This window comes from Pseudomonas sp. (assembly GCF_033723075.1).
Lineage (GTDB): Bacteria > Pseudomonadota > Gammaproteobacteria > Pseudomonadales > Pseudomonadaceae > Aquipseudomonas.
In genome coordinates, this window is the sequence record NZ_JAWVXU010000004.1 from 1 (window position 1) to 55,907 (window position 55,907).

Sequence of the window (55,907 nt, forward strand, 5' to 3'; positions counted from 1 at the left end):
CTGCACATGCATGCTCAGGCCGGCGTGATTGACCGCCACACCCTTGGGCTGGCCGGTGGAGCCTGAGGTGTAGATCAGATAGGCCAGATTAAGCGGATGCAGCGCGACAGCGGGCGCCGATGATGGGTAAGCCGACAGATCCAGCCGATCCAGGCACAGCGTCTCCACGTCCGGCAGCCGCCCGGCCAGGTCGCTGCTGGTGATCAGCCATTGCAGGCCCGAGTCCTCGACCATATAGGCCAGGCGCTCGCGCGGGTAGCCGGGGTCCAGGGGGACGAAGGCGCCGCCGGCTTTAAGGATCGCCAGCAGGCCGACGATCATCGCGTTGCCGCGCTCCAGCGACAGGCCGACCCGCGCTTCCGGGCCGACGCCGCGTTCGATCAGCAGATGGGCCAGGCGGCTGGCCTGGGCTTCCAGCTCGGCATAGCTGAGGCGCTCGCCACCATGCACCAGGGCGATGGCGTCGGGACGCAAACACGCCTGTGCGGCGATCAGTTCAGGCAGCAGACGCGCCGGGTCATGGGCTTGCCGGCACTGGTTCCACACGGCCAGGCGTTTCTGCTCGGCATCGCTGTGCAAACGCAATTGCGCCAGGCTGCTGTCGGGCCGGGCGACGAACTCGCCGAGCAGCTGGATAAAGCCGGCGATCAGCCGCTCGATGCTGGCCGCGCCGAACAGGTCGGCGGCGTAGGCGAAGTTGATCTGCAACTGCTCGCCGTCGCCTTGCAGCGCATCCAGGGCCAGGTCGAAGGGAATACGGCTGGCGGGCAGCTCATCCAGACGCGCCGCGATGCCCGGCAGCCAGTTGCTCGGCAGCGGGTGCTGGCGGCGGTAGTTGAACGCCACCTGAAACAGCGGCTGCTGGCCCAGGCTGCGTGCCGGAGCCAGGGCTTCGACCAGTTGTTCGAACGGCATCTGCTGGTGATTCAGGCCCTGGCGCAGGCATTGCCGGGTGCGGCCGATCCAGTCGCGCACGCTCAGGCCCGGCAACGGCTGCCCGGCCAGTACCAGGGTGTTGACGAAGAAGCCGAACAGGCGCTCATGACCGCGGGCGCGGCCCGCCACAGGTACGCCGATGCGCACCTCGCGCTGGCCCGCCAACCGTGCCAGCTGCACCTGCAGCGCCGCCAGCAGCACGCTGAACAGGGTCGCGCCGCAGGCTTTCGCCAGGCCGCGCAAACGCCCGACCAGCTGCGGTTCCAGCTGCAGCAGGCGATAGGCCGCGCGGCGATCGGCCTGGGCCGGGCGGACAAAGTCGGCCGGCAGCAGCAGGGCCGGCTGCTCCTCGCCCAACTGCGCACGCCAGTAGTCCAGTTGCTGCCGGCCTTCGGCGCTGGTCAGCCACTGGCCTTGCAGCTTGGCGTACTCGCAATACTCCTGAGGTAGCGTGCTCAGCGTAGGCGCGCGGTGTTGCTGGTGGGCCCGGTAGAACTCGGCCATTTCCTCGAACAGCACCGCCACCGACCTGGCGTCCGAAACGATATGGTGCATGCCCACCACCAGGGCGTGGCGATCCGCCTGCAGGCGGTAGAGCGCACAGCGAATCTGCGGCCCACGGCCGAGGTCGAAATGTCGCTCGACGAACGCCCGCCCCTGCTCTTCGGCCGCGCTCTGCCGCAGCTCCGCGGCCAGCCCGCCGAGATCGACCTGCTCCAGCGCCATCGGGCACACCGGCAGCACCGCCTGCTGCGCCACACCGTCCTGCTCGGCGAAAACCAGACGCAAGGCGGCATGCCGGGCCAGTACCTGATCCAGGCTGTAACGCAGCGCGGCGAGATCCAGGGCCCCCTCGAGCCAGATCACGCCGCCCAGGTTGTAGGCGCTGCTGGCGGATTCCAGACGACTGAAGAACCACAGGCGCTGCTGCGCCGAGGACAATGGCGCCCAGGCCAGATCGGTGCGGGTCTGAGAAAGGCAATCGGCGGTCATGGACAACACCTCTAGGCGCCTTGGGGCGCGTATGCGGCCTCGGCGCGCAACAGGCGCCAGGCGTGAAATTCGATCGGATTGAGCAGTTCGGCGTACAGGTAGAAAGAAGGCTGGGCGACCCGCACAGGGGCCAGGCAGAACAGCTGCATCAGGCCTGCGTCGCCTCGCGCAGGCTGCGCGGACGCATGTCGCTCCAGACCTCGGCGATATGCGCCAGGCAGGTCTGCCGGTCGCCGTGCACGCCGACGTCCTGCCAACCGGCGGGCACCGGCTTGTAATCCGGCCAGATGGCGTATTGCTGCTCGGCGTTGATCACGACCAGAAAGCGGGTCTCGGGGCTGTCGAAGCTCATGGCGGTTCCTCGGTGCGAGCCGGACTGTGCCGGCGATATGGATACAGACGAACTCAGTTGCGAATAATTTTTATTTACATGCGAATTTTGCACGTGCCGAGGCACGCTCCAACGGCGTTTCTGCTCATCGCCACGGCATGGTGGCGCCGAGGCACGCAGCCCAACAAAATGAGGCAGGGTGCGCAGGGCCGCCTAGGCCGTGCGCACCAGGCAGCGGTATTGGTGCGCGCAGCGCACCCTACGAGATGCCCGACACCTCCACTCGCCGCGCCGGCCCGCCGATTTCATGCAGGGCGTCGGCGCTGGCGCGCTGGCGTTGCTCGCCGGTCAGCTCGAACAGCTGACCGCCATCCATCTTCAGCAGGCGGTCGGCCTGGTCGAAATAGTGGTCGTCGTGGGTGATCGCCAGTACTGTCTTGCCGGCGGCCTTCAGCTGCGGCAGCAGCTCGCGGTAGAACAGCCGGCGGAACAGCGGATCCTGGTCCGCCGCCCATTCGTCGAGCACCAGGATGTCGCGCCCTTCCAGCATCGCCAGCAGCAGCGCCAGGCGCTTGCGCTGGCCCTGGGAGAAGCGCGTATCGAGCAAGCGTCCACCGGAAACACGCGCCTTGTGCGCCATATGCAGACGCTCGAGCCAGCCCCTGGTCAGGCCATCGCTGACTTCGCTGCCCGCCGGACCGAGCAAGCGTGCGAACAGGTGAAAATCGGTGAACACGCTGGCGAACAACTGGCGATACGCCGGCCATTCGTCCTCGCGCAGGGCGCGGCCGTCCAGGCGAATGGCGCCGGAGTCGGGGCGATGCAGGCCAGTGAGCAGACGCGCCAGGGTCGATTTGCCGCTGCCGTTGCCGCCCACCAGAAACACCAGTTCGCCGCGCTTGAGGGTGAGGTCCAGCGGGCCGACATCGAAGCCGAGCTCGTCCGCCTCGCCCGGGTAGCGGTAGCTGACGCCATCGAGCTGCAGCGCCTGCCAGTCGGCCGGCTGCTCGACATAGTCGAAACCCTCGCGCTGTTCGGCCAGCTCCAGGGCCTCCAGCTTGCCCAGCGCCACCCGTGCGGCCAGCAGGCTGGGAATCGCCGCCACGCTGGCGACCATGGGTGCGCGCAGGAACAGCACGGTCAGGGCGAAGGTCGCCGCCACCGGTGCGGCCGCCCAGCCCAGGCCATTGGCGCAGAAGAACACCAGGCCGATGGTGCCCAGCACCATGCAGTTGGCCCAGTTGCCGGCCAGGCCATTGAAGATGTCGGCGCGGGTGACGTTGTCGCGGTAGCTGCGCGCATTGCTGTCGAATTCTTCGCTGAACAGCAGGCGCGCGCGGTCGCGATTCAGCGCCAGCTCCTTGCGGCCGTCGATCACCGCCTGGTAGTCCTGATAGAGGCGATCCTCGGCCTCGCGCAGCAGGCGGATATGGTGATTGACCCGGCCGACGAACAGCCAGCCGACGCTCAGGGTAAAGCCCAGCCAGGCCAGGGTGACGCCGAACAGCGAGGGCGACAGCCAGCCCAGGTAGGCGAAGGCGGCGAGGCTGAGGATCAGCCCGTAGACCAGCTCGGGCAGGTAGACGAAGGCGATGGTGATATTGCGGATATCGCTCGACAGGCTGGCGAGAATGCGTGCCCCGCCGATCTGCTCCAGGCGCTCGATATCGGTGTCCAGCACCCGCTTGACCAGGTTGCGGCGCAGCCGATAGACGAAGCGATGGCCCAGGGTGTGCAGCGCCATCTGCCCCGCCGAGGCGCAGGCCAGCAGCAGGATCAGCAGGCCGGCGAACTGCAGCAGCGCGCCGCCCATGGCAGCGCCCCCGGCGATCAGGCGCAGGTTGACGAAGGCGATCACCCCGACGCTCAACAGGGCGCTGCACAGACTCAGCAGCAACACCCCGAGCAGCGGCAGGCGGTTTTCACGGAACAGCAAACGCAACAGCTTCATCGGTCGAAATCCTCGGCGGGCCGCAGCCCGACTGAGCAGAAGAAAAGGTCATGGGCCAATTGCTTGTTGCACTGGCTAACAGACCAGAACACAGCGCCTGTCGGAGCCTGCCTGCTGTGGCTTCCGACGATGCTTTTCGCTGTGAGCTGGATCGCCAGCAAGCTGGCCCCTGCGAAGAGCGTCGGCCCCGTGCAACACAAAACCGCTACATGGCAGAAGAGAAAGGTCATGCCGCCACGTCGCCCAGGCGCACGCGGCAGTGGCCAACGGCATCGCGCACCAGAAAGTGCACCTGGGTCGGCGAGGCGCACAGGTGGCGGGCCACTTCACGCTGGCTGTAGCCCTCCACCTGGCTCATGGTGAAGGCGGTACGGGTACGCGCCGGCAGCTCGGCCAGGGCATGCTGCAGGCGCTGCCAATGCAGCTCGCCAAGTACCACCCGCTCCGGCGAAGGGGTTGGCGCCGGTACATCCGGCAGCCGCTCGTCGTCGACCTGATAGCGCCCTTCCAGGCCGAGCCTGCGCAGGCGATCGATGGCCAGGTTGCGCACCACCCGAAACAGGTATTTCAAGGCATCGCGGATGGCCCGCGGGTCGCCGTCCTCCCACAGCTTGAGGAAGGCATCCTGGACCACGTCTTCGGCGCGGCCACGGCAACCGAGCAGGCCCTGGGCATAATCGGTCAGTGCACCGCGATGGCGGTTGTAGAGCTGCTCCAGCTCGACATGCAGGAGCGCTCGCGACGCCCCGGATAATCCCGCGGCGGCAAGCGCCGATGTCGTGGGGCAAAAAAGGAAAGCACCCATCGCTGGCCTCCTTGGCTAACGTCAGATGCGCATATTAATGATAATAATTATCAATACAACCCTTGAGTCTCAGGGTCATAGCCCGCCGCTGCATTCCAGAGCCGGGAAACGAGCCACCTCCCGCCTCCACTTGAGCGGTCAAATGGATACCCGCAGGCAATCCGCGGCAGCGGCCATGCGAGCACGCGCCGGAGTGCGCTGACACCGGCCCGATGAACCCAGGGCGGGCTACGGAGTGGCTGCAGGCTTGCACAGCGCACGCGGAGCGTCCTCGGCCGGGCTTACGGAAACATCAACCTGGCAAGCCGTCCGCAACCGCAGGGCGGCCCGGGACGCCGGCTGCTCGGAACACCGCGACAGCCCGCCAGCTTTTGTGCCGCGCCGGCGAACCAATGGTGCACTGCCTGCGGCGAGTGGCACCCTACAGATCGTGGACTGCCCCGGATCTGGCGATTCCCCCGGTCCGTCGTTGATCGTTATCACCAGAAGCGTGAGAACCATCGCGATATGTCATGTGCGAGCTTCACCGGACGCAGGAGCGGGCCATGCCCGCGATGCTTTTGCCATGCCCTATCGCGGCCATGGGCCGCTCCTACGAAGCCCCCAGGAGCCAGCTTGATGGCGATATGGCTACGTCGACTTCAGTCGGCCCTCCCACAAAAGCAGCCACTTATTCGGGCTACTGAGTGGCTGCGGCCGTCCTGCTCAACCCTGCTTGCGCGGCCAGATCAGGCTGAACTGCGCGCCGCCGAGGCGCTCGCTGCGGCCGATCTGGGCGCGGCCGCCGTGCCAGTAGATGATCCGCCGTACGATCGACAGGCCCAGGCCATGGCCGCCGGAGGCGCGGGTGCGGCTGTCGTCCAGGCGCAGGAAGGGGTTGAAGATGCGCTCCCAGGCCTCTTCCGGCACGCCGGGGCCATCGTCCTCGATATCCACGCGGCAACGCTGCTGGCCGACCTGATAGCTCACCCGCACCCGCGATTCGGCATGGCGCATGGCGTTGCTCACCAGGTTCTGCAAGGCCCGGTGCAGGTAGCGCAACTCCGCCTCGACCACTGCACCGCTGCCGTCCAGGGCATCCAGGGCCGGGCCGCGCTCGACCCGCACCCCGGCGCGCAGCGGCGCCAGCTCGTCGATCACCTGGTCGATCAGCTTGCCCAGGTCGACCTGCTGGAAGTTCAGCGCCGGCGCGCCCTGCTCCAGGCGCGCATAGGTCAGCATCTCGTCGACCAGCTTGTCGAGGTCCTGGATATCGCTGTCCATGCCGTCCATGTATTTGCGCCGCGCCGTTTCGTTCTCGGCATCGCCGATCATCTCCAGGCCGAAACGCAGGCGCGCCACCGGCGTGCGCAGCTCATGGGACACCGCCCGCACCATCTCGCGCTGGATGTTCAGGGAGCGCTGCAGGTGCTCGGCCATGGCATTGAACGCCGCCGCCAGCCGCCCCACCGAATCCGTGCCGCGGCTCGGCACCCGTGCATCCAGGCGGCCGCTGGCGATCCGCGTGGCGGCGCCCTCCAGGTCGCCCAGGCGCTGCTCCAGGGGCCGCACCAGCAGGTAGACGGTCAAGCCGATCAGGCTCAGGCCCAGCACCCCGATCAGCACCAGCAACTGCGGCGGATAGGGGTTCATCTGATACAGCGGACCGATCTCCAGCACCCAGTCCGTACCGACCACGCCGGAGAACACATGAATGCTGTCGCCGCCCTTGCCCAGCGCCATCACCGTGTCGCCCTCGTCCACCCGCCGGCGCTGGTCGGCATCCAGGGCCGCCTGCTCGAGGCGGATCAGGCGCAGGTCGAAGCCGAACTGCTTGGACTCCTTGAGTTCGGCCAGACGCCGCGGCTGCTCGGCCTGCGGAAAGCGGATCAGCTCGTCGAGCAGCAGGAACACCGTCGCCCGCGCCAACTGCTCGCTGATCTGCTGCACCTCGCCGGTCAGCAGCAGCTGCTGCTGTTGATTGACCTGGCTGTAGACGGTCGCCGCATGCGGGCCGGTTTGCCGCACCAGCACCTGGCCACGCTTGAGACGGTTGCGCGCGCCGCTGTCGAGCGTGGCCTCGGCCAGCGGTTGCAGGGTCAAGGGGATGCCCAGCAGGCGCGACCACAGCACCACGGAGCGACGCCGCTCGAGCTCGTTCATCGGTGCCAGGTTGTCGGCCATCAGGCGGAAGGTGCCGCGCGCCAGGCGCTCGCGGTATTGCTCCGAGCGCACCTCGTTGACCAGGTGCAGGGTGCCGACGCCGAGCAGCGCCACCAGCACCAGCACCGCCAGCATGCCGGCATAGATGCGCAGAAAGATCGAATTCATATTTAGGGTCTGTTGAGGCTTAGTCGCGAGCCGCGTTGCTGCGCAACCCGATGGGCCGGGCCGGTTATCGCCCGGTGCGGCGTTATTCGTCGTTCATTTGGAACAACCAAACTTCTCTCCTCATGCCTTGCCCCGCGCAATACCCGACTCCGGCGCGGCCACGACTTAAACCTCAGCAGACCCTAGCGCTTCGGCAGCCTCGGCGACGAACAGATAGCCCTTGCTGCGCACCGTCTTGATCAGGCGTGGATGCATCGGGTCGTCGCCGATCTTTGGCCGGATCCGCGAGATGCGCACGTCGATGGATCTATCCTGGCCGTCGTACTCGATGCCGCGCAGGGCATTGAAGATCTCCTCGCGGGAGAGAATCCGCCCGGCGTTGGCCGTCAGCAGCCAGAGCAGGTCGAACTCGGCGCTGGTCAGCTCGATGCTCTGCTCGCCCAGCCAGGCCTCGCGCATCGCACTGTCGATCACCAGCGGGCCGAACTCCAGGCGCCGCGGCCCTTCGCCGGCAGGCGTCGCGACGCCCTCACGCCGCCGCAGCAAGGCGCGAACCCGCGCCAGCAGCAGGCGCGGACGCACCGGCTTGCACACGTAATCGTCGGCACCCATTTCCAGGCCGAGCACCTGATCCATGTCGTCGGTGCGCGCGGTGAGCATCAGGATCGGCCCGTCATAGCGGTCGCGCACCTTGCGGCAGATCGACAGACCGTCCTCGCCCGGCAGCATCAGGTCGAGAATCACCAGATCCGGCTGCTCCTTGAGGATGCGCGCGGCCGCCTGCGCACCGTCGCCCTCGATGCTTACCACCAGGCCATTGCTCTGCAGGTAATCACGGGTCAGTTCGGCCAGACGCTGGTCGTCTTCGACGATAAGGATGTGCCAGGTGTCTTGCTGCTGCACGGCTGCCTCCGGGGACAGATCTACGACGGCGATAAAGACGCTGATTGTAGCAATGCCGAACGCCGGCGCGCAGGTCTGCTGCAGCGCAGTGAAACGCGCCGTGGCGTCTCAGCCGCTCAGCACAGAGCAGGCCAAAACGCCACAAAAAAAACTACATATTGTGTTTCTGTGGCGGACTCGAAAACTCGCGCCTCAAGGCAAAAATAAACCAATAACGACGACGAACGGTACAAGGCCGCTCACCCCAGCAAACACGCGGGTTTGCGTAAGTTACCCCACGTTAACCCACAGCTTTATCCACAGGCCGGAGGACTTGCCATCCCCCCAACACCGCACTATCTTGTATCTCCAGCGCACTAAACACCTATATGTTGGGTTTTGACCTTAAAAACGGCACAAGCACAATTGCCCCTGAAAGGTCCAGCCCCAAGCCCGATCGGTGAGCGAAAGAACCTTGATGGCGGCCTGCACAGACGTGCAGCGGCCATTGCTCCGGCAGCGCGACTTGCCTGCCGGAGCCAGAATAACGGTAGGCAGCCCTTGCGCGCCTACCACTACATCTAGTAGTGCCGGCCATGGCCGACACAAGACATGCAGCCAGGGAGGCGCTTTCAGCCAAAGGGTGTTTACACAAGCAGCGAGCGATGGCCAGGCTGATTTCAACCCAGCGTGGCCAAGCGCAGTAATTGATGAATACCCGCTCAGACCCTCCAGCCAGTTTGCAAGTCCCCTGCCCCCAGCCTCTGGCTGCGTGCAGGCGTTGTTGAAATGGTAACGAACGGCAGTAGATCCACCGGAAAGCGCCGACCCGACAAATTACAGATCACGGAGACACTCCTACATGCATACCGACACCACTCGCGAGAACCCGCAGGGCCAAGCGCCACAGGCCACCGATGGCAACCTGGAACTGAGCGCCACCGCGCCGGGCCAGTTGCGTGTGATCAAACGGAACGGCACCGTGGTGCCCTACACCGACGACAAGATCACCGTCGCCATCACCAAAGCGTTTCTCGCAGTAGAAGGCGGCACCGCCGCCGCCTCGTCGCGTATCCATGAAACCGTCGAGCGCCTGACCGAACAGGTCAGCGCCACCTTCAAACGGCGCATGCCGTCCGGCGGCACCATCCACATCGAGGAAATCCAGGACCAGGTCGAACTGGCCCTGATGCGCGCCGGCGAGCAGAAAGTCGCCCGCGACTACGTGATCTACCGCGAGTCGCGCAGCCAGGAGCGCAAGCGCGGCGGCAACGACGTCGCCGAGCCGCACCCGAGCCTGCGCGTGACCCACCTCGACGGCAGCGTGGCGCCGCTGGACATGGGCCGCCTCAACATCATCGTCACCGAAGCCTGCGAAGGCCTGGCCGAAGTCGACGGCGCGCTGATCCAGAAAGAAACCCTGAAGAACCTCTACGACGGCGTGGCCCAGAGCGATGTCAGCACCGCCCTGGTGATGACCGCCCGCACCCTGGTCGAGCGCGAGCCGAACTACAGCTACGTCACCGCGCGCCTGCTGATGGACAACATCCGCGCCGAAGGCCTGGGCTTCCTCGGTGTCGCCACCAGCGCCACCCACCACGAGATGGTCGACTTCTACGCCAAGGCGCTGCCGGCCTACATCGACAAGGGCATCGAGCTGGAACTGCTCAACCCCGTGCTGAAAACCTTCGACCTGGAAAAACTCGGCGCAGCGATCAACCACGAGCGCGACCAGCAGTTCACCTACCTCGGCCTGCAGACCCTCTACGACCGTTACTTCATCCACAAGGACGGCACCCGCTTCGAACTGCCGCAGATCTTCTTCATGCGCGTGGCCATGGGCCTGGCGATCGAAGAGAAGCAGAAAGAAGACCGCGCCATCGAGTTCTACAACCTGCTGTCCTCGTTCGACTACATGGCCTCCACGCCGACCCTGTTCAACGCCGGCACCCTGCGCCCGCAGCTGTCCAGCTGCTACCTGACCACAGTGCCGGACGACCTGGGCGGCATCTACGACGCCATCCGCGACAATGCCCTGCTGAGCAAATTCGCCGGCGGCCTGGGCAACGACTGGACCCCGGTGCGCGCTCTCGGCGCCTACATCAAGGGCACCAACGGCAAATCCCAGGGCGTCGTGCCCTTCCTCAAGGTGGTCAACGACACCGCGGTGGCGGTCAACCAGGGCGGCAAGCGCAAGGGCGCGGTCTGCGCCTACCTGGAAACCTGGCACATGGACATCGAAGAGTTCATCGAGCTGCGCAAGAACACCGGTGACGACCGCCGCCGCACCCACGACATGAACACCGCCAACTGGATCCCCGATCTGTTCATGAAGCGCGTGTTCGACGACGGCTCCTGGACCCTGTTCAGCCCGAGCGAAGTGCCGGACCTGCACGACCTCACCGGCCGCGCCTTCGAAGAGCGCTACGAGTACTACGAAGCCCTGACCCAGTACGGCAAGATCAAGCTGTTCAAGACCATCCAGGCCAAAGACCTGTGGCGCAAGATGCTCAGCATGCTGTTCGAAACCGGCCACCCATGGCTGACCTTCAAGGACCCGTGCAACCTGCGCAGCCCGCAGCAGCACGTCGGCGTCGTGCACAGCTCGAACCTGTGCACCGAGATCACCCTCAACACCAACGCCGACGAGATCGCCGTGTGCAACCTGGGCTCGGTCAACCTGCCGAACCACATCGTCGACGGCAAGCTCGACCGCACCAAGCTGCAGAAGACCATCAAGACTGCCGTGCGCATGCTCGATAACGTCATCGACATCAACTACTACTCGGTGCCGCAGGCGCGCAACTCCAACTTCAAGCACCGCCCGGTCGGCCTCGGCATCATGGGCTTCCAGGACGCCCTGTACCTGCAGCACATCCCCTACGGCTCGGACGCGGCGGTCGACTTCGCCGACAAATCCATGGAAGCGGTCAGCTACTACGCGATCCAGGCCTCCTGCGACCTGGCCGACGAGCGCGGCGCCTACGAGACCTTCCAGGGTTCGCTGTGGAGCAAGGGCGTGTTGCCGCTGGATTCGCAGCAGATCCTCATCGAGCAGCGCGGGCAGAAGTACATCGACGTCGACCTGACCGAGTCCCTCGACTGGGCCCCGGTACGTGAGCGCGTGCAGAAAGGCATCCGCAACTCGAACATCATGGCCATCGCCCCGACCGCCACCATCGCCAACATCACCGGCGTATCGCAGTCGATCGAACCGACCTACCAGAACCTCTACGTGAAATCGAACCTCTCGGGCGAATTCACCGTGATCAACCCCTACCTGGTCCACGACCTCAAGGCCCGCGGCCTGTGGGACTCGGTCATGATCAACGACCTCAAGTACTACGACGGCTCGGTGCAGCAGATCGAACGCATCCCGCAGGAGTTGAAAGACCTCTACGCCACCGCCTTCGAAGTCGACACCAAGTGGATCGTCGACGCCGCCAGCCGCCGCCAGAAGTGGATCGACCAGGCCCAGTCGCTGAACCTGTACATCGCCGGCGCCAGCGGCAAGAAGCTCGACGTGACCTACCGCATGGCCTGGTACCGCGGCCTGAAGACCACCTACTACCTCCGCGCCCTGGCCGCCACCAGCACCGAGAAATCCACCGTCAACACCGGCAAGCTCAACGCCGTGTCCAGCGGCGGCAACGACGGCCTCAGCGCAGCACCGGCCAAAGCCCCGGAAGTGGAAATGTCGGCCGGCCCGGCACCAGTACCAAAAGCCTGCGCCATCGATGAACCAGACTGCGAAGCCTGCCAGTAAGGTGTTCGGCAGCGCGCGGAGCTGAGCGGCATTCGCGTCGTTACCTGCCGGAGCGGCCCCCATCACGTACAGCCGTACGCTCAGGGGCTCCACTCCGGCAGGTGCCTAGCGACTACTCGCTCAGCTACACGCTCGAAGGATGAAACGCTTTTTGTAGGAGGGGCCTTGGCCGCGAAACTACATATTCGAAGGGTGAAAAAAGCTAAAGCAACACACCGATCAGTCCCCTCGCCCCTCCGGGGAGAGGGTTAGGGTGAGGGGAAAAAGCCCAAAGCCCCTGCACTCTTAAACCAGCTCCCAACACCGGAGCCGCAACACATCCGCCCCCCTCCCCTCCGGGGAGACGACTGCAAGGACGCAGGAGGTAGGGCGACGCAGGACGCCAAAGCCGAGGGCTAGGGGCGCCCGGCTAGGGTGAGGGGAAAAGGCCCAAAGCCCCCTCAATACCCGAACTGCAACACGATCAGTCCCCTCTCCCCTCCGGGGAGAGGGCTAGGGTGAGGGGCAACAGCAACACCGCCCCTCCCAATAAATACCCACCCTCTCCCGCTCGCGGGAGACGCGGGAAAGAGAAAAGAGAACAAAGGGCGAGGCCAGCCACACCAGCCCCCCGACCAGCGGTACCCGTTTTCACCTTGCGCGTAAACCGCAACAGAACATACTCAAGATTACTGTACATCCATACAGGCCGGTCATTTCACCGGCCCTGAAGCAGGAGCCAAGCCATGCTGAGCTGGGACGAATTCGACAAGGAAGACGGCGCAGACGCAGCCGTTGCCGGCAACACCACCGCCCAAGTCGCGGACATGAACATCGACAAGCTCGACCAGGTCGGCGGTGCCGCCGCGGTCGAAGCCCGCGCCATCGCCGCCGATGACAGCGCCGCCGTGGCCCGCGCCAAGGCCGCCCTCGATCAGCTCGACATCGCCGAAGGCCTGGCCGAACTGGAAGGCGCCTCCGCCCGCGTCGCGGTCGACGAGAAGCGCATGATCAACTGCCGCGCCGACCTCAACCAGCTCGTACCCTTCAAGTACGACTGGGCCTGGCAGAAGTACCTGGATGGTTGCGCCAACCACTGGATGCCCCAGGAAGTGAACATGAACGCGGACATCGCGTTGTGGAAGAGCACCGACGGCCTGACCGACGACGAGCGCCGCATCGTCATGCGCAACCTCGGCTTCTTCTCCACCGCCGACTCCCTGGTCGCCAACAACCTGGTGCTGGCCGTCTACCGCCTGATCACCAACCCCGAATGCCGCCAGTACATCCTGCGTCAGGCCTTCGAAGAGGCGATCCACACCCACGCCTACCAGTACTGCATCGAATCGCTGGGCATGGACGAAGGCGCGATCTTCAACATGTACCACGAGATTCCTTCGGTGGCGAAGAAGGCAGCCTGGGGCCTCAAGTACACCCGCTCGATCTCCGACCCGACCTTCAACACCGGCACCGTCGAGACCGACCAGGAACTGCTGCGCAACCTGATCGCCTACTACTGCGTACTGGAAGGCATCTTCTTCTACTGCGGCTTCACCCAGATCCTCTCCATGGGCCGCCGCAACAAAATGACCGGCGTCGCCGAGCAGTTCCAGTACATCCTGCGCGACGAATCCATGCACCTGAACTTCGGCATCGACGTGATCAACCAGATCAAGATCGAAAACCCGCACCTGTGGGACGCTGCGATGAAGGACGAAGCGACCCAGATGATCCTGGAAGGCACCCAGCTGGAAATCGAATACGCCCGCGACACCATGCCGCGCGGCGTCCTGGGCATGAACGCGGCGATGATGGAGGACTACCTCAAATTCATCGCCAACCGTCGTTTGACCCAGATTGGCCTGAAGGAAGAGTACCCGGGCACCACCAACCCCTTCCCGTGGATGAGCGAGATCATGGACCTGAAGAAGGAGAAGAACTTCTTCGAGACGCGGGTTATTGAGTATCAGACTGGTGGAGCGTTGAGCTGGGATTGATTCTGTTCACTCACTGAAAGATCAAGAGCGCTTTACCTGAAATTGAAGTTTGGGGTGGCGAGTAGAGACATAAAGCCCCGTCTAGTACGGGGCTTTTTATTGAGCGTAAAGCGGTAGCCAAGCAGTTGCAGGCCGGGCGTAGCGCAAGGAGGCTGACATCATGCTCCTGAAGAAAATTGTTGGAAGCGGGGCATGACGTGGGTTGAAGTTATCTAGAATTTTCCACCATCGGGTTAACGAAGAACTCCATTTAATCACTGTTAGGTTTCAAGCACACTCCGAGGAATCCCTATGCAACTTAGTTTTGGTGATTACAACGAAGGTTATGGTGCAGAACTGCTGTGCCCCAATTGTGGATTCAACTATCTTCATCATGACAAAGTTGAGGTATTTGAGTGCGGCGAAGACGCAAATCATGGAATGCACGTTACTATTGCCGATGGCAAGTCTGTTATGGACACATCACTTATTGGAAACCCAAGTCGCCGACGCCATGGTCTAAATATTCATCTCTGGTGCGAAGGCTGTTCCGCAAAGTCTGTCCTGTCAATCTCACAGCATAAAGGCGTAACGCTGGTAGACCTTAATTATTCCGAAACCACGGATGAAACCTAACTGGTGGTTCAAGCCGCTCGCTCGGGACGGGCTAAAGCCCGCCACATAACCAAACCTTAGGCCTCACAGAGAGTAAGCTCCCATGCTCTTCCCGCCATCAGTGATTTACAGCCTCCAGGACTGCGCGACGTGGGCGGACAAGCTTTGCCGAACTGATCTCGCTGGCGGGTTCATAGTCAGCGAGAACGACTACACCTCGAACTTCACGAGCGCCCTACGACGAGAAATCAATTCGCGAGGTATCCCAGGTTTAAAGGCCAGGGTTCAAGTACTGAACCCCAGTGCCGAACGAACACTGGGCGCAGATGCCTGCATCATTTTCGAGAACGATCGGGAGTTCAAAGCTTCAATATTTGAGGCGAAGTGGCCGCGACTTAGCACTCATGTGAACGCCTGGGATTCAAGGCAAAAGTCGACTGGAGCCTCTCATTTTCACGACCAACTAATTCGTCAGAGCACACAGCGTCACTACACGGCCATCTGGGAAATGTTCTATCTAGAGCACGAGTTCGGCAGCCAGCCGTCATATCTTCCCGACGAAGGGTCTGCTTGTGCCTGGCATGACGATGCGTTCTCCGTTTCGAATGCCAGAGGAGTCGTTTCAGACCCATGGACTGACAGCGACTTGAAGCTACTGCTTGAAGGTCGCTGCGTAACGATCGCAGAAGTCATTGGGGGAATTTGCCTGTGTCATCAAGGCCGACCGCTTCCTCAAGGAAGTTACATGAAAGCCTTCGCTGATACGCCAGCGCCGCGTGATGCGCTCGTCATTAGCTATCTACCTCCCGCGTAGTGAGGCCTAACCCTTCCATCCAGAGGACATGTCCCGGCAAGCCGGGCCAAGCCTCTCATGTCAAACTTTATGCAAGGAGATAAAATGCCAGAGATAAGAGGCGTTCTTGAGATAATTTACTTTATAAGCGGGCCAGCTCTAGTGGTAATCGCATACTTGGCATTATCTCAAATAAAGGTTGCAAAACAGCAAATTGAGGCCCAGCGAGAAACAACTAGAATAGCCGCAAAGCGAGATTCGCTCAGGGTGACATCAGAGCAAGTCGCCAAATATGGATCAGAAATCATCCCACTACAAAGCGCTCTTTTCAAAAAAATCAAATCGGAAGAAGTAAATTATTTCACGAAATCAAAAGTAACCATTGCAGATAATAAGCTATCCACAACCCCATGCGCAGATAAGAAAGAAATAGAAAAACTAGGATTAATCACACAAGAATTTGTTAGCACCATGAACTCAATGGAAGGGTTCTCGGTTTATTTCACATCCGGAGTTGCAGACGAAGAGATTGCTTTTCGCTCTATTTCAGTAACCTTTTGTGATTCGATATCGAAATTACTGCCGCTTCTAATCCCTATGACCGACGGCGAAAATAGATTTACATCAACAATGAAACTATTTATGATCTGGCACACCAGACTTCAAAAAGAAAATATGGAAAAGCAAAAAGCAAATCTTGAGGAAAAACTAAAAAGTCAAAATATTCAAACTATCCGACCGTTCGGCAGCGATGCATAACAACACGTGCCACATCGCTCGCTTCGCTCACTGGACTCGCAAAGCTGCGCTTTTTTTCGTCTGTAAAATAATCGGGGACAGACCACGGTTTCCGTTAGCTCAACAACGTGGTCTTTTAACTACTGATAGCCGCCGCATCTTCACAGCCGCGAATTAAGCTCTTCGCCCTTACGGCGAGTCACTTTCTCTTTGCTCGCGCGAAAGAGAAAGTAACCAAAGAGAAAGCGCGCCCGGCATCCGGGTTTCGCTGCGCTCAACTTCCCTCGCTCCGGCACTGTTCCGAGGGTCGTCACGGTGGGCCATCCCTGGCCCATCGTTCCTCGTTTGGCATCCATGCCAAACGCCCCTCTACACAGCACCTCCACTCGGCCTCCTGACGGGATTCGGGATCGCGTTGTCTGGACGATTTGTGGAGGACAGAGCAAACAGCAAAAACATCGCGGCCATGGGCCGCTCCTACAGGGCCGGCTGGTATCCGCAGAATTGGAGGATGGGTTGAGCGCAGCGATACCCATCAAAAAGCTGTGGCTCTGCTTTTGATCATCGAACCGCAATCGCACAGGCGACGCCAAACGCCCCATCAGGAGGCCGAGTGGAATCATTGCGTAAGGGGTTGAGCGGCATGGATGCCGCGAGAGCCGCGATGGGCCAGGGATGGTCCTTCGTGGGGGGCCGCCTAGGTCGTGCCCCTGGAGCAATGATGGAGCGAGGGAACCCGCCGCAGGCGGGCCGGATGCAAGGGGCAAGACCTTTTGCTTACTTTTGGCGGGGCCGGCCATCCGGGCGTTTGCCAAAAGTGAGCCGCCGTAAGGGCGGAACCGGTATCAAGATCACCACATAAGCGGCAGATTCATCTTCTAAACCGCTCCCCCTTCCCGTCTTGAGCCATTCTCAAGGGAACTCGGCCGGTTCAGCCTCGAGGGCCTTGTGCAGCAGCTCGATGAACGATCTGGCCTCTCCAATGGTATGGGAGGCAATGGCGGTGACTGGAATCCCCGGCGTCCATGAGTTCATCACAGCCGCGCCGGAGAGCTCTTTCAGTCGTTCAAGGGTGATTAACTCGTGGCGCTGCGGCACCTCAAGGCGTTCAAGTTGGCGCTGAACGATGCCCATCATGGTGCCTTTCAACATCTCGGCCCTGGGCCAGATCACTGCGTCACCATCCCAGAAGACCAGATTCCATATCGTGGCCTCGCTCAAACACCCGCGTTCATTCACGAAAGCCGCATCGTCAAAGCCCTGCCGTATGGCTTGGTGAAGGTAATAGGTTTTGCCAACTTCACCGACATGCTTGATTGCAGCCAGAGGCCTCTGATGTTCAATTGCGCTCAACCGCAACGGACCTTTCGGCCCATCGGATGGGGCTGCTGTACGGACAAACACGGCAGGCTCCACATTCATGCTATCGGCAATGAATTCGCCGTGAGGTGAAAAAACGGTGACCGTCAGCGACTGATCTCTCGCCCCCTCTTGAATCGCCATCCGAATGTATGAGCGCAGCAGCTCATCGGACGGTGCCCGGCCGAAAAACGCCAGGGAGGCATTGCGCAGACGGCCGAGGTGAAGATCCAGCCCCTTGACCTTGGCGCGTCTCACCTGCATCGCCGTGAAGTGAGCAAACCCCGCGAAAGCCAGAGGGTTCAATTGCGAAGCGGTGGCAGGATGTCCATTGATATAGGAAAGGTACGTGTGCGGATGAATCGCCATGAAGTAGCTCCTGATGGTGTTCAATTGATCGAGCCCCTATCATCGACCCTGACAGTGCTGTCAGAGTCAAGGTGGAAGAAGCGATGAAAATAGGTGAGCTATCCAGGCGTTCTGGCGTGAGCATAAGAATGCTTCGTTACTACGAAACAGAAGGGCTGCTGAAGCCGAAGCGCACCGCAAGCGGGTACCGCGATTACGCACCAGAGGAATTGCGAACCGTCGAACGCATCCGATTGCTTGGCGCGGCCGGCATGACCCTGGCGACCATCTTGAAGTTCTTGCCATGCGTGAGAGGGGAAGGTCTCGCGTTCGAGCCATGCGATGAGTTGCGCAGCGTCCTGCACGAGCAAATCCGCATTGCCGATCAGAAAGCAGCGGAACTGGCCCAAAGCCGGAAGATTCTGCAGAAATTCCTGCACGAAGTTGAGCGAGACTGAGGATGAACAATCAGGGGACAGACCACGGTTTTTCGCTGCCCCAGAGGCGGAACAATTGGGGACAGACCACGATTTCCGCTAACCGCTATTACGGGTTTCGCCCTTACGGCGAGTCACTTTCTCTTTGCTCGCGCAAAAGAGAAAGTAACCAAAGAGAAAGCGCGCCCGACATCCGGGTTTCGCTGCGCTCAACTCCCCTCGCTCCGGTGCTGTTCCAAGGGTCGCCACGGTGGGCCATCCCTGGCCTAGGCGGCCCCACCCATAGTTCCTCGTTTGGCATCCATGCCAAACGCCCCTCTACACAGCACCTCCACTACTCGCTGCGCTCGCCCTACGGGCCAGCCTGCGGCTGTTACTCCGCTTCGCTACGTTTCGGCCTCCTGGCGGGATCGGATAACCGCGTCGCCTGCCAGTTTGTTCGGTCCCGCGCTTGAGGATTCGAAAATAAATCAGCAAACTGTGCAAAAACCAAAGCAGAGCTAAATCATGGAAGAAGCAGATAACAAAACCAATAACATCGGCAAAGAACCAATTTTTGTAAAAACATTCTGGATCATCTTCACCCCTCTATTCGGCCTACTCGGCTACTCTGCCATTTATCTAACTGGGGTGGCTTACCATCAAGCCTGGGTAAACCACTTCGGCATTACCTCTAGCTTTTTTGAAAAATCCACCACCGACTACTTTATTTACGCATACGTAGCTCTAATTAAAATCTGCAGCAATTGGCTTGACGTCCTAACCGACTTCAGTGTTGTGCTGTCAACTTTAGGAATAGCCACACTCCTTATAGCTGAAATAGCTCTACTCGCCTGGCTGGCTCGTACCGATTTTTTTCAGAACACAGGCACAATAATAAGTGAGAAAAAATTCTTGAGCATCCCACTGGCCGTTCTTGCCATATCCGGTGGCCTTACCTTGATTCTGCTTTTACTGCCACTAGTCGCGAACATATTCCTTATCATTCCGGGATATACCGGATACAAAGCTGCGCAAATGGCGATCGAAAGAAATATTTCCATATTTGCACTTGGCTGTGAAAAGGCCGACCGCCGCCAAGACTATTGCGTGCGTCTATTGGACGATGACGTCGAAATTGCTAGGGGCTTCGTGATTGACTCATCAAACGAGCGCATAGCGCTTTATCTCGACGGCAAAGCAATGATCTTGCCGCTCAAGAACTACCGGATAGAAACCATTATCCCTTCACCCAAAACCCCGAACGCTCAAGCCACACGCTAACTCGTAGAATCGATTGAGCGTAGCGATACCCATGCAGTTGATTGATTCCGACACTCAAATATTTCCCAAACCTTCCCGTCAAATGCGGGGCTTCAAAATGAGCGATATCAATTATGAGCCGATACCCCAAAGCGTTACTTTTTTCCGCTTTGCTAGCCGCAGTTGCCCCGAGCAATGCCAATAGCGAGCCTGGCTTAGCTGAATACCAAGCAGCCATCGAAGCCAGAGATAATATCGCCAGCCTTATAGAGCAGATTAGCGACAATACATTGGAAGAAATAAATAACCTACCTGCGAACTCCAAAGAAGATGCCCGCGCCCTGCTGCTTGAATACGCCCCCAAACTCATTGAGCAGCTAAAGGCATCTGCAGACCTGGGCTTCCCGCCAGCGCAGTTTCTATTCGCCCAAACCCTAAAAGACCGAGCACCGTTAGCCGGCGAAAACCGTGAGGCAAATAAAGAGAAAGCCTGCGCACTGCTGGATAAAGCCGCCGCCAGCGGGCTGCTCGCCGCAGCGGTGGGGAAAAACAGCTACTGCTCAACCCTAAACATGGGCAAAGATATTACGGCTCTGATTCAGGAAATGGAGGACTCACGCAAACAACTGGCCGCAATCCTCACCCGGCCAGATCCCTACGAGGCTTACTACCCGCTAAAAGCCTTCACCGCCATTGACTGCTTTGAACGGGATATTGCCCTTAACGATATGGAGGCCCTGACCGGGTTGTCACCCGTGCAGCGTATGCAGGCAGTAGCGCCGCTCCTCATGAGCTTTCAAGAGACTCAAGCGCAAGCCTACTTCATGCTCGCACCGCATGAATCGAAGGAGCTTGCTCGAAAGTATTTCGCTCAAGCTGAAGCGCTTGGCTGCTCAAGCGAGGGCTTTTTCGCTATGAAAAAGAATATCGACAAGGCCAAAACTAAATAGCGCGCGCCAAACACCTAAGAAAAAAGACACATATGACACCAACCACACTGACCATCTCCGCCGCCTGCCTATTCGACGACACCGACCGCCTACTCCTCGTCCGCAAACGCAACACCCTGGCCTTTATGCTGCCTGGCGGGAAAGATGGATCGGGGACAGACCACGATTTCCGTTAACCGCTATTACTGGTTTCGCCCTTACGGCGAGTCACTTTCTTTTTGCTCGCGCGAAAGAGAAAGTGACCAAAGAGAAAGCGCGCCCGGCATACGGGTTTCGCTGCGCTCGACTTCCCTCGTTCCGGCACTGTTCCGAGGGTCGTCACGGTGGGCCATCCCTGGACCATCGTTCCTCGTTTGGCAACAGTTGCGAACATCGTGACGCGGAGCGCCACAGGCTTGCTACCACGTTGGAGCGTGGGAGCCATCAGAGCCCCAATGCGCACTGCCCCAAGGCACCGCGTGCCGAGCCAGCCGCAAACTGACTGATTTGCCATGCAGGTTGACCGCTATACCGCCTCCAAACTAGACCGACCGGTCTATATAATTCGACCATGAACCCACTCACCACCCGCGACAAACTGATCGCCGCCATGGCCGACGCTCTGCAACGCAAGGGCCTGCATGGTGTCGGCCTGAATGAACTGCTGACCCACGCGCAAGCGCCCAAGGGCAGCCTTTATCACCATTTTCCCGGTGGCAAGACCGAGCTGGCGGTGGCCGCCATCGAACATATCGGCAACGGCATAGATGCCTTCGTCGCCCAACTGTTCGCCCGCCACCCGGAACCGCTGGAAGCCATGCGGCGCTGGCTGCACACCACCCTGCAACAACTGGAAAGCAGCCAGTTCGAGCGCGGTTGCCCGCTGGCCACGGTGGCCCTGGAAAGCAGGCCCGAGGACGTGGCAATCCGTGCAGCTTTGGCTGGCTGCTTTGTCCGCCTGCGCGCCGCGCTGGCTGCACAACTGCGCAAGGTCGGCTTTGCCGCCGAGCCTGCCGAGAATTTCGCCAACTTGTTTGTTTCCCTCTACGAGGGTGGCCTGCTGCAAGCCCGCGTGGCCGGTAGCCGGGAACCGCTGGTGCGCGCCAGTGACGCGCTGTTCGAATTGATCCGTCATTACCCACGAGGTAGCCATCATGAAGCCTGAGCACGCGCCCCACCGTGAAGAGCTGAGTCTGAACGCCGGCGACGGCTACCCGTTGCGCGCCACCCTCTACCACGCGGCTGAGCCGCGCGCACGCCTGCTGATTGGCGGTGCCACCGGCGTGCCCCAGGGGTTCTATCGACGCTTCGCCGAATATGCCGCGCGGCAGGGCTTCACCACCCTCAGCGTGGACTACAGGGGTATCGGCCAGTCCAAGCAAGGCAGCCTGCGCGGCTTCAAGATGCAGTACCTGGATTGGGCCTGGCACGACTTGGCTGCGGCCCTCGACCACCTGCATCAACCCGACCTGCCCACCTACATGATCGGCCACTCCTTCGGCGGGCATGCGTTCGGCTTGCTGCCGAGACATGAGCGGGTCGCTGGTTTCTTCACGTTCGGCACCGGTGCCGGTTGGCACGGTTGGATGCCGCTCGTCGAACGCCTGCGTGTGCAGTTGATGTGGAACCTGATTGGGCCACTGATCGTCAAGCGCAAGGGCTACCTGGCCTGGAGCAAGCTGGGCATGGGCGAGGATCTGCCGCTGGGGGTGTACCAGCAGTGGAAACACTGGTGCCGCTTCCCCCGCTATTTCTTCGATGACCCCGAGCAAACGGGCATGGCCGAGCGCTTCGCCAGCGTACGCACGCCAATCGTCGCCGCCAACGCCCTGGACGACCTATGGGCACCGCCGGCCTCGCGTGATGCTTTCATGGCGCACTACCGCAATGCGCCCTACCAACCCCGCACCATTGACTCACGGGCCGAGGGCCTCGGTGCGATCGGCCACATGGGCTACTTCCGCAGCAGCTCGCAGCCGCTGTGGGACGAAGCGCTGAGCTGGTTCATCAGCCTCAGCAGCCAGCGTCAGGTCGCCTGAACCCCGGCAGGGAATAATTGGGGGGGCAGACCACGATTTCCGTTAACCGCTATTACGGGTTCCGCCCTTACGGCGGGTTACTTTCTCTTTACTCGCTGCGTTCACCCTGCGGGCCAGCCTGCGGCTGTTGCTTCGCCTCGCTGCGTTTCGGCCTCCTGGCGGGATTCTGGATCGCGTTGTCTGGGCGACTTGTGGAGGATAGAGCGAACGGCAAACAACCCTCAGGGTCAGAGTCGATATAGCTGAGATCAACTCTGACCTCGGCCCTCTCTGAGCCCATAAGTCGTGATGCAGAGCATCAAAGACCTGCTACCACACGGGCGGATCGACGGGAGAACCAGCAGCTGGTATTCGAGCGTTAGTCGTTACGTGCCTGTTCAATCCGCTTATCAAGCTCGGCTGGCGGCAGGTTTGGGGTCGAGTTGAGCGTCAGCCAGACAGCCCGCAGAATGTTGATCGCTGCCATGCTCAAGTGTTGTTCGGCGGCGTGCAGGGCCAGTTCGGCCGCCAGGCGTTTGTCGGCAGCGCTCAGGTGCGCCGCTTTGTGGGTCATCTCCGCATCAACGCTGGCCAACAGTCCCTGGATCTCCTGCACCGCCTGATCCGAGGCCTCACGCATGTCCGCCAGCAGACGGCTGGCTTCAGCAGGCGTCATGGCCAAGGCGCGGACGCTGCGAAACGTCAGCCTGGCGGGCAACGTGGCCAAACTGAAACCCGTCGAAAGTAGCTTGCCAATCATGCCAATAACTCCTGTTAAAGAGTGCATCTCAAACTACTTCAGCAACGAACCAGAGTAAACCGTCAAAAAGTGCCTGCCCATCGCCTGCCAAAATGAGGTCGCCCCCGCTTGAGCTTTTTGATCGTCCCCACGTCGAGGCGTCGAACCGTCCGCGTGGGAATGCAGCCCTCAACGCTCCAGCGTCCACGGTTCGTGACGCAGAGCGTCACAGACGTGCTCCCACGCCGGAGCGTGGGAGCCATCAGACTGCCTCGACAGTGCGCAAGGCCGCCGGGCAAGAGCCGGCATGAGCCCGCGGCAAGTTTGGTCCGGGGTTGCTCGACTGGCGGGCGGCAGGTGTCGCTAGAACCCCCGCGCCAGTACGATATCGAACACCCCGCTGCGCCCCTCGCCGTCCGCCTGCAGCGCAATCGCGCTGTCCGGGTGGCCGCTGGCCCAGGGATCCTTGGCGATGTAGGGGTCGCCCTCGAAGTACAGCTGCAGGGTCACCGGCACATGCAGCGACTCCATCACCCGGAAGTGGATATGCGCCGGCCGGGTGATCCCGGCGTAGCGTTCCAGCCCCGGCAGATTCGGCGGTACCGGGTAGCGGCCGGGCATCACCGTCTCGATGCGGTAACGGCCCTGGGCGTCGGTGTAGAGCATCCCGCGCAGGTGGAAATTGCCCTTGTCGGTGAAGTTGCCCGGCGTCTGGGTGTCGTACAGGCCGGTGCTGTTGGCCTGCCAGACCTCGACCAGGGCGTTGGCAATCGGCGTGCGGCAGTCCGCGCTCAGCACCGTACCGCTCACCACCAGTCGCTCGCCGGGCTCCTCCGGGCCGGCCAGTTTCGCCAGGAAAGGCGCGCCGAAACGGTAGTAGGGCCCGAGGATGTCGCCCTCGGTAGGCCGACAGATCTGCCGCGCCAGGGCCGGCGAGGCCAGCAGGCCACCGCCGAGGATGACGCCACCATAGAGAAAGTGACGCCGCGAAAGGCCGGCGCCTGCCATTTGCCGCTTGTCCATCTCCGCCTCCTGGCCGGGGCATGCCCCGGTCGTGACCATGCCTGCACGTCGGGCGCAGCGGCGCATGTGAAGGGCCTGGCGTGTATGAATTCAGTCTAGCGAGTAACCCGGATATTCACGCTGGAAAACGCTGCGCGGTTTTCCACGGGGTGGGCAACGCGCAGCTTGTCCACCCTGGTTTCCAACACCGAGGACAATAGGGGACACCCATCAGCCGACCAGGCCAGCGCCGACGATGGCGATCTTTTGCTTGCGCATGAATGACTCCAGCAAACAAATACGGGCGTCCTAAAACGCCCGTAGTGCATCACGGCTTTTCGAAGGCCGCGACGGCGTCGAACACCCGAGCACTGTAGGTCAGCGCTGCTCCGGCATTCAGTGCGATGGCCACGCTCAAGGCCTCGGCAATTTCTGCCTTGGTCGCGCCATGCTTCAGCGCTGCCTGGGTGTGTACCGAGATACAACCATCGCAACGAGTCGTCACTGCGACGCACAGTGCGATCAGTTCATGGGTTTTCGGCTCCAAGTGCTTAGCCGGCACGTGCCCGAGAGCGTTCAGCCCGCGCATAGCCTCCGGAGCCAACTTGCCGAACTCACCGACGCGGCCCATAAGGTTGGCGACATAATCCTTCCAACTCTTCATCTGCGCTGGCCCTTTAATTCCGGCCGGCGGTAACACCACCATCGACTGGCAGTACGGTACCGGTGATCCAGGAGGCTTCTTCCGAGGCGAGGAACAAGATGGCCGAAGCCACATCGGCAGGTTGTCCATTGCGCCCCAACGGATGGAAGGCATTGAAGGTCGGCAGCACTTCCTTGACCTGCTCTGCATCCATAAAGGTGCCGTATACCGGAGTCTCGACAACGGCCGGGGCTACGGTGTTGATGCGGATGCTCGAAGCTGCCAGCTCGATGGCCAGGTTGCGGGTCAGGGCATGCACGCCGGCATTGGCGGCGGAGTAAGCAGCCGACGGTGTGGCACCGATGGCCTGGATGGCCCACAGCGAGCCGGTTTGTACGATGGCGCCACCACCGCGCGGCTGCATGGCTTTGGCTGCGGCCTGGGCCATGAAGAATTTGCCCTTGAGGATGGTATCGAGGAACCAGTCGTACTCGGCCGGATTTACTTCCAGGAACGGCTTCGGATTGAATACCCCGGCGTTGTTGACCAGGATGTCCACACCGCCGAACTCACTTACCGCCAAATCGACCAGCGCCTGAGCGGTGGAGGGTTGGGCGATGTCGCCGGCCAAGGTACGCACATGGCTGCCACTGGCATCGATCTCGCGGGCAGCCTGCGCCAGCTTGGCCGCGTCGCGACCGCCGATAATGACCGACGCGCCAGCTTCCACCAGACGCTTGGCAACTTCCTTACCGATGCCCGAACTGCCGCCAGTTACGATGGCTACCTTGTTAGAAAAACTTTTCATATTCTGATCTCTTCAGTGGTGCTGAGCGCAAGGGATGATGGCTATCCAGGCCTTGAGGAAGCTCCGGCATCTGCTATCTTCGCGATGTCTGGCTCCCGACCTGGTGCGCATTGTTGATTCACCCAGCATCACCAACAACGCATAAGAATTTTCCTCACGAGATAGAATTTCTTTCAATGACGACGCCTGCTTACCTCAATGCCCTGCGCGCCTTCGAAGCCGCGGCGCGACATCAGAGCTTTTCTGCCGCCGCAGCCGAGCTGAACGTCACGCCAGCGGCGGTGGGGCAACAGGTGCGCAATCTGGAGTCGTGGCTCGGCATCGCCCTGTTCACTCGCGCAGCCAGCGGCTCTGCGCGCCTGCTGCTGACTGACGCGGCTCGGGCGGCGCTGCCCGATATCCGAGCGGGATTCGAACGGCTGAGCTTGGGGTTGGCTCGGCTCAAGGACGCTGGGGTGCATGCCGAACTGACCATCACCGTAAGCCCAGCCTTCGCCTCGAAATGGCTGCTACCGCGCATCGAGCGTTTTCAGCAGGCCTATCCGGATCTGGACGTACTACTGGACACCAACTCGCGGCCGGTGGATTTTCAGGCTGACCGCATGGATGTCGGCGTGCGCTACGGCGCCGGTAACTGGCCCGGCCTGAGTGCCGTTCGCCTGATGGACGAAGTGATTTTTCCGGTCTGCGCGCCGAACTATCCGCTATTGGAAGACGGTCGCCTGTCGTCCGAGGCGATATCGCGCTGCACGCTGATCCATGACCTGACGATGGCCAGCTCCCCCGACTATCCAACCTGGCGAATGTGGCTGGATGCTTCAGGCAATGGCCATGTGAAGACAGATCACGGTCTGCGCATCAACAACTCGGCAGCCGTGCTGCAAGCGGCGATAGACGGCCAGGGGCTGGCGTTGGCGCGCAGCGTGATGGTCAAGGACGATCTGGAGACGGGTCGGTTGATTCGTCCCTTCGCCGATAAAGGCCGGGATTGCCCGCTGACTCAGGCCTATTACGTGGTGTATCGCCCCGAGAGTGGTGAGTTACCAAAAGTGCAGGCCTTCCGCGACTGGTTACTCAGCGAAGTCGCCAAGGTTGCGTCAGATACCTAGCAGGCTGTTGAAAAACGTAGGCGAGGCAGGCAAGACAATGACTAGGCGTCCCCGCAAAAACGGCCGAGGAAGCGGACTGGGCTCGCACGCGAGTTTACTGGCTGTAAATGAGCATTACTCGCTTCGCTCGCCCTTCGGGTCGCGCTGAAGCGCGTTAGCCGCAAGCGGCTTGCCGAGGCCGTTTTTAACGCAGTATTGCCAACGCAGGTAGTTTTTCAACGGCCTGCTAAGTCTGGCGCAGCATCTTTAAGCCACAGACGGGCGCCGCCCGTTCCTGCATCCATGCAGCAGGTAGCCTGGGTGTAACTGCCTACCTAAATGGTGGATGAAAAGAGCGTCATCCACCCTACGCGGTGATGGCCATGTGTAGGGTGGACAACGCGAAGCTTGTCCACCATGGTTCAATTACCCAAACGCTCAAGGATGAGCCGTCATGCCCAACTACCGCCGCGCCCGTGTTGCCGGGGGCACTTACTTCTTTACCGTCAACCTGCGAGACCGCAGCAGCAACCTGCTGATCCGTGAAATCGATCTATTGCGCGAGACGATACGCGCGGCGCGGTTGCGGTATCCCTTCCACATTGATGCCTGGGTGGTACTGCCTGAACATATGCACTGCATGTGGACGCTGCCGCCAGGCGATGCCGACTTTGCCTTGCGCTGGAAGGTCATCAAATTCGCCTTCGCCAAACGCGTGCCAATCACCGAAGCAAGTAGCCTGGGTGTAACTGCCTACCTAAATGGTGGATGAAAAGAGCGTCATCCACCCTACAGGGTGGTGGCCATTGGCAGCGAGTAGCCCGGACAAGCGCCGCAATGGTGGATGAAAAAGCGTCATCCACCCTACTCGGTGATGGCCATGTGTAGGGTGGACAACGCGAAGCTTGTCCACCATGGTTCAATTACCCAAACGCTCAAGGATGAGCCGTCATGCCCAACTACCGCCGCGCCCGTGTTGCCGGGGCCACTTACTTCTTTACCGTCAACCTGCGAGACCGCTGCAGCAACCTGCTGATCCGTGAAATCGATCTATTGCGCGAGACGGTACGCGCGGTGCGGTTGCGGCATCCCTTCCACATCGATGCCTGGGTGGTACTGCCTGAACATATGCACTGCATGTGGACGCTGCCGCCAGGCGATGCCGACTTTGCCTTGCGCTGGAAGGTCATCAAATTCGCCTTCGCCAAACGCGTGCCAATCACCGAAGTACGCACCGTCAATCAACAACGGAGGCGCGAACGCGGCATCTGGCAGCGGCGCTACTGGGAACATCTGATCCGCGATGAAGGGGATTACCAACGCCACTTCGACTACATCCATTCCAACCCGCTGAAGCATGGCTATGTCGAACGACTGGCGGACTGGCCCTATTCGAGCTTTCACCGGGCAGTGGCAATGGGTGTTTATTCCGGGGATTGGTGCGTCGGGCCGGAGCAGGTCGATAGTGGTTATGGCGAGTGAGCCTGTAACCGGACAACCGCCGCAATGGTGGATGAAAAAGCGTCATCCACCCTACAGGCTGGCCCTATTCGAGCGTTCACCGAGCGGTGGCAATGGGGATTTACACCAGGGACTGGTACGTAGAACCCTCGAATGAGCGCGAGGGCTTTGGAGAGTGAGCGCGCTGGTGGAAAACGCTTCGCGGTTTTCCACCCTACGGGTAAGCATTTCCAGCGACTGGGCTGGATAACCGCCGCGGCCATATGGTGGATGAAAAAAGCGTCATCCACCCTACGCTTCTACAGCGTACACAGCCCTCCCGGCACCGCCATCACCCAATCGCGCACCGCCTGAATGGTCGGGTCGTTCTTGCGGTTTTCCGGGTACACCAGAAAGAACGGCTTGCCTTCCAGTTCCGGACCGAAGGGCTGTACCAGCCGCCCTTCCCTGAGCTCATCCTCGATCAGTTGACGGCTCATCAGCGCCACACCCTGCGCACCGATGGCGGCCGAGACGGAGTGGGTCTCGTCGGAGAAGACCAGCCCGGCGCTGACATCCAGCCCCGGCACCTGGGCCTGCTTCTGCCACGCGGCCCAATCGAGCGGTGAAGAAACAGCGGCCTGATTGCGGAAGTGGATCAGCGAATGCTTCGCCAGCTCGGCCGCATCGTGCAAACCGAGGTGCGGGCTGCAGGCCGGGATGAAGGTGTTGTCGAACAGCTTCTCGGCCACCAGCCCCGGCCAGCGACCGTCGCCATAGCGGATGGCGATATCCGCGGTGACGCCATCCAGCGCCACCGGCTCATGCGAGGCGTGGATGCGCAGGTCAATATTCGGATGGGCATCGCGCAGCAGGCATACCCAGGACAGCAGCCAACGCACCGCCACGGCAGGCGTGGTGCTGAGCGTAATGGCCTGGCGACAGGGCACCGCGCTGAGCCGTACAGCCGTTGCGCTGATGCTGTCGAACGCGCTTTCCAGCACCTGCTGCAGCTCGCGCCCCTGGGTGGTCAATTCGAGCTGGCGCGGCTTGCGCAGAAACAGCGCGACCCCGAGCGACTCTTCCAGGGCCCGAATCTGGTGGCTGATCGCCGTCGCAGTCACCGAGAGTTCTTCTGCGGCCTGCTTGGCGCTCTCGTGGCGGGCGGCCGCCTCAAAGGCCCGCAGGGCAGAAAGCGAAGGTAACCAGCGCTGCGCCATACATGAGCCCTCCTCATTCATACCTGAAAATAATCGTCGTTTGTCGCCCTTGGGCGCTGAACTTAGCCTGAGTCTGCTGCGAATAACAGATGAATTCAACTTCGAACAGGAGACTCGACATGCCGCACATTCTGCACCTGGATGCCAGCGCCCGCCCCGGCCTCGCCGGCAAGGATCAACACGGCTCGCACAGTCGCAACCTCAGCCAAAGGTTTGTCAGCCAGTGGCTGGCCCGCCGTGCGCAGGACAGCCTCACCTACCGTGACATCGGCCAGAACCCGCCGTCCTTCATCAACCATGACTGGATCGCGTCCTCCTTTACCCCGGAGCAGCAGCGCGAGCCGTGGATGCGGGAAACGCTGGCGGAGAGCGATCAACTGGTCGATGAGTTGATTGCGGCGGACGTGCTGGTGATCGGCACGCCGCTCTACAACTTCGGCATGCCGGCCGCGCTCAAGGCGTGGATCGACCAGGTCGTGCGCCCTGGCCGAACCGTGGACATCGATGAGAGCAACCCGCTCGACCCTTACATACCGAGGCTGGCCGACCGGCCACGGCATGCCATGATCCTCACGGCCAGAGGCGGTATCGGCTTTGGCGTCGGTGGCGAGATGGCCCATATGAACCATCTGGAACCGAACCTGATCACCGCCCTCGGCTTTATCGGCATTACCCAGGTGCATCAGATTGCGATCGAGGGTCAGGAAGTGGGGGGTGAGCTGCTGGCCGAGTCGGTGGCTCAGGGCCTGAACAAGGTCGATGCCTTGGTGGCGCAGTTGCAGCGGGCGCTGCAGCAAAACCGGACGCCAGAGCCGGCCTGAAAACCGGCGGCCTGCGCCGTGCAAGGTTCAGCGAGCGAATAGCCCGGACATCCACGGTGGAAAACGCTTCGCGATTTTCCACGGGATGGCCGTGTACCCTACTTGGTGGCTGCTTTGCAGGGTGGGCAACACGGAACTACAAAAAGGTACAAAAAGGGGACGGTACAAAAAGTACAAAAAGGGGACAAATTTATTATCCTCGTGGCCCCCGGTGTCAGGCTGGTTGTCGCCTGAGCCGATTTATCAAGACGATAGATCGGGGGGCGTCAAATAGTATTGGGGGACCACGACTTCCAATAACCACTATTGCTGGTTTCGGCCTTACGCCGTGTCATGGTCATAGGCAATCATCGCGCTAGCGAACCCTGCAGGCATAACCGTATAGTCATCGCCATGACGTCAAAATCCTACCTGCCCCACGACAAGCTACTGGACCTGCTACTGGACGTTGTCTGCGTAGTGGATAAAGACGGTCGCTTTCTATCGGTAAGCGCGGCCAGCGAGCGCGTTTTCGGTTACCTGCCCGAAGAAATGGTGGGGCGGACCGCCTTTGAAATGATGCACCCGGACGATCGCGCCGCCAGCAGGGCGCTCGTAGAGCGCATTAATCTGGGTCAACCCTCTCAGGATCATGAGAACCGTTACTTTCATAAAGACGGTCATATCGTGCATATCATGTGGTCTGCCCAATGGCTTGAGACCGAGCAGGTGCGAGTGGGTGTGGCGCGGGATATTACTCGGCGCAAACGTGCCGAGGCGATGCAAGCCGCGTTGTATGCGATATCGGAAGCGGCCCACTCGGTTGGCGATCTGCAGACGCTATATAGGCGAGTGCACGAGGTGATCCGTCAGGTGCTGCCAGCCGAGAGTTTTTATGTGGCGTTATACGACGCCGCGAATGACCGGCTCAGCTTTCCCTATTACGTCGATCAACTTGACGCGCCGCCGTCACCCATGCCGCTGGGCTCCGGCAGCTTCAGTGCCGAGGTTATTCGCTCCGGTGAAGCCCTGTTGTTAACGGCCGAACAGGTGCTTGCAAAGATGGGCCCGGTGGCAGGCAAGCATTCCCTGGACTGGCTTGGTGTGCCGCTGATATCGGGCACCGATACCATCGGTGCGCTGGTGCTGCAGAACTATTCCGGGAGCGTGCGTTACAACGAACAGGACCAGGAGCTGCTGCAATTTGTATCGAGCCAGGTGGCGTCTGCAATAATGCGTAAGCGCACGCACTCTCGCCTGGAGTTTCTTGCGCAATACGATCAACTGACCGAACTGCCAAACCGGGCGCTGTTTCTGGACCGCTTGCGAAGTTCTCTGCAAAGGGCGCAGAGCGATTCCTTGCGGCTGGCGGTGCTTTATCTCGACATGGACAACTTCAAGCAGATCAACGATACCTTTGGCCACACCACAGGCGACCATCTGCTGCGGGAAGTCGCTCACCGCCTCAGGCAGTGCGTGCGCGAGGCCGATACCGTTGGCCGTTTGGGCGGCGACGAATTCGCCGTTCTTCTGGACAACATCGGCAGGCAGGAAGATGCCACCCTGGTGGCCGAGAAAATCCTTGTTGCCCTGAGCGCCCCCTACTTCCTGGAAGGAAAAACCTTGATCAGTGCTCCAAGCCTGGGTATCGCGGTATACCCCGAGCACGGCCAGAGTGATCTGCATCTGATTCGGCACGCGGATGAAGCCATGTACGTGGCCAAACGCAGTGGGGGCAAGCGCTATACAGTTGTCGAGGAGCCGGTGAAGTAATAGTGCACCGACCACGATTTTCGTCGACTTACGACTTGGGTTTTATCGATCCGATAGCCGCCGCATCTGCACTGCCATGAAGTAGCTCTTTCGCCCTTGCGGCGAGTCACCTGATTCGCTTCGCTCACCCTTCGGGCCGGCCTGCGGCTGTTACTCCGCTACGGCGCTGTTGCGAGAGTCGTCACGGTGGGCATCTGACCACTGCCTGTCTCGCCGCAAAATTCCGCGTTGAAACATTAATCCCAAGTATTACTGAGACAACCAACCCCGCAGTAGTTATGTTCTATCCCGGGTCTGGTGATTGGTCAGGCTCAGTTTCGCGTGGCATTGCTCCGGCGCATGTCACCCGGAAGACTCCAGGGACAATTTCATAATAATGGAGAACTTCAACATGCTTGACCGTGCAGCCAAACCCTTAGTGAAGCTGGTAGACCGATATCTGCCGGATCCTTTTATATTCGTGCTGATACTCACTCTGGTGGCTTTTGCTGCCGCGATTATTGTTGAAGGCCATGGGCCGATGGCGGTTATCGAAATGTGGGGACAGGGATTCTGGAACCTGTTGAGCTTCTCGATGCAGATGCTGCTGGTGCTGGTGACCGGCTTTATGCTGGCCAGCACACCGCTGGTTCGGAACATCCTCAACCGTCTGGCGTCCATCGCGAAAACCCCGGGGCAGGCGATTGTTCTGGTCACCTTTGTGGCGTTGATCGCCAGCTGGATCAACTGGGGCTTTGGCCTGGTGGTTGGGGCGTTGTTTGCCAAGGCCCTGGCTCGCCAGATCCGCGTGCATTATCCGCTGCTGATTGCCAGCGCCTACTCCGGCTTCATCGTCTGGCACGGCGGCCTGGCTGGCTCGATCCCGCTGGTCATCGCCACCGATGGGCACTTCAGCGAAAGCGTGATTGGGGTCATTGGCACCGGCGAAACCATTTTCGCTTTCTTCAACCTGGCCATCGTGCTCGCGTTGTTTATCGTGGTGCCGGCAGTCAATCGCCTGATGCTGCCCAGCGCAGAGGACAGTGTCTATGTAGACCCGAAGGTACTGGATGATCTGCCCGACACCCAGGTCACTATCACCCGCCCTGCGGAGCACCTGGAAAATAGCCGGATTCTTGCCTGGCTTGTGGGCTTCAGCGGCCTTGCCTTTATCTTTCAGTATTTTCTCAACGCCGGTGGCCTGAACCTGAACATCGTCAACTTCATGTTCCTGTTCCTGGCGATCATTTTGCACCAGACCCCGCGTCGGTTGCTGGACAGCCTGAACGAAGCGGTGAAAGGTGGTTCCGGCATCGTTATCCAGTTTCCGTTTTATGCCGGGATCATGGGGGTGATGACCGCTTCGGGGCTGGCAGCCAGTATTTCTTCCGGATTTGTCTCCATCGCTACGGCCGAAAGCTTGCCGTTCTGGAGTTTCATCAGCGCCGGGCTGGTGAATATCTTCGTGCCCTCCGGCGGCGGCCAATGGGCTGTGCAGGCACCCGTCATGTTGCCAGCGGCTCAGGAGCTGGGGGCGAGCATACCCCGTGTTGCGATGGCCGTTGCCTGGGGTGATGCCTGGACCAATCTGCTGCAACCCTTCTGGGCCTTGCCGGTACTGGCGATTGCCGGGCTGAAGGCAAAAGACATCATGGGCTACTGCCTGATGCTGCTGCTGATTACCGGAATCATCATCAGCATCGGCTTGACCTGGCTCTGACGCCGCGATGACTCTGCGCAGGGCCGCTCCACGCTGCCCTGCACAGAGTTGATCGTTGCCACGTCTGAAACCGCAGGAAACGATCAAACCACGCGGGCGTTACAATGGCGTGCCCGATTGCCCCGATCGGGCACGCCCCCGGAGCCAGACTCACGATGTTCACCCTTGTACACCTGGACAACCCGCCACCCGAGTCTCTGAAAGACCAGGTCCTGCAAATGGTGGTGGACTACCTCAGCGACATCAGCCCGGTGTCGCTGACGCCGAGCAACCCCCTCTATCAGCTGTACCAGTACGTGGTTGGCTACGAGATGCACCTGTATCTGAAGGCCATGGACAGTGCCCTGGATACCAGCGCGCAGCTGATCCTGGCCCTGGACGATCTGGACCCCGCTCAGGTGCTGGGCTTTGCCCTTTACCTGCCGGCCAAGGATGACCCGGAGGCCTGCACCCTGGCCTATATGGCCGTACACCTCAGCCACCGCCGGCGTGGTATTGCCCGGGCCATGCTGCAACGAATAATCACTCGTCACCCCCACGCCGAACTGGCCTGTGTGGCAAGCAAGGTGCCGTATTTCGAGGCCATGGGTTTTCAGGTGCTGGCGGCGCGGGGACCGCAAGTGCTGATGAGTACCCGCAACCATGGCTCGAACGGCCTGCTGGCGGTGCAAGATCTGGCACCGATCTTCCAGTCCAGGGAAGTCCGGCAGATCCACACCTACCTGGTGAAGCAGCACGGCCAAAAGGCCATGAGCGAGGCGGAAAAACAGCGCGACCGCCAGCTCGACCAGATGGCCCAGCAAGCGCAGGCACTGGTCCGCGAGCGTCTTATCCTGCATTGATGTCTATAGCTTTCAGTTGGTTGGCTAGGAACGGCCAACAGCGTTTACACGACAATATCCAAAGCCTAAAAGAACAAAGGCACCTATGACCCCAACCACCCTGACCATTTCAGCCGCCTGCCTGATCGACGATGCCGGCCGCTTGTTGCTGGTACGCAAACGCAATACCCAGGCCTTTATGCTGCCAGGCGGCAAAGCAGAGCCCGGCGAAGACGCGCTAGCCGCCCTGACCCGCGAACTGGATGAAGAGCTCAACCTCAGCCTGCCCGCCTCTGCACTGCGCCCGCTTGGGCAGTTTCGCGCCGCAGCGGCCAACGAGGCCGATACCTGGATCGAGGCAAGCGTCTTCCAGGCCCGCCTGGCCCATAGCGTCAGCGCCGCCGCCGAGCTGGAAGAACTGCGCTGGCTCGCGCCCGGCGACGTGTTGCCAGACACCCTGGCACCGCTGCTGCGCGAGCATGTGCTGCCGCTGCTGTGGCCAGCGACTCTATAGCCATAAGGCGGGTGGAACGGAGCAACCGTTAGATCAGCCGCTACCCAGATAGGGCTCGATATTGCCGAGCGCCCGTTCTACGTAATCCGCCTTCTCCCCTACCGGGGCGACGTAGTGCAGCGCCTCGGCCGCCGCATCACGCCCAACCAGGCGCGCCAGGGCCCAGGCGGCGAGGTAGATGGAGGCCAGGCAGCCGCCGGCTGTTGCCAGGTTGCCCCGAGCGAAGAAGGGTTGTTCAAGCACTTCGATGCCGGCCTCCTGCACCCAGGGTTTAGTGGTGAGATCGGTGCAGCCCGGGATGCCGTCCAGCAAACCCGCCTTCGCCAGCAGCAGGGTGCCGGAACACTGGGCACCGATCAGCTGACGTGCGGGATCGAGCCGCGCCAGTGTCTGCATCACGGCGGCGTCCTGGGCAATCTCGCGGGTCCTGATGCCGCTGCCGACGAGCACGGCATCGAATGATTCAATCTCGTCCAACGCGGCCTGGCGATGCAGTCGTACGCCGTTCATCGAGGTGACCGTTTCGCTCGGCGCGGCCAGGGACACGCGCCAGCCCGGCAGCTTGATGCGATTGAGGATGCCCAGCGCAATAAGCGAATCCAGTTCGTTGAAGCCGTCAAAGGTGAGAATGGCGATGTGCATGGCAGACCCGGCGCTATGGAGTCCGGCCATTCTCGACCCGGCAGGGGGCGGGAGGACAGGCACAGTTGCTAGTGGCTATAGCAATACAGGCCGAGCGGGATTGCCTCTTTTAAACGGCTTCAGAAACAGTGTGCTGCCGGTGAACGCCGTGACGCAGAGCGTCACAGGCCTGCTACCACGCGGACGCGTTCGACGGTTCGACGTCTCGACGTCTCGACGTGGGAGCCATCTGACGGGGCGGCCTTCCGTGGGGCGGCCTCCCGCGGTCTGCCCCTCCACGCGGTGGCCATCCAACCTACGGGCCGATCGTCGGCCAGGGCTCGGCAACTGGCGCCCTCTGCATGCCGCCGGCCAAGCGCAGCTATCGGCGGTTTCTCGCTTCTTCGCTGCAGTCCCTCGGCGCTTTTCGGCCTATCAATCAGGCTCTTGTCCGGCGCAGGCGCTCTGGGCAGGGGGTCGCCGAAGCTGGCATGGCCTCTGCTTTGGCATGGCAGCCTGCGCAGCGCGACCGCGGGGCGACTCAATAATCAATAAGAAGAAGAGGTCTGCCAATGAACTGCCATCCGCTCCCCGTACGCCCTCCTCGCTCGACGCTCGTGCAGCGTCGCCTCGGCCGGAACCACAGTCACAGCACCATCTGCACGCGTCTGAGCAAACCGCTGAGGCTGCTCGCCGCTGCGGCGACCCTGGCGGCCAGCAGCACCCTGTGTGCCGCGCCAGCCATCAACGTCCTGACCGGCGGCACCAGCGGCGTCTATTACCCGATCGGCGTCGCACTGGCGCACCTGTACAGCGACGGCATCGCCGGCTCGGAAACCACGGTGCGCGCCACCAAGGCCTCGGTGGAGAACCTCAACCTGCTGCAGATCGGCCGTGGCCAGCTGGCCTTCGCCCTCGGCGACTCGGTGGCCCACGCCTGGCAAGGGGTGGAGGACGCGGGCTTCAGGGCGCCGCGTGACCGCTTGCGCGCCATCGCCAGCATCTATCCCAACTACATCCAGATCGTGGCGAGCCGCGAGTCGGGGATCAGGACCCTGGCCGATCTCAAGGGCAAGCGCATCTCCGTCGGCTCGCCGCGCTCGGGAACCGAGCTCAATGCGCGCGCCATCTTCGCGGCCGCGGGCCTGAGCTACGCAGACATGGGCCAGGTGCTGTTCAAGCCATATGCTGAGTCGGTCGAGCTGATCGGCAACCGCCAGCTGGATGCCACCCTGCAGTCCGCCGGTCTGGGCATGGCGGCGATTCGCGACCTGGCTGCGGTGCTGCCGGTCACCTTCGTCGCGATCCCCGCGGACATCGTGGCCAGGATCGGCAACAGCGCCTACCAGGCCGGGGTGATCCCGGCCGGCACCTACCCGGGCCAGGAACACAGCGTGCCGACCGCAACCATCAGCAATATCCTGGTCAGCCAGACCAGCGTGTCCGACGAGCTGGCCTATCGGATGACCCGCTTGCTGTTCGAGAACCTCGATCGCCTGGCCCATGCCCACCCCGCCGCCAAGGGCATCGTGCTGGAGCACGCGGCCGAAGGCCTGCCCATCCCGCTGCACCCGGGGGCCGAGCGTTTCTACCGGGAAGCCGGCGTACTCGAGTAGCCCGTGGAGCGGTCGGGCGGCGTTGCATTTCAGCCGTGGAATTCGCGGATAAATCCGCGCCTACAAAGCCTTACCTGCCATGCAATCCATGACGGGCACATAGCCCATAAAAAACCCGGCCATTGGTGACAATGGCCGGGTTTGGTCGGTCGTGGCTCGATCAGGTCTTGTCGACGCGGCGCTTGATCGCGTCCTTGACGTCGCCTTTGAGTTGCTGGCCCTTGCCCTTTATTTGTTGAGCAAGGCCTTCGCCTTCAAGACGAGGATTGTCGGTGGCCTTGCCGATACCTTCTTTCACTTTGCCGATGGCTTCGTTGGCGTTACCGGTGACTTTGTCTTTCGTGCTGCTCATGTCGCACCTCCTCTCGATGGGTTGCAAAGAAGAGGTTGTGAAAAACTCCCGCCTACTGCGACCGTCTCCAGACGCCCGCTGCTGACGTTGCGCTACGGCGCTCGATATTTTCACAATCTCTGAGAGTAGAGCCCTGCGCGGCACAATCGTTCTGTTTTATTCGACGGATAAATGGCTATTGCCTGCGACTTGTTTGGCCGGGCTGAGCATCTCGATCCGGCGAATCTCGAAGTCGCGGCGCAGGTAGTCCATGCGCTGCTCATAAAAGCGCCGCATGTGCGGCAAGGCGCTGTGGATGGCCAGGTGTTCCGGCGATTGCCAGACCTCATAGAAGATGAACAGCGTCGGGTCCTGGTGATCGCGCAGCATGTGATATTCGATGCAGCCCGTTTCGGCCCGGCTGGGTTCGACATAGGCGCGAAACAGCGCCTCGAACTCGGCGGCCTTTTCCGGGCGGGTGTGGGCATGCAGGATGAATCCGTGTAAGTCAGGCATCGGGGGTTCCTGGGGGCAAGTGTTCATTTACCTTACAACGGGTAAAACCATCCGATTCATGCCTTTCAGTCAAATATCATTTGCTTCGCAGCCGGTGTTTCTCGTCGCCCGCAGCCCATAGCATGCCGCCATCGAATTTACCGAGGCTCATGCCATGAAAAAAATTCTGCTGCTCAACGGCGGTAAACAGTTCGCCCATTCCGCAGGCCGTTACAACGCCACCCTGCATGACACCGCGCTGGCCTTGCTCGACCGCGCCGGCTGCGACCTCAAGCACACCCATATCGATAGCGGCTACGACCTCGCCGAAGAGGTGGAAAAATTCCTCTGGGCCGATGTGATCATCTATCAGATGCCGGGCTGGTGGATGGGCGCGCCCTGGACGGTGAAGAAGTACCTCGACGAAGTCTTCACCGAAGGTCACGGCAGCCTCTATGCCAGTGACGGTCGCACCCGCGCGGACGCCTCGCAGAAGTACGGCAGCGGTGGCCTGCTCCAGGGCAAGCAGTACCTGCTGTCGCTGACCTGGAATGCACCGCAGCAGGCCTTCGACGACCCGACGGACTTCTTCGAGGGCCAGGGCGTGGATGCGGTCTATCTAGCGTTTCACAAGGCCAATCAGTTTCTCGGCATGAGCCCGCTGCCAACCTTCCTCTGTGTCGACGTGATGAAGCGTCCGGCCATCGAGGCGGATGTCGCGCGTTACCGGCAACACCTGGCGCAGGTGCTCGAGCTGGCAGTTTGATCCGTCGAGGACGATTGACAGGCCGCGGCGTTAGCGGACTCAGCGGCCTGGCTTTTTGACTCCTGACAAGCAGCGCATCGTCACTGACGACTAGGCGCCCGTCCGAGAATACGGACTGCTGTTGGGCCGAGCCCAGCCTGCAAGTTGAAGTCGATTGCCATTCTCGGACAGCCTCCTTCCAAGCCTTTCGCACTTATTGCGCGTTTGCAGTGGCCTGCTTGCATACCTAAGCACGGCCGCGATTAACCCGGCGGTAACGGAACCTTCGCCGCTTTTCCGGCACTAATCCCGCAGCCTTTCCTCCATAAGCCGGGATACCTTGCCATGCGCACCATCGTCCGTCTGTTCCTGCTGGGCACCGCTGCCCTGTCTTTGTCCGCCTGTTTCAATGATGACCCGGCCATCGACCTGAGCGGTCTGTGCACCTACAACACCGACCCCCAGGCAGAGCGCTGCAAGCCCGGCCAGATGGCCTGGTTCCGCCCGGATCAGGGCAAGTTGATCACCGAGGAAATGGCCCTGAGCGTGGCGGCGGCCTATTGCGACTTCAACCACCCGGTGATGCACAACCGCGCCGGCGTGCTCTGCGTGTTCACCGACCAGCGCCTGGATGTAGCCAAGTAATCGCCCCACACCGTGCCGCACCAATAAACCCTGGTGCGCTGCCTGCGGCGAGCAAGCAACAAGCGCGGGGCCGCCAGGTCGGGCCTGCCCCATCCCCCGATATCGGTTATGTACTTAACGCCATGCTTACCGGGCATACTGACCGCCATTAGCCGTTTTCAGCGGCGTATCCCTCTCTCTTGTGCACGAAAGCCGATGCTTGCCACCAGCCTTGCCCTCATCGCTGCGCTACTACTTATTTCGTCGGCACTGCTGCTGCAGCGCCTGCGCCGGGTAAAACAGCAGCTGGCACAACATCAAGCCTTGCTCGACGCCCGCCCCGAGGGATTGTTACTGGTGAGCCGCGACGGCCGCATCGGCGTGCATAACGCGGCGGCGGCAAGGCTGCTGGGCCATCCCGCCGCAGCGCTGCAAGGTACGCCGCTGCAGCGTTGGTTGCCGCCAGCCGGTGCGCACGTCACAGCACCTTCTCACCAGCTCATTCCGGCGAATGGCAAGCCGCAGAGGCTGGACGTCAGCCGAGTAGCGGCGGCCGCTCACGGCCATACCGTCGTCCTGACCCCGGCAACATCCGTGCAGGACGACCCCGTCGCAGCTGTCGAACGCTTCAAGCGCAGTCAGTACTTCGCCTGCATCGGCACCTGGGACTGGTCGATCGATAGCGACACGCTGTACTGGTCAGAGGCCATCTACGGCATGTTCGGCTTCAAGGTCGGCGAAGTGACCCCGAGCTATGAGTTGTTCTGTAGCGCCGTCCACCCGGATGACCGCGAGCAGGTGCGGGCCGGGGAGTTGCGCTGCATCGAAACCGGTCATAACCATGACGAAGAGTACCGGGTGATCTGGCCCGACGGCAGCATCCACTGGCTGCGCGAGACCGGCAACGTGGTCAAGGACGCCAATGGCCAACCGATAAGGATGATGGGCGTCGTGCGCGACATCAGCGAAGAAAAGGCATCGGTCAGCCAGCTGAAAAAGATCGCCCGTCACGACCCGCTGACCGGGCTGCCCAATCGCTTGCTGCTCGAAGAGTTTCTAACCCAGGCCCTGGCACGCGCACGCAGCAACGCAAACCGGGTGGCCTTGGTCTTTATCGACCTCAACGGTTTCAAGCAAATCAACGACAGCTATGGGCATGCCGTTGGCGACCAGGTTTTGGTTGGTACGGCGCAGCGCTTACAGCAGACGCTGCGCGAATCCGACATGGTGGCGCGGCTGGGCGGCGATGAATTCGTGGTGGTTATCGAGGGCCTGACACGCAGCAAGAGCCTGCACGACGAGGCACAACTGATCGGCGAGAAGATTCTGCAGCGACTGTCCCAGCCGCTCAGCCTCGGCAACGCCAGCCATCAGGTCGGCGCCAGCCTTGGCATTGCCCTGTATCCGGAGCACGGGCCGAACATCGACAGCCTCATCCATATCGCCGACCAGGCGATGTATGCGGCCAAGCGCAACGGCAACAATCAGTATTGCCTGGGCCTGGCCAACTCTGGCGAACCAAGCCCTGCCTGCCCAACGCCGTAGTCGATAAGACTGGCGGCGATGATTGCCCCCGATCCACGTCTGAAGCCTGCGCCCGCCCGGTCTTCGACGGCGTGCTGTCGGGAGGCAATCGCGTCTGTCGGCGTGTAGGTACCTGTAGGAGCGGGAGGATGCCTGGTTCCATGCCCACGAACCCTTCGCCCTCTGACATAGCTGTTCGCGGCCATGGGCCGCTCCTACGGGGTCGTGCTCGGAGATCGAGCGCCATAGCGAGAACGTCTCCTGGTGTTCGCGTAGCGCAACACCAGGGGGCGGTCGCAGCAGGCGGTTTTTCACGACCTCTCGGCCGGGCCATAGGCCACGCGGGCCAGCAGCAGGCAAACGATGCCGAGAGCCAGGACGGCCAGGGCGTTATCGAGCGGGGAACCGATGATCCACATGGTGCGTACCTCCAAACCGGACGGGATGTGCACACCACCCTAAGCCCGGCCAGCGCAGACGTCGATCTGTCGCCTTTTCGCACGTAAAGCTTTGGTACAGGTTGACTCTGGAAATGGCCCGTCGCCCGACAGCAGCACCGAGGCGTCCTGACAGGGGTCAACCGAAGCGGGACTTCGCGGCCAAAGCCCCTTTGCACTATATCGACCGAGTGCCGCCCTCGGCGTGATTCCGTCCTGCGCCGGCCCGATGCAGACATTGCGTACGTGCCAGACGCTTAATGCAGATTGGTCTATCTCTTGTCCTTATCGTCTTTGCTGACCTCGTGGCCAATCACGCCACCCACCACGGCGCCGGCACCGGTACAGAGCACGCCACCACAGAGCAGGTTGCCGGCCACACCGCCAACGGCAGCCCCTGCGGCAGTGCTCTTCTCTTGATGACTCATGCCGGAGCAGCCGCTCAGCCCTAAAGCAGAGAGCAGGACGGCGGTGGAAACAAGTTTGAAAATGTCCATGGGAGATACTCCAGTGCAAAACCTTATGGAAATCCCTGGCGTTCGATTTGCTCACGCGCGGGTAACATTGCATTGTCACCGGGCTTGCGGCGAGCCGTCTGTACGCTAGCGAGCATAGGGTCCGAAGCGGCGCGACTGAGCCGGCTCGGCGACCGCACCAGACCGCACCAGACCGCACCAGCAAACCGATTGCCCATTAACCTGGGCAGGCAGACGGCGTATGGTGGAAGTCACATCCCCCGTGGAGAAGTCGCTATGTTCAAGGTATTGCGCAACGGCGAGAACCGCATCGACGTCGAATTTTCCGGCAAGCTCGACAGCGAAGAAATGCGCGTCGCTTTGGATGAGCTGAGCCAGACATCCGAGGGCATCGAGCACGGCCTGATGCTTTATCGAATCGGCGATTTTGCGCTGCCGACCCTGGGCGCGATGGGCGTCGAGTTGTCGCGTATTCCGCAACTGTTCCGTTTTGTTCGGCGCTTCGACCGCATGGCCGTGGTTGCCGGCAAGGAATGGGTGAGGAAAGCCAGCGAGCTCGAGGGCGCGCTGATTCCGGGCCTGCAGATCAAGGCATTCGATCTTAGCCAGGAGGCGGAAGCCGAAGCCTGGCTGCAGCGCCAGCAGCACCAGAAGTAGCGAAGGCGGGAAGACCAAGCGGCGACGCGACCTTGCACAAGACCCGCCCCGCCCCGCTCGCTTCGGCGACCGGCTAGCAGGCGCATCGGTGCATGCTGGGCCAGCCCCTGGGAATGACCGGCGACAAGCCCTTGCCAGCGCCACTGCGGCGCGCGCGACAACGTCGATCAGGGGGCATCAGCGTGCGCGCATGTGCCGAAGCAGGCCGGCACTCGGCTCACCGGACTTGAGCAATCCGTGATCACTCTCGTAACTATGGATAGCCGTGTAGATCTCGTCCGTGAGCAGGGCCGACGGACGCCCTACGCGGTAGCCATGGCGGCGCAGCTCTTGCTGGATATCGGTGACATGCTGGGCCGCGGCCTCCGGCATCGAGGCCTTTGCCGCGGGGTCCTGACGGAGGATCGGCGCGCGCAGGTGGGTCAGCAGGGTCGAACTGACATTGCCGTCGTCGAGCAGGCCATGCGAGCGCTGATAGGCCAGGATTGCCGCACGCGTGCGGGCGCCCATCAAACCATCCGCCAATCCGGCGCTGTAGCCACGATCGTTCAGCTCGTGCTGGACTTCCAGCACGGTACTGGAGGAGGTCTTGGCAGGTTGCACCTGCGGCTCTATGGTGTACAACCAGTTCCCTTCCCCGGATTGCGCGAACGCCAGGCCAGAGAAGCCCGAACAGATGGAAAAACCGCCCAGCAAGGCGGTGTACAGCCAACCACTGCGAAAATCGAACATGCTGCGGCCCTCGTCAATGGAGAAATAGTCAGGAGCGCTCGCTCATCCCCACGCCAGTAAGCCGCCCGGAGCAGTCAGAGGTTGTGAAAATATCGAGCGCCGTTGCGCGAGCGTCTTTGCACCATCGCTCGGGACTGCCAATGGCAAAAGCCGCGCAGCTTGGCACATACACGGTATTGCTTGCGCAATATTCCGCTGCATGACGCGGCTATGGGCGGCCAGGGCGCAAAGACTGTACGAGTGAGGGATATACCGGTGGCCGCTCAGCGGATGGCCAGTCCCGGATGGCCGCCCCAAACCGTTCAAGTCCGCTCAGCACCCATGGCATCCCGATACATTAGAGCTGTGATCATACGGATGAGCGGCAACCGCCTCTGTTCGGCAGCACACATAGAACGCGCTACATGCCTGCCGGGCTCGCAGACGCTGATGGCAGGCTTTTGACCGCCGTGGCTGGCGCCGTTGGGCGAACCTGGCGAGCCTGTCGCGCGGCCCCTGATCGAACCATGGACCCGGTGGGTTTTCTGCTCGACTCATCGCCGGATTGCCATGGTCTAACGCGGTGTGCCGAACACCTGGGTCCAGTAGATCAGCGCATCGCTCTCGGGATTCACCGCGTAGGCGGCGCCCATCTCGGTGAAGTGCGGGTTCATGATGTTGGGGCAGTGGGTCGGGCTGGCCAGCCAGCCGGCTACCGCCTGTTTCGCGCTACCCTGGCCGGCGGCGAGGTTTTCGCCGATGCGCCACCAGCGGTAGCCGGCGCGCTGCGCGCGCACACCCGCATCGCTGCCGCCTTTGTCGGTATGGCTGAAGTAATTGCGCGCGGCCATGTCGCGGCTGTGCGCCAGTGCGGAGCGGGCGAGACGCGCACTCCAGGTTAGCGGCGCTGCCGCGGCGAACGCCTGGCCGCCACAGTTTCTGGGGCTGGCGCGGGCCTGGTTGACCTGTTGCAGGATCGCCCGCCCCTCATGCTGCCAGTCGCCCAGGTCTGGGGATAGCAGAGGCTGGGCGAGTATCAGCTGCCAGGTCTTGCCCCGGCGCAACACGCCGATCTCGCTGTAGTGCGGATCCAGCAAGGGGCCGCAGTAGCGCTGTTTCAGCGCAGACATCACGGCATTGACGTTGCTGGACCCCGCCAGGGTTATCACCTGCACCCTGCTGGCCTGGTAACCGGCCCGCTTCAGTTCGCGCTGCAATTGCACCTCGGAAGCCACCAGCACCCGCGCCAACCTGGCGTCCGGTGCCAGCGGGCCCAGTGCCGGGGTTTGCCGGTCGTCGCAGATTGGCGAGGCCTGGCGATACAGGTTGATCAGCGTCAGCAGGGTCCCTGTCTCGGAGGCTTGCGCCGCCGGGGCAGACAGCATGGCGACCAGCAACAGCGCAGCGGCGCGCAGAAGGCTGCGACCGGCAGGGCGCCGGGGTTCGGACAAGGGTTCGCGGATCACGGCCATGGTTTCTGTCATCAGGTTGCGTGGATGCCCACTGCTTGGTTATGCCTGCGTTAGTGGCTGAAAGCGCTATTTGACAGCAAGTCTGCGCGTAGGGTGGGCCAGGCGCCCCGACCCTCTGGCACGCTGAACCTAGTTCGGCGTGCCGAGCAGCAGCGTCCAGTAGATGGCCGCATCGCTCTGCGGATTCACCGCATAGGCGCCGCCCATCTCGGTGAAGTCCGGGTTCATCAGGTTGAAGCAGTAAGTGGGGCTGGCCAGCCAGCCGGCGACTGTCTGTTTGGCCGTGCCCTGCCCCGCGCCGATGTTTTCGCCGATCAGTTGCCAGTCATAGCCATCGAGCACGGCGCGCGTACCCGCCAGGCTGCCGTCCCTTGCGGCGTGACTGAAGTAATTGTGCACGGCCATGTCGCGGCTGTGTGCCAGGGCGCTTTGGCCGAGCTGTTCGCTCCAGCGCAACGGCGCTGCCGGACTCAAGGCCTGGTTGCCGCAGCGCTGCGGCTTGGCGCGAGCGGCATTGACCAATTGCAGGATTTCCTGACCCGCCGCCTGCCAGTCCGGCATGCCGCTGGGCAGCAATGGCCGGGCAAGGATCACCTGCCAGGTATTGCCAGTGTGCTGCGCCCCGACATCGGCGTATTGCACATCCAGCAGCGAGGCGCAGTAGCGTTGCTTGAACCCCTCGAACGCCGCGTCCAGGTCGCTCGGCCCGGACAGGGTCAGCACCTTGACCGTGGCCGGCTGATAGTCCACCCGCTGCAGGGCATCCTGCAATTGCACACTGGGCGCCAGCTGCGCGCGGGCCAGGCGCTCGTCGGCCACCAGCGGGCCGGCGACCTCGGTTGGCTTGCCGGCGCAGGTCTGTGGCGCTTCGCGGTACTGGTTGATCAGCGCGATGAGCTGCTGGCTGTCGCTGGCGGATGCCGATGCGCCACTGAGCAGCGTGACTGTCGTCAACGTGAGCAGGGTCAGGCGGTTGCCGCGCGCGCGGCGGGTCGAATGTGCGGTAAGGGGCATGGTTGGTGTCATCCACGTCATGGAGCTTGGTGGCCTGGGCGGCTGAGGATATTAGTAGCCTAGATCCTGGGTGCACATGCAAGGTCCGCGACAGCGGCTGGCTGACGTTTTATCCATCCAGCCATCGCGACGGCGGAGCAAAACAGCGTCACTCACCCTACCCGGTTTTCGTGACCCGGGTCGATTCCAGGGTAATCCGGGCTTGTTTGCCGGGTTGCGCTCCGGCTTATCCACGCGGCGCAACCTGCCCTCGAGACACGCGCGCAATCCTGTTGCGCCAGCCGTCGCCGGGCCGCCCGCGCCCTGGGATTTCAAGGCTGGCCAATCGCGCTGAGCCGCCCGCCACGCCCCGTCCGCTCATCTCCTCGAAGCACCTGACCAGTGCCCCGTCAAAGGGTCCGCGAGCAGGCAGACAAACGCGCGGCCAAGCGCAATGTCGATAACCAACCAACGGTTATAAATGAATTCTTGTTGAAAACTTTCTAAACCAATTGGTCAGTTTGCTTGCCCAAGGTAGCAGTTCACATTGCCCAGGCACTACCGCTCGGAGCGGGTCTGTCTATTGCGCAGGGCTGAAAAGCTCGCGCAATTTCCACCCCCGACATGGGTATGACGGATTCAAGGAGAGAATGCATGAGCCTATCCATAGGTGTGGTACGACAGGTTATCGGTGAGGTTTCGGTAGTCGGTAACGACGGCGTCCAGCGCCGTCTGGTTGAAGGCGATCGAGTGTTTCTCGGTGACCGGCTGGTTTCCGGGAGTGATGGCTCGGTGGCGATCAGTCTCGACCAGGGCGGTGAACTGACCATGGGCCGCACCAGCAGTCTGCTGCTCAGCCCGGCATTGCTCGCCGGCGATGCTGGCACCGAACCCGTGGATCCGCTGACCAGCACCGCGCAGTTGCGCGAAATCCAGGAACTGCAGCGCGCCATCGAGGCGGGTGAAGACCCCAGCACAAATACCGAAGCCCCGGCGGCAGGCGCTCAGGCGGGCAGCGGCGGTAGTGGCAGCGGTGGTCACTCGTTCGTCCTGCTGCAGGAGACGGCCGGCCAGCTGGAGGCGCAAGTCGGTTTCGACACCGGGCCGCTGGCGTTTGCCAACCTCGATATCGACTTGCGCAGCCTACTGCCGGCCGCCGAGCCGGACGAGCCGAGCGCGCCGCCAGTGCCGCCAGTGCCGCCAGTCACTGAACCGCCCTTGCTGGTGGTCGGTAGCAACGCCGACGATGTACCGGGCGCGACCACTCCCCACCTGCAGCCAAACCCGCTGAATTCGGCCCCGGCCGGTATGCTTGAGGGCGGCTCAGGCAACGATGTGCTGATCGGTGATGGCGGCGGGACGCAGAGCCTGACCCTGCCCGGCAAGAACTACAACATCGCCCTGCTGGTGGACACCTCGGGCAGCATGGCCCGCGACTCGGGCTCGGGGGAGTCGCGCATCCAGCTGACCAAGGATGCCTTGAGCCATCTGGCCAACCAGCTCAAGAGTCATGATGGCGTGATCAACGTGCAACTGCTGCCGTTCAACAGTGATGTCGGCTCGGTCACTACGCTCTACGGCCTGAATGCGGCCAACGTCGGCATCCTGCTGGCCGCCATCGACGCCCTGAGCCTGACCGGGCACACCAATTACGAGGCGGCCATGGCTGAGGCCAGCCAATGGTTCAATCAGCAGATCATCGGTGCCGGCGCGGACAGTGCCGGCAATTTCGAACAACTGGCCTTCCTGCTCTCCGACGGACAGCCCACCATGTACCTGGATGAACAGGGCAACCCGGTGTTCGACACGGCCAACATCACCAATTTCCGTGACATCGACGAGGCCCTGCAGGCCGGCAGCGGCATGTTGCACGAAGGCATTGGCGGTGAGCAGATCCAACTGCACAGCATCAGTATCGGCTCGGCCAGTACCTCGGCGGTGTTGGACCTTTTCGACAATACCGCGCCGAGCGGCACGAGTTCGGTGAACCTGCCCGATGGCACGGTAGTGACCGCCCCGGCCGGCAGCTCGCAGATCGTCCACAGCGCCGAAGAGTTGCAGGCCTTGCTCACCAGCGGCTCCACCAGTACTGGCGCGCTGGCGCTGGGCGATGATCAGCTGTCCGGCGGTGCGGGTGACGACATCCTGTTCGGCGACAGCTTGAACACCGACTTTCTCGCCTGGCCCGGGCACCCTGCCGGCAGTCACGACGGCCAGGGTTATCAGGCCCTGCTCGACTACCTGCAGGCCGGCAACGGCGGCGCAGCACCGAGCCTGACCCAGGTGCGCGAGTTTGTGGTCGATCAGGCCTTCGACCTGGGCCTGACCAGCACCCCAGGCGGCGGCAGCGATCTGCTCAACGGCGGCGACGGCAACGACATCCTGTTCGGCCAAAGTGGCAACGACCGGCTCATCGGTGGGCAAGGCGACGACCTCCTGATTGGTGGCAGCGGCCAGGATGTCTTTGTCTGGAATGCCGGCGAGCAGGGCCACGACCGCATCCTCGACTTCACCGTGGGCGGTCCCGAGGGCGACACCCTGAATCTGCATGATCTGCTGGGCACGGAGGAATCCGGCGTTCTGGCCGATTACCTGAATTTCTCCGTGCTCGGTAGCGGCAGCTCAGTCAGCACCCTGATCTCGATCAGCGCCGATGCCGGTGGCCCGCCGAGCCAGATGATCGAACTGTCCGGCGTCGACCTGGCCGCGCACTACGAGGTCACTACCGGCCCAGGCGGCATGATCAGCAGTGGCGCGGATACCACGCGAATGATCGACGGCTTGTTCGGTGACAACGTACTGCGCCTGGATACCGTCTGAAGGCGCACACTGAGACAGCCGCTCGCACATCGAGCGGCAGCCTTGCTTTGCCCAGGCGAGGGCAGCTGCCGCGGCTTAACCCAGCTGATCGACCATGACCGCGTTGGTATAAACCAGACTGCCGTCACTCGCCCGATGCCCGACCAGATGAAATTGGCCACGCTTGTCCGCATCCAGATACACACGCCACTGGATATCGGACAAGGGGCCGCATTCACCCGGCGTACTCAATTCCATCGTGGTCACATCGGCATCGACCATGGTTTCTGGCTCATGCGTCTTCTGCAGGCGCTCTTCGGCCTGCTCCAGACGCAAGTGCTCGGGTTCGCTGACATGAAACTGGAATTGGCCCATCGGCGTGGACTTTGTGGCGCCGCTGGCTTTGCACCAGCCTTCAATGGTCAGGGTATTCATGGCAAGACCTCCTGAAGGGGATACCTGGGAATCGTCGTGGTCTCTCGTCCAATTTTAGACAATCGGTGAGAGAACTTTTATCCGCTGCCCCATGCCGCGAACCAGGACGCGTTGCCAACAGGCCAGGTCGAAGCCTGCCGAGCAATGATCGAGACGGCGGCCGTATCCGCCACCAACAGTTGTCCGGCGTTTGAATACCGCAGTGATTGCGGTAGGCTCTGCAGCTTATTTGAAAAGGAGTAACTCCCCATGGCCAAAGCCACTGCCCGTCACATCCTGGTTGCATCCGAAGCCAAGTGCCTCGAACTGAAAGCCGCTATCGAAGGCGGTGCCGACTTCGCCCAGGTCGCCAAAGACAACTCCACCTGCCCGTCCAGCCGCAGCGGCGGCGACCTCGGTTCGTTCGGCCCGGGCCAGATGGTCAAGGAATTCGACACCGTGGTGTTCAGCGCCCCGATCAATGTGGTGCAAGGCCCGGTGAAAACCCAGTTCGGTTACCACCTGCTCGAGGTCACCAGCCGTCAGGACTGACTGAGAGCTTGTGAAAATAGCGGCTCGCCCGGTCCGTAGTGCGGCCCGGGCGGCGTCCGTTCGGAGGCAGGGCGGCTCGGGCGACGATCCGTTCGGAGCAAAACGACAGCCCGCCAGCTTGTGTGCCGCGCCGCTGAACCCATGGTGCACTGCCTGCGGCGCGTGACAGCCTGCAGATCGCGGATTTCTCCAGGCCGCAGGGCTACTCGGGAGTGCGGCCGCCGTTAATCTGGGCGGACCGCGGATTGCCGTTAGTCATCGAGCATGGCCTGGCCGATCACATCGTCTGCCCAGCTCAACGCCGCCACCACAGTCGGGAAACCGATGGTGCTGGTGAGCGAGAGCAGCGCGTGATGGATCTGCTCTGCAGTGGCGCCGGCCTCCAGTGCCCGCCGCACATGGCTGTGCACTGCGCCCTCGGAACGAATGGCTGCCGCGGCGCCCAGTTGCACCAGTTGAACGACCTGCTGTTCCAGCGGGCCGGCCTTGCGCACGGCCTTGCCCAGCGCCTCCACGGCGTCGAAATAATCCGGATGCTGCTTCCTCAGCCGTTGATAGGTCTCAAGCTCACTTTTCTTTTCCATGCGACTCTCCTCAGGTTGGACGTACGCCGGAGTTTGCCCCTCGACTCAGGCAAGGCGGCTTCATTCAGGGTAGTCGCCTGGCGCGAAGGATGACGGGTTACGGCCAGACGGCCTGCCCGGCAACAGATCCTGCGGAGGGGTCCTGGACTAGCGGGTCATTAGCGCAACAACGTGACGCGTAGCGCCACCGCCGGACTCCCACGCTGGAGCGTGGGAGTCATCGGTACTTCTTCAGTAACGCAAGAACAGCATTGCAAGGCTTGCCCTCAATTGCGGCGATAATCGCGGTGGTTACGCTGGTTGCGGTAGCCACGGTCATTGCGGTCATTGCGGTAATGCCCGCGGGCCTCGCGGACCGGCACGGCCACGTAGCGGATCTGTCGTGGCGCATGGCGATAGCGATGATGCCGGCTGGGTCGTGGTGCGTAATGCACCACCCGTTGCGGCTGGCGGTAATCATGGCGATGGCGGTCGTCATGCGAATTGTTAAACGTAGAGACCAGCAGCGCGCCGACTGCAACGCCGGCGATCACAGGAACGACATCGCTTCGCTCGAAGGCGGAAGCACCGCCTGCCGCCACAAGACATCCGGCCAACAGTACAACCTTGGAAATTCGACTGAGCATAAGTACCTCCTGGTATCCAAGGGGACGTATTCCCCTACGTCCATCAAACAACAGGTACGCGTCAGCTGAGGTCAGTCGTGAGTAAGCGGCGGGTAAAGATTGCTTGATGGAGTCAACGCCCCAGCACGACACGGAGCGTCACCGCCTGGGGTCGATCAACGGAATGTGGTCACGGCGAATAGACAGGTATACTCGCGCCCCACTTTTCTCTCGGCAGCCGCGGACCTTCCATGACCAGCACCCACTCGCCTGACCCAATGCTTGCCGCTCAGACTGCCGACGTTGAAGCAGGCACAGCAGCAACCAACGAATCGGCCCCGACTAAAAAAGCCGGCCTGCCGGGCTTTGCCTCGCTATTTTCCGCGGCTGCGGTCGCCTCGGGCAAGAACGATGGCCAGGCCTGGCACCTGAAGGGCAACAAGTCCGCCCATGAAAAGAAGATCGGCCCGGCACCGAATGGCACCCGTCGTTCCATGGGCAAGCGCTAACGAGCTGACGCAGCAGGCGTCATCGAAGGTTGTGAAAACATCGAGCGCTCGCAGTAGGCGGGAGTTTTTTCACCACCACTCAGGCCAGGCGCAAGCGCCCGTACAGCCAGCCGCCGCAGACGTTGATCAGCAGCCCGAGCATGACCAGGAGCGCGCCTAGTACTTGCAGCGGGCCGAGGCGTTCGTCGAGCAGCAGCGCCGAAGACGTCAGCCCCACCACTGGTACCAGCAGCGAGAACGGCGCCACCTGGCTGGCCGGGTAGCGCGACAGCAGGCGGCTCCACAGGCCATAGCCGAGAATGGTCGCGCCGAAGGCCAGGTAGATCAGCACCAGGATCGAATTCAGGTTGATGCCGCGTAGCGCGGCCTCGATCACTTCGGGCCCTTCAAGAAACCAGGACAACGCCAGAAATGGCAGCGGTGGCACCAGGCTACCCCAGACCACCAGGCCGACCAGGTTCACCTTGCCCAGCTTGCGGGTGACTATATTGCCCAGCGCCCACATCGAGGCCGCACCAATGGTCAGGGCAAACCCGGCCATGGTCATCAGTCGGTCGCCCTGCAAGCCGATCAGCAGCAAGCCCCCCGCCGCCACCAACAGCCCGAACAGATTGGCCACACGCAGGCGTTCGCCGAGAAACAGCGCAGCGAACAACAGGGTGAAGAACGCCTGGGATTGCAGCACCAGCGAAGCCAGGCCCGCCGGCATGCCCACCGACATGGCGTAGAACAGGAAGGCGAACTGGCCCAGCGAGATGGTCAGGCCGTAGAGCAGCAGCCAGCGCAGCGGGATCTGCGGGCGCTTGATGAACAGAATCGCCGGAAAGGCCGCGAGCATGAACCGCAACGCCCCCAGCAGCATCGGCGGCATGTCATCCAGACCGACCTTGATCACCACGAAGTTCATGCCCCAGACGATGATCACGACCAGCGCCAACAGCAGATCCTTGGGCGACATGGCGCTTCCTCATCATTGCGGGTGAGCGGCCATTAGAGCAGCCACGACAGATCGCCTGTATATACAGTCGCTCGACAAAACAGCCACACAGTCCGCCACGCGCCTCCTGCACGGAACCAGCTGGAGTAATCCCCGCAGCTGCCATTCAGCAATGGCCCGCCCTCTGCTAACCTGCGCGCCTCTCTGCTGTGGCCTGCCATATGAGCCTGTCTGATCTGCTCCTGTTTGCCCTCCCGGCGGTGTTCCTCACTGGGCTGTCCAAAGGCGGCTTCGGTGGCGCCCTGGGCGGAATCGCCGTGCCGCTGCTGGCGTTGGCCAGCACGCCGAAGCAGGCGGCGGCCGTGATGCTGCCGATTCTCTGCCTGGCCGATCTGGTGGGCCTCAAGGCCTATTTCGGCAAGTGGGATGTGGCCAACCTGAAAGTGATGATGCCCGGCGCGCTGCTCGGCATCGGCATCGGCGCCCTGACCTTCGAGCTGCTCAATGAAAACCTGATCGGTTTGCTGATCGGGGTCATCGCCGTGTCCTTCGTACTGCTGGGTCTGATCAACAGCAGCCAGACGCCGCGGCCGCTGCACAAGGGCCGCGGCACGCTGCTCTCGAGTCTGGCCGGCTTCACCAGCTTTGTCGCCCACGCCGGCGGCCCGCCGGTGATGATGCACCTGCTGCCGCAGCAGCTCGACAAGGTGCGCTACGTCGCCACCATCAATATGTTCTTCCTGCTCACCAATGCCCTGAAACTGATCCCCTACGCGGCCCTGGGCCAGTTCAGCGAGGAAAATCTGCTACTCAGCCTGATGCTTGCGCCTATCGTGCCGCTTGGCGTGTGGAGCGGCCTGTGGCTGCAATCGCGGGTCAACCACGAGTGGTTCTACCGCATCGCCCGCCTGGGCATGTTGCTGGCAGGCGTCCAGCTGATCTGGCGCAACCTGTAGGAGCCGGGGGGACGCCTTCAGGGCTCCTGCAGCCCCAGTTCCTGGCGCAGCTGGCGGGCGGTGAGCATTTTGGCCGAGATGCCGCTGCCGTAGTCGAACTGTTTGGCACTGCTCAGCGGGCCGACGATCACCGGGTCGAAACCGGCGTCGCTGACCAGCTTGGCCGCCACCTGCAACGCCACACTGTCGTCGCCGGCCAGCGGGATGGCGAGCTTCTCCCCGCTCCGATGGGCCTGACTGCGCAAATTGAAGGCAGCGATGGCATTGAACGCGCGCACCAGACGCGCACCCGGCAGATAGCCCTGAGACGCGAGCCCGGCACCGAGACTGCGCGCCTCTTGCGCCATGGCGCCGTCGCGGGCGGGGATCGGGTTGCCGGCATCGAGCACCACCTTGCCGGCCAGGGCTTCTGCATAGTCGCGGCCGATCTGCGGCATGGCGCCATAGGGCACAGCGAGCAGCACCACTTCGCCGAAAGTCGCTGCCTCCTGCGGCGTGCCGACCCGCGCCCTGGGGCCGAGCTCATCGGCCAATGGCTGCAGGCGCTCCGGGTGCCGCGAAGAGATCAGCACCTCATGCCCAGCGTCCACCCACAGGCGCGCCAGCGCCCCGCCGATATTGCCGGTGCCGATGATGCCGATCCTCGATGCGCCCTGCGCTTGCTCGGCGTGCAACAGGCAGCCCGCCAGCAACACGCTGATGCCCAACAGACAGGTGGCAAGCCACTGGATAGGTGTTTTCATCGCGTGCTCCTCGTGCATGGCGAGGCGGCCACCATTGGCCCGTACCACACAATCTGGAGAAAGGATAGAAAAGCAGTGGGGATCTTCCGCCGCCGCACGTCGCAGCAAGACGTTTGCCACACACGAGCTGACGAATGGCGGCCCTGAAGGGTCGCTATCGGAGCTGTTCGTTGAACGCATAAAGCCGCCATCCCTCGGCAGCGGCAAGCACAACCGTGAGGCTGGCTATTTCACCAGCAGCACCGGCACCGACACCTCATGAATCACCCTTGTGGCCACCGACCCCAGCAACATGCCGGTGAAACTGCCCAGGCCGCGTGTGCCCATCACCACGGTGTCGCACTGCAGATGCTTGGCGGCGATGCCTATTTGCTCCGCCACATTGCCGAAGGCGGTGTGCTTTTCATGGGCAATTGCCGCTGCCTGCAATTGATCGGCCGGCCATTCGAGTGCCTCATCGGCCGCCGCTTTCAGGGACTGGCGCATATTGCTGATCATTTCATCAGTGATGTATTCGCCATACAGCGCGGGTTCATGCTGCACGTTGAGCAGGTGCACCTCCAGCGTTGCGGTATGCATGCGGACAAAATCGAGCACGTACTGCAAGGCCCGTTTCGAGCTGTCCGAACCATCGAAAGCAAGCAGTATCTTGCGCATCACCAATCTCCTTTGCCGACCCATTACAAGCATAGACCGGCGCTACCTGAAGCAACGTCCGGCAATCAACGGTTATTTCACCAGCAGCACCGGCACCGAGACTTCATGAACCACCCGCGTGGCCACCGACCCCAACAGCATGCCGGTGAAACTGCCCAGGCCGCGTGTGCCCATCACCACGGTGTCACAGCCCAGTTGATCGGCGAACTCGCTGACCTGGGCCGCCACGTTGCCGAGTGCGGTGTGCACTTTGTAGCTGATACCGGCTGCCTTCAGCTGATCGGCCGGCCACTCCAGGATCTCGGACGCGGTGGCCTGCAGTGACTGCTGTAATTGATTGATGATCTCGCCAGTCACGTACTCGCCATACAGCACCGGCTCGTGCTGCACATTGAGCAGATGCACCTCCAGCGTCGAGGCATGATCACGGGCGAAGTCGATGACGTACTGCAGCGCACGCTTCGAACTCTCCGATCCATCGAATGCAACCAATACCTTGCGCATAACCTGTCTCCTCTACTGACTCCCGACAAGCATAGACCAGTGCATCGAGCCATCAGTTGCGCCAGGACAAGTTGACCGCGGGGCGCATTCGATTAGATAGAGCGCTCTGACAGATACCCGCCCGCGCTGGCGACGGCACCATAGCCAATCAAAGGGTGCCAGGCGCAGGCGGAGCGATTAAAATCGATCGCCTAACTCCGTAGCCCTGGTTTTCTGCCGGTTGCCCATCTGGGTGGTGCATCACCGGTAAACCTCACGGCCGGCTACTTATCCATCCGCACAGACCAAGAGAATCCGCATGGGCGCACAATGGAAAGCCAAACCTAAAGAAGCCGCCGCCAACGCCAGAGGCAAGATTTTCGGCCGGCTGGTGAAAGAAATCATGATCGCCGCGCGTAACGGCGCCGACCCGGACATGAACCCCAAGCTGCGCCTGGCCGTGCATCAGGCGAAAAAGGCCTCGATGCCCAAGGACACCCTGGAACGGGCGATCAAGAAAGGCGCGGGCCTGACCGGTGAAACCGTCAACTTCGAGCGCACCACCTATGAAGGCTTCGCCCCGCATCAAGTGCCGGTGATCGTCGAATGCCTGACCGACAACATCAACCGCACCGTGGCCGAGATCCGCGTACTGTTCCGCAAGGGCCAGATGGGCGCTTCCGGTTCGGTCACCTGGGACTTCGACCACGTTGGCCTGATCGAAGCCTCCAGCGACAGCGGTGCCGACCCGGAACTGGCCGCCATCGAAGCCGGCGCCCAGGACTTCGAGCCGGCCGATGAGGGCAACACCCTGTTCATCACCGAACTGACCGATCTCGACGCGGTGTGCCGCGCCCTGCCCGACCAGGGTTTCACGGTCAACTCGGCCAACCTTGGCTATCGCCCGAAGAACCCGGTCACAGGCCTGTCGGATGCCGAAATGGAAGAAGTCGAAGCCTTCCTCGAGGCCATCGACGGCCACGACGATGTGCAGAACGTCTATGTCGGCCT

53 protein-coding genes and 2 pseudogenes (1 of these 55 running past the window's edge) are annotated in these 55,907 nt (G+C 61.8%); 28 read left to right on the forward strand and 27 right to left on the reverse strand.

Annotated elements, in window-relative coordinates; genetic code table 11:
- The 7 genes from R3355_RS05935 to R3355_RS05965 all read right to left on the reverse strand — a co-directional run.
- The coding region (locus R3355_RS05935) for a condensation domain-containing protein (RefSeq protein WP_318960464.1) at positions 1 to 1,929 on the reverse strand (1,929 nt) is incomplete at its 3' end.
- Positions 1,930 to 1,940: 11 nt separating this feature from the next.
- Positions 1,941 to 2,078 (reverse strand): hypothetical protein, encoded by a 138-nt coding sequence (locus R3355_RS05940; RefSeq protein WP_318960465.1) that lies wholly within the window; start codon positions 2,076 to 2,078, stop codon positions 1,941 to 1,943.
- Positions 2,078 to 2,281 (reverse strand): MbtH family protein, encoded by a 204-nt coding sequence (locus R3355_RS05945; RefSeq protein ID WP_318960466.1) that lies wholly within the window; start codon positions 2,279 to 2,281, stop codon positions 2,078 to 2,080. The genes R3355_RS05940 and R3355_RS05945 overlap by 1 nt, the downstream gene beginning before the upstream one ends.
- Positions 2,282 to 2,519: 238 nt before the next feature.
- Positions 2,520 to 4,211, reverse strand: coding sequence for a multidrug ABC transporter permease/ATP-binding protein (locus R3355_RS05950; RefSeq protein ID WP_318960467.1), 1,692 nt, complete (start codon positions 4,209 to 4,211; stop codon positions 2,520 to 2,522).
- A gap of 226 nt (positions 4,212 to 4,437) precedes the next feature.
- Complete coding sequence (locus tag R3355_RS05955; protein WP_318960468.1) at positions 4,438 to 5,016, reverse strand: sigma-70 family RNA polymerase sigma factor; 579 nt, start codon at positions 5,014 to 5,016, stop codon at positions 4,438 to 4,440.
- 705 nt (positions 5,017 to 5,721) lie between these two features.
- Positions 5,722 to 7,326: an ATP-binding protein gene (locus tag R3355_RS05960; RefSeq protein ID WP_318960469.1), complete on the reverse strand. Its 1,605-nt coding sequence runs from the start codon at positions 7,324 to 7,326 to the stop codon at positions 5,722 to 5,724.
- A 165-nt stretch (positions 7,327 to 7,491) separates the two neighbouring features.
- Entirely contained in the window at positions 7,492 to 8,229 is a 738-nt protein-coding gene (locus tag R3355_RS05965) for a response regulator (protein WP_318960470.1), read from the reverse strand.
- 841 nt (positions 8,230 to 9,070) lie between these two features.
- Between R3355_RS05965 and R3355_RS05970 the strand changes: the two genes are divergently transcribed.
- From R3355_RS05970 to R3355_RS05985, 4 genes are all read left to right on the forward strand, one after another.
- Positions 9,071 to 11,974 (forward strand): ribonucleoside-diphosphate reductase subunit alpha, encoded by a 2,904-nt coding sequence (locus tag R3355_RS05970; protein ID WP_318960471.1) that lies wholly within the window; start codon positions 9,071 to 9,073, stop codon positions 11,972 to 11,974.
- A 725-nt stretch (positions 11,975 to 12,699) separates the two neighbouring features.
- Positions 12,700 to 13,950, forward strand: a complete 1,251-nt coding sequence (locus R3355_RS05975) for a ribonucleotide-diphosphate reductase subunit beta (protein ID WP_318960472.1) — start codon at positions 12,700 to 12,702, stop codon at positions 13,948 to 13,950.
- A 291-nt stretch (positions 13,951 to 14,241) separates the two neighbouring features.
- Positions 14,242 to 14,565: a hypothetical protein gene (locus R3355_RS05980; RefSeq protein ID WP_318960473.1), complete on the forward strand. Its 324-nt coding sequence runs from the start codon at positions 14,242 to 14,244 to the stop codon at positions 14,563 to 14,565.
- 877 nt (positions 14,566 to 15,442) lie between these two features.
- Positions 15,443 to 16,096, forward strand: a complete 654-nt coding sequence (locus R3355_RS05985) for a hypothetical protein (RefSeq protein WP_318960474.1) — start codon at positions 15,443 to 15,445, stop codon at positions 16,094 to 16,096.
- A gap of 891 nt (positions 16,097 to 16,987) precedes the next feature.
- On the opposite strand, the gene R3355_RS05990 is transcribed toward R3355_RS05985, so the two are convergent.
- Complete coding sequence (locus R3355_RS05990) at positions 16,988 to 17,803, reverse strand: aminotransferase class IV family protein (protein ID WP_318960475.1); 816 nt, start codon at positions 17,801 to 17,803, stop codon at positions 16,988 to 16,990.
- A gap of 83 nt (positions 17,804 to 17,886) precedes the next feature.
- Here R3355_RS05990 and R3355_RS05995 point away from each other — a divergent pair, with 83 nt between their 5' ends.
- From R3355_RS05995 to R3355_RS06020, 6 genes and pseudogenes are all read left to right on the forward strand, one after another.
- A complete protein-coding gene (locus R3355_RS05995; RefSeq protein WP_318960670.1) occupies positions 17,887 to 18,240 on the forward strand; it encodes a MerR family transcriptional regulator in 354 nt (117 codons plus the stop codon).
- Between the two features lie 486 nt (positions 18,241 to 18,726).
- Positions 18,727 to 19,482, forward strand: a complete 756-nt coding sequence (locus R3355_RS06000; RefSeq protein ID WP_318960476.1) for a hypothetical protein — start codon at positions 18,727 to 18,729, stop codon at positions 19,480 to 19,482.
- 113 nt (positions 19,483 to 19,595) lie between these two features.
- Complete coding sequence (locus R3355_RS06005) at positions 19,596 to 20,411, forward strand: hypothetical protein (RefSeq protein ID WP_318960477.1); 816 nt, start codon at positions 19,596 to 19,598, stop codon at positions 20,409 to 20,411.
- A 32-nt stretch (positions 20,412 to 20,443) separates the two neighbouring features.
- Positions 20,444 to 20,566 (forward strand): annotated as a pseudogene (locus R3355_RS06010) (NUDIX hydrolase); the annotation flags it as partial.
- A gap of 395 nt (positions 20,567 to 20,961) precedes the next feature.
- A complete protein-coding gene (locus R3355_RS06015) occupies positions 20,962 to 21,555 on the forward strand; it encodes a TetR/AcrR family transcriptional regulator (RefSeq protein WP_318960478.1) in 594 nt (197 codons plus the stop codon).
- Positions 21,545 to 22,429 carry an alpha/beta fold hydrolase gene (locus R3355_RS06020; RefSeq protein ID WP_318960479.1) on the forward strand — a complete coding sequence of 295 codons (885 nt, stop codon included), beginning with the start codon at positions 21,545 to 21,547 and terminating at the stop codon, positions 22,427 to 22,429. Before R3355_RS06015 ends, R3355_RS06020 begins: the two co-directional genes overlap by 11 nt.
- 358 nt (positions 22,430 to 22,787) lie before the next feature.
- Here the strand turns inward: R3355_RS06020 and R3355_RS06025 are convergent, their stop codons facing one another.
- The 4 genes from R3355_RS06025 to R3355_RS06040 all read right to left on the reverse strand — a co-directional run bounded on the left by R3355_RS06025 (position 22,788) and on the right by R3355_RS06040 (position 25,600).
- On the reverse strand, positions 22,788 to 23,168 hold the full coding sequence (locus tag R3355_RS06025) for a hypothetical protein (protein WP_318960480.1): 381 nt from the start codon (positions 23,166 to 23,168) through the stop codon (positions 22,788 to 22,790).
- A gap of 342 nt (positions 23,169 to 23,510) precedes the next feature.
- The gene (locus tag R3355_RS06030) at positions 23,511 to 24,170 is read right to left on the reverse strand and encodes a twin-arginine translocation pathway signal protein (RefSeq protein WP_318960481.1); all 660 of its coding nucleotides are present in this window, start codon (positions 24,168 to 24,170) and stop codon (positions 23,511 to 23,513) included.
- Positions 24,171 to 24,477: 307 nt separating this feature from the next.
- Positions 24,478 to 24,813: a carboxymuconolactone decarboxylase family protein gene (locus tag R3355_RS06035; protein ID WP_318960482.1), complete on the reverse strand. Its 336-nt coding sequence runs from the start codon at positions 24,811 to 24,813 to the stop codon at positions 24,478 to 24,480.
- Positions 24,814 to 24,826: 13 nt separating this feature from the next.
- Entirely contained in the window at positions 24,827 to 25,600 is a 774-nt protein-coding gene (locus R3355_RS06040; RefSeq protein ID WP_318960483.1) for an SDR family NAD(P)-dependent oxidoreductase, read from the reverse strand.
- Between the two features lie 176 nt (positions 25,601 to 25,776).
- Between R3355_RS06040 and gcvA the strand changes: the two genes are divergently transcribed.
- From gcvA to R3355_RS06055, 3 genes and pseudogenes are all read left to right on the forward strand, one after another.
- On the forward strand, positions 25,777 to 26,709 hold the full coding sequence (gcvA, locus tag R3355_RS06045; RefSeq protein WP_318960484.1) for a transcriptional regulator GcvA: 933 nt from the start codon (positions 25,777 to 25,779) through the stop codon (positions 26,707 to 26,709).
- A gap of 433 nt (positions 26,710 to 27,142) precedes the next feature.
- Positions 27,143 to 27,418 (forward strand): annotated as a pseudogene (locus R3355_RS06050) (REP-associated tyrosine transposase); the annotation flags it as partial.
- A gap of 221 nt (positions 27,419 to 27,639) precedes the next feature.
- A complete protein-coding gene (locus tag R3355_RS06055; RefSeq protein ID WP_318960485.1) occupies positions 27,640 to 28,170 on the forward strand; it encodes an REP-associated tyrosine transposase in 531 nt (176 codons plus the stop codon).
- A 278-nt stretch (positions 28,171 to 28,448) separates the two neighbouring features.
- Here the strand turns inward: R3355_RS06055 and R3355_RS06060 are convergent, their stop codons facing one another.
- The gene (locus tag R3355_RS06060; RefSeq protein WP_318960486.1) at positions 28,449 to 29,348 is read right to left on the reverse strand and encodes a LysR substrate-binding domain-containing protein; all 900 of its coding nucleotides are present in this window, start codon (positions 29,346 to 29,348) and stop codon (positions 28,449 to 28,451) included.
- A 119-nt stretch (positions 29,349 to 29,467) separates the two neighbouring features.
- Between R3355_RS06060 and R3355_RS06065 the strand changes: the two genes are divergently transcribed.
- The 5 genes from R3355_RS06065 (at position 29,468) to R3355_RS06085 (ending at position 34,955) form a co-directional block, all read left to right on the forward strand.
- Complete coding sequence (locus tag R3355_RS06065; RefSeq protein WP_318960487.1) at positions 29,468 to 30,169, forward strand: FMN-dependent NADH-azoreductase; 702 nt, start codon at positions 29,468 to 29,470, stop codon at positions 30,167 to 30,169.
- Between the two features lie 393 nt (positions 30,170 to 30,562).
- Positions 30,563 to 31,921 carry a diguanylate cyclase domain-containing protein gene (locus R3355_RS06070; protein WP_318960488.1) on the forward strand — a complete coding sequence of 453 codons (1,359 nt, stop codon included), beginning with the start codon at positions 30,563 to 30,565 and terminating at the stop codon, positions 31,919 to 31,921.
- A gap of 391 nt (positions 31,922 to 32,312) precedes the next feature.
- Positions 32,313 to 33,620, forward strand: a complete 1,308-nt coding sequence (locus tag R3355_RS06075) for a short-chain fatty acid transporter (protein ID WP_318960671.1) — start codon at positions 32,313 to 32,315, stop codon at positions 33,618 to 33,620.
- A gap of 155 nt (positions 33,621 to 33,775) precedes the next feature.
- On the forward strand, positions 33,776 to 34,462 hold the full coding sequence (locus R3355_RS06080; RefSeq protein ID WP_318960489.1) for a GNAT family N-acetyltransferase: 687 nt from the start codon (positions 33,776 to 33,778) through the stop codon (positions 34,460 to 34,462).
- An 85-nt stretch (positions 34,463 to 34,547) separates the two neighbouring features.
- A complete protein-coding gene (locus R3355_RS06085) occupies positions 34,548 to 34,955 on the forward strand; it encodes an NUDIX domain-containing protein (protein WP_318960490.1) in 408 nt (135 codons plus the stop codon).
- A gap of 33 nt (positions 34,956 to 34,988) precedes the next feature.
- Here the strand turns inward: R3355_RS06085 and R3355_RS06090 are convergent, their stop codons facing one another.
- Positions 34,989 to 35,597, reverse strand: coding sequence for a DJ-1/PfpI family protein (locus R3355_RS06090; protein ID WP_318960491.1), 609 nt, complete (start codon positions 35,595 to 35,597; stop codon positions 34,989 to 34,991).
- A 635-nt stretch (positions 35,598 to 36,232) separates the two neighbouring features.
- Here R3355_RS06090 and R3355_RS06095 point away from each other — a divergent pair.
- Complete coding sequence (locus R3355_RS06095) at positions 36,233 to 37,192, forward strand: TAXI family TRAP transporter solute-binding subunit (RefSeq protein WP_318960672.1); 960 nt, start codon at positions 36,233 to 36,235, stop codon at positions 37,190 to 37,192.
- Between the two features lie 160 nt (positions 37,193 to 37,352).
- Here R3355_RS06095 and R3355_RS06100 read toward each other — a convergent pair whose 3' ends face one another.
- Both R3355_RS06100 and R3355_RS06105 read right to left on the reverse strand, forming a co-directional pair.
- Positions 37,353 to 37,544 carry a CsbD family protein gene (locus tag R3355_RS06100; protein WP_318960492.1) on the reverse strand — a complete coding sequence of 64 codons (192 nt, stop codon included), beginning with the start codon at positions 37,542 to 37,544 and terminating at the stop codon, positions 37,353 to 37,355.
- A 156-nt stretch (positions 37,545 to 37,700) separates the two neighbouring features.
- Complete coding sequence (locus R3355_RS06105) at positions 37,701 to 38,039, reverse strand: putative quinol monooxygenase (protein WP_318960493.1); 339 nt, start codon at positions 38,037 to 38,039, stop codon at positions 37,701 to 37,703.
- A 154-nt stretch (positions 38,040 to 38,193) separates the two neighbouring features.
- Between R3355_RS06105 and R3355_RS06110 the strand changes: the two genes are divergently transcribed.
- The 3 genes from R3355_RS06110 to R3355_RS06120 all read left to right on the forward strand — a co-directional run bounded on the left by R3355_RS06110 (position 38,194) and on the right by R3355_RS06120 (position 40,932).
- Positions 38,194 to 38,784, forward strand: a complete 591-nt coding sequence (locus R3355_RS06110) for an NAD(P)H-dependent oxidoreductase (RefSeq protein WP_318960494.1) — start codon at positions 38,194 to 38,196, stop codon at positions 38,782 to 38,784.
- Between the two features lie 324 nt (positions 38,785 to 39,108).
- Positions 39,109 to 39,408, forward strand: coding sequence for a hypothetical protein (locus tag R3355_RS06115; RefSeq protein WP_318960495.1), 300 nt, complete (start codon positions 39,109 to 39,111; stop codon positions 39,406 to 39,408).
- A gap of 195 nt (positions 39,409 to 39,603) precedes the next feature.
- Positions 39,604 to 40,932: a diguanylate cyclase domain-containing protein gene (locus R3355_RS06120; protein WP_318960496.1), complete on the forward strand. Its 1,329-nt coding sequence runs from the start codon at positions 39,604 to 39,606 to the stop codon at positions 40,930 to 40,932.
- A 688-nt stretch (positions 40,933 to 41,620) separates the two neighbouring features.
- Here R3355_RS06120 and R3355_RS06125 read toward each other — a convergent pair.
- The gene (locus R3355_RS06125; protein ID WP_318960497.1) at positions 41,621 to 41,845 is read right to left on the reverse strand and encodes a glycine zipper 2TM domain-containing protein; all 225 of its coding nucleotides are present in this window, start codon (positions 41,843 to 41,845) and stop codon (positions 41,621 to 41,623) included.
- Positions 41,846 to 42,100: 255 nt separating this feature from the next.
- On the opposite strand from R3355_RS06125, the gene R3355_RS06130 reads away from it, so the two are divergent.
- Positions 42,101 to 42,481, forward strand: a complete 381-nt coding sequence (locus tag R3355_RS06130) for an STAS/SEC14 domain-containing protein (protein ID WP_318960498.1) — start codon at positions 42,101 to 42,103, stop codon at positions 42,479 to 42,481.
- Between the two features lie 177 nt (positions 42,482 to 42,658).
- Here the strand turns inward: R3355_RS06130 and R3355_RS06135 are convergent, their stop codons facing one another.
- The 3 genes from R3355_RS06135 to R3355_RS06145 all read right to left on the reverse strand — a co-directional run bounded on the left by R3355_RS06135 (position 42,659) and on the right by R3355_RS06145 (position 45,678).
- Positions 42,659 to 43,213, reverse strand: a complete 555-nt coding sequence (locus R3355_RS06135) for a peptidoglycan-binding protein (RefSeq protein WP_318960499.1) — start codon at positions 43,211 to 43,213, stop codon at positions 42,659 to 42,661.
- A gap of 554 nt (positions 43,214 to 43,767) precedes the next feature.
- A complete protein-coding gene (locus tag R3355_RS06140; RefSeq protein WP_318960500.1) occupies positions 43,768 to 44,664 on the reverse strand; it encodes a CAP domain-containing protein in 897 nt (298 codons plus the stop codon).
- Between the two features lie 129 nt (positions 44,665 to 44,793).
- The gene (locus R3355_RS06145) at positions 44,794 to 45,678 is read right to left on the reverse strand and encodes a CAP domain-containing protein (RefSeq protein ID WP_318960501.1); all 885 of its coding nucleotides are present in this window, start codon (positions 45,676 to 45,678) and stop codon (positions 44,794 to 44,796) included.
- Positions 45,679 to 46,311: 633 nt separating this feature from the next.
- Here R3355_RS06145 and R3355_RS06150 point away from each other — a divergent pair.
- Positions 46,312 to 48,477 carry a retention module-containing protein gene (locus tag R3355_RS06150; RefSeq protein ID WP_318960502.1) on the forward strand — a complete coding sequence of 722 codons (2,166 nt, stop codon included), beginning with the start codon at positions 46,312 to 46,314 and terminating at the stop codon, positions 48,475 to 48,477.
- Positions 48,478 to 48,552: 75 nt separating this feature from the next.
- On the opposite strand, the gene R3355_RS06155 is transcribed toward R3355_RS06150, so the two are convergent.
- Positions 48,553 to 48,891 (reverse strand): hypothetical protein, encoded by a 339-nt coding sequence (locus R3355_RS06155; RefSeq protein ID WP_318960503.1) that lies wholly within the window; start codon positions 48,889 to 48,891, stop codon positions 48,553 to 48,555.
- Positions 48,892 to 49,140: 249 nt separating this feature from the next.
- Between R3355_RS06155 and R3355_RS06160 the strand changes: the two genes are divergently transcribed.
- Complete coding sequence (locus R3355_RS06160) at positions 49,141 to 49,422, forward strand: peptidylprolyl isomerase (RefSeq protein WP_172145324.1); 282 nt, start codon at positions 49,141 to 49,143, stop codon at positions 49,420 to 49,422.
- A gap of 251 nt (positions 49,423 to 49,673) precedes the next feature.
- On the opposite strand, the gene R3355_RS06165 is transcribed toward R3355_RS06160, so the two are convergent.
- Positions 49,674 to 50,006 carry a carboxymuconolactone decarboxylase family protein gene (locus R3355_RS06165; RefSeq protein WP_318949685.1) on the reverse strand — a complete coding sequence of 111 codons (333 nt, stop codon included), beginning with the start codon at positions 50,004 to 50,006 and terminating at the stop codon, positions 49,674 to 49,676.
- Positions 50,007 to 50,272: 266 nt separating this feature from the next.
- On the reverse strand, positions 50,273 to 50,632 hold the full coding sequence (locus R3355_RS06170) for a hypothetical protein (RefSeq protein ID WP_318960504.1): 360 nt from the start codon (positions 50,630 to 50,632) through the stop codon (positions 50,273 to 50,275).
- A 230-nt stretch (positions 50,633 to 50,862) separates the two neighbouring features.
- Here R3355_RS06170 and R3355_RS06175 point away from each other — a divergent pair, with 230 nt between their 5' ends.
- The gene (locus R3355_RS06175) at positions 50,863 to 51,120 is read left to right on the forward strand and encodes a hypothetical protein (RefSeq protein WP_413243484.1); all 258 of its coding nucleotides are present in this window, start codon (positions 50,863 to 50,865) and stop codon (positions 51,118 to 51,120) included.
- A 79-nt stretch (positions 51,121 to 51,199) separates the two neighbouring features.
- On the opposite strand, the gene R3355_RS06180 is transcribed toward R3355_RS06175, so the two are convergent.
- Positions 51,200 to 52,078, reverse strand: a complete 879-nt coding sequence (locus R3355_RS06180) for an EamA family transporter (protein ID WP_318960505.1) — start codon at positions 52,076 to 52,078, stop codon at positions 51,200 to 51,202.
- Between the two features lie 200 nt (positions 52,079 to 52,278).
- Here R3355_RS06180 and R3355_RS06185 point away from each other — a divergent pair, with 200 nt between their 5' ends.
- Positions 52,279 to 53,013 (forward strand): sulfite exporter TauE/SafE family protein, encoded by a 735-nt coding sequence (locus R3355_RS06185; protein ID WP_318949689.1) that lies wholly within the window; start codon positions 52,279 to 52,281, stop codon positions 53,011 to 53,013.
- A 17-nt stretch (positions 53,014 to 53,030) separates the two neighbouring features.
- Here the strand turns inward: R3355_RS06185 and R3355_RS06190 are convergent, their stop codons facing one another.
- The 3 genes from R3355_RS06190 to R3355_RS06200 all read right to left on the reverse strand — a co-directional run bounded on the left by R3355_RS06190 (position 53,031) and on the right by R3355_RS06200 (position 54,917).
- On the reverse strand, positions 53,031 to 53,756 hold the full coding sequence (locus tag R3355_RS06190) for an NADPH-dependent F420 reductase (RefSeq protein ID WP_318960506.1): 726 nt from the start codon (positions 53,754 to 53,756) through the stop codon (positions 53,031 to 53,033).
- 225 nt (positions 53,757 to 53,981) lie between these two features.
- On the reverse strand, positions 53,982 to 54,413 hold the full coding sequence (locus R3355_RS06195; protein ID WP_318960507.1) for a universal stress protein: 432 nt from the start codon (positions 54,411 to 54,413) through the stop codon (positions 53,982 to 53,984).
- Between the two features lie 72 nt (positions 54,414 to 54,485).
- Positions 54,486 to 54,917, reverse strand: a complete 432-nt coding sequence (locus R3355_RS06200; protein WP_318949692.1) for a universal stress protein — start codon at positions 54,915 to 54,917, stop codon at positions 54,486 to 54,488.
- Positions 54,918 to 55,215: 298 nt separating this feature from the next.
- Between R3355_RS06200 and R3355_RS06205 the strand changes: the two genes are divergently transcribed.
- Positions 55,216 to 55,907: the 5' portion of a YebC/PmpR family DNA-binding transcriptional regulator gene (locus tag R3355_RS06205; RefSeq protein ID WP_318949693.1), read on the forward strand. The gene runs 10 nt beyond the window's last position; the window shows 692 of its 702 coding nt (coding positions 1-692); the start codon lies at positions 55,216 to 55,218; its stop codon lies beyond the right edge, outside the window.

Coding starts and splice junctions, on each gene's coding strand:
- R3355_RS06035 (WP_318960482.1), bottom strand. CDS start 24,813: ATGAAGAGTTGGAAGGATTATGTCGCCAACCTTATGGGCCGCGTCGGT.
- R3355_RS06005 (WP_318960477.1), top strand. CDS start 19,596: ATGAGCCGATACCCCAAAGCGTTACTTTTTTCCGCTTTGCTAGCCGCA.
- gcvA (WP_318960484.1), top strand. CDS start 25,777: ATGACGACGCCTGCTTACCTCAATGCCCTGCGCGCCTTCGAAGCCGCG.
- R3355_RS05960 (WP_318960469.1), bottom strand. CDS start 7,326: ATGAATTCGATCTTTCTGCGCATCTATGCCGGCATGCTGGCGGTGCTG.
- R3355_RS06100 (WP_318960492.1), bottom strand. CDS start 37,544: ATGAGCAGCACGAAAGACAAAGTCACCGGTAACGCCAACGAAGCCATC.
- R3355_RS06175 (WP_413243484.1), top strand. CDS start 50,863: ATGACCAGCACCCACTCGCCTGACCCAATGCTTGCCGCTCAGACTGCC.
- R3355_RS06130 (WP_318960498.1), top strand. CDS start 42,101: ATGTTCAAGGTATTGCGCAACGGCGAGAACCGCATCGACGTCGAATTT.
- R3355_RS06065 (WP_318960487.1), top strand. CDS start 29,468: ATGCCGCACATTCTGCACCTGGATGCCAGCGCCCGCCCCGGCCTCGCC.
- R3355_RS06185 (WP_318949689.1), top strand. CDS start 52,279: ATGAGCCTGTCTGATCTGCTCCTGTTTGCCCTCCCGGCGGTGTTCCTC.
- R3355_RS05940 (WP_318960465.1), bottom strand. CDS start 2,078: ATGCAGCTGTTCTGCCTGGCCCCTGTGCGGGTCGCCCAGCCTTCTTTC.
- R3355_RS06155 (WP_318960503.1), bottom strand. CDS start 48,891: ATGAATACCCTGACCATTGAAGGCTGGTGCAAAGCCAGCGGCGCCACA.
- R3355_RS06140 (WP_318960500.1), bottom strand. CDS start 44,664: ATGGCCGTGATCCGCGAACCCTTGTCCGAACCCCGGCGCCCTGCCGGT.
- R3355_RS06015 (WP_318960478.1), top strand. CDS start 20,962: ATGAACCCACTCACCACCCGCGACAAACTGATCGCCGCCATGGCCGAC.
- R3355_RS06070 (WP_318960488.1), top strand. CDS start 30,563: ATGACGTCAAAATCCTACCTGCCCCACGACAAGCTACTGGACCTGCTA.
- R3355_RS06020 (WP_318960479.1), top strand. CDS start 21,545: ATGAAGCCTGAGCACGCGCCCCACCGTGAAGAGCTGAGTCTGAACGCC.
- R3355_RS06055 (WP_318960485.1), top strand. CDS start 27,640: ATGCCCAACTACCGCCGCGCCCGTGTTGCCGGGGCCACTTACTTCTTT.
- R3355_RS06190 (WP_318960506.1), bottom strand. CDS start 53,756: ATGAAAACACCTATCCAGTGGCTTGCCACCTGTCTGTTGGGCATCAGC.
- R3355_RS05945 (WP_318960466.1), bottom strand. CDS start 2,281: ATGAGCTTCGACAGCCCCGAGACCCGCTTTCTGGTCGTGATCAACGCC.
- R3355_RS06040 (WP_318960483.1), bottom strand. CDS start 25,600: ATGAAAAGTTTTTCTAACAAGGTAGCCATCGTAACTGGCGGCAGTTCG.
- R3355_RS06125 (WP_318960497.1), bottom strand. CDS start 41,845: ATGGACATTTTCAAACTTGTTTCCACCGCCGTCCTGCTCTCTGCTTTA.
- R3355_RS06085 (WP_318960490.1), top strand. CDS start 34,548: ATGACCCCAACCACCCTGACCATTTCAGCCGCCTGCCTGATCGACGAT.
- R3355_RS05990 (WP_318960475.1), bottom strand. CDS start 17,803: ATGGCGATTCATCCGCACACGTACCTTTCCTATATCAATGGACATCCT.
- R3355_RS06000 (WP_318960476.1), top strand. CDS start 18,727: ATGGAAGAAGCAGATAACAAAACCAATAACATCGGCAAAGAACCAATT.
- R3355_RS05950 (WP_318960467.1), bottom strand. CDS start 4,211: ATGAAGCTGTTGCGTTTGCTGTTCCGTGAAAACCGCCTGCCGCTGCTC.
- R3355_RS06060 (WP_318960486.1), bottom strand. CDS start 29,348: ATGGCGCAGCGCTGGTTACCTTCGCTTTCTGCCCTGCGGGCCTTTGAG.
- R3355_RS06145 (WP_318960501.1), bottom strand. CDS start 45,678: ATGCCCCTTACCGCACATTCGACCCGCCGCGCGCGCGGCAACCGCCTG.
- R3355_RS06170 (WP_318960504.1), bottom strand. CDS start 50,632: ATGCTCAGTCGAATTTCCAAGGTTGTACTGTTGGCCGGATGTCTTGTG.
- R3355_RS05980 (WP_318960473.1), top strand. CDS start 14,242: ATGCAACTTAGTTTTGGTGATTACAACGAAGGTTATGGTGCAGAACTG.
- R3355_RS05955 (WP_318960468.1), bottom strand. CDS start 5,016: ATGGGTGCTTTCCTTTTTTGCCCCACGACATCGGCGCTTGCCGCCGCG.
- R3355_RS06120 (WP_318960496.1), top strand. CDS start 39,604: ATGCTTGCCACCAGCCTTGCCCTCATCGCTGCGCTACTACTTATTTCG.
- R3355_RS06105 (WP_318960493.1), bottom strand. CDS start 38,039: ATGCCTGACTTACACGGATTCATCCTGCATGCCCACACCCGCCCGGAA.
- R3355_RS06080 (WP_318960489.1), top strand. CDS start 33,776: ATGTTCACCCTTGTACACCTGGACAACCCGCCACCCGAGTCTCTGAAA.
- R3355_RS06090 (WP_318960491.1), bottom strand. CDS start 35,597: ATGCACATCGCCATTCTCACCTTTGACGGCTTCAACGAACTGGATTCG.
- R3355_RS05970 (WP_318960471.1), top strand. CDS start 9,071: ATGCATACCGACACCACTCGCGAGAACCCGCAGGGCCAAGCGCCACAG.
- R3355_RS06165 (WP_318949685.1), bottom strand. CDS start 50,006: ATGGAAAAGAAAAGTGAGCTTGAGACCTATCAACGGCTGAGGAAGCAG.
- R3355_RS06150 (WP_318960502.1), top strand. CDS start 46,312: ATGAGCCTATCCATAGGTGTGGTACGACAGGTTATCGGTGAGGTTTCG.
- R3355_RS06075 (WP_318960671.1), top strand. CDS start 32,313: ATGCTTGACCGTGCAGCCAAACCCTTAGTGAAGCTGGTAGACCGATAT.
- R3355_RS06030 (WP_318960481.1), bottom strand. CDS start 24,170: ATGGACAAGCGGCAAATGGCAGGCGCCGGCCTTTCGCGGCGTCACTTT.
- R3355_RS06110 (WP_318960494.1), top strand. CDS start 38,194: ATGAAAAAAATTCTGCTGCTCAACGGCGGTAAACAGTTCGCCCATTCC.
- R3355_RS06115 (WP_318960495.1), top strand. CDS start 39,109: ATGCGCACCATCGTCCGTCTGTTCCTGCTGGGCACCGCTGCCCTGTCT.
- R3355_RS05995 (WP_318960670.1), top strand. CDS start 17,887: ATGAAAATAGGTGAGCTATCCAGGCGTTCTGGCGTGAGCATAAGAATG.
- R3355_RS06025 (WP_318960480.1), bottom strand. CDS start 23,168: ATGATTGGCAAGCTACTTTCGACGGGTTTCAGTTTGGCCACGTTGCCC.
- R3355_RS05985 (WP_318960474.1), top strand. CDS start 15,443: ATGCCAGAGATAAGAGGCGTTCTTGAGATAATTTACTTTATAAGCGGG.
- R3355_RS06200 (WP_318949692.1), bottom strand. CDS start 54,917: ATGCGCAAGGTATTGGTTGCATTCGATGGATCGGAGAGTTCGAAGCGT.
- R3355_RS06135 (WP_318960499.1), bottom strand. CDS start 43,213: ATGTTCGATTTTCGCAGTGGTTGGCTGTACACCGCCTTGCTGGGCGGT.
- R3355_RS06160 (WP_172145324.1), top strand. CDS start 49,141: ATGGCCAAAGCCACTGCCCGTCACATCCTGGTTGCATCCGAAGCCAAG.
- R3355_RS06195 (WP_318960507.1), bottom strand. CDS start 54,413: ATGCGCAAGATACTGCTTGCTTTCGATGGTTCGGACAGCTCGAAACGG.
- R3355_RS05975 (WP_318960472.1), top strand. CDS start 12,700: ATGCTGAGCTGGGACGAATTCGACAAGGAAGACGGCGCAGACGCAGCC.
- R3355_RS06180 (WP_318960505.1), bottom strand. CDS start 52,078: ATGTCGCCCAAGGATCTGCTGTTGGCGCTGGTCGTGATCATCGTCTGG.